Origin of the sequence: Nostoc sp. DedQUE12b, assembly GCF_034530835.1 — a bacterium.
In the GTDB taxonomy this organism is placed as follows: Bacteria; Cyanobacteriota; Cyanobacteriia; order Cyanobacteriales; family Nostocaceae; genus Nostoc.
Genome location: NZ_JAVRCI010000014.1, coordinates 57,672 through 113,801 on the forward strand (window position 1 = coordinate 57,672; position 56,130 = coordinate 113,801).

The following is a 56,130-nucleotide window of genomic DNA, read 5'->3' on the forward strand; positions in this document are numbered from 1 at the left end:
ACTACTAATTTCTTTCTTCCAAGTAGCGAGAAATTGCACTGTCAAGGTTTGGCATTAATTCACCTCGATTGCTGCCAAGAACGCTGTAAGCTGGGCGGGGAGCAATCCAACCAAGTTCTTGCGTAGGAAGAGCAATTAGATTGCTGACACTCACACCTGCTTTTTTAGCTGCCAATCGGGCTAAGTCAGACCAAGCTACAGCACTTTTGTTAGTCAAATGCCACAAACCTTTCTCGCCATCAATCAGCAAATCAAGGCTGGTATGGACAAGATCGGGTACATAAGTAGGCGAGACGATCGCATCTTCGGCTGCGACAAAAGTATTTCCAGCAGCTAATTGTCGTAGGGCGATCGTCACAAAATTGTAATCATCCCACGGGCCGAAAAAGGCGCTGGTGCGAATCACTAGCGATGCCGGATGAGCTTGTAACACTAACTTTTCTGCCAAAACTTTGCTGCACCCGTATACATTGAGGGGCGCAACAGTATCAGTTTCGACATAAGGATTAGACTCAGCACCATCGAATACCAAATCTGAAGAGAAAGTTAGCAGCCCTACATGATGTTGAGCGCAAGCAGCAGCTAAAATCGCTGCCCCTTCAGCGTTTACCTTCAAACAAATATCAGGTTCGCGTTCGGCATCGTCCACCCGGACGTATCCCGCAGCGTTCACAACTGCCCACGGTTGTAACTCGGCAAGTAATTTATTGACGGAAGCAGGATTGGCAATATCCATATCTTGGCGTCTGAGTAGGCAATATGAAATTCCCCGCACTTCACACAACCGAGCAAAAGCCTTGCCTAGAGTTCCTGTGGCTCCCACGATCGCCAAGGGACGAAGAGTTGCAGGGGAGGAAAACGGGAGAGATGGGGGAGATATGCGACAACTGACGGCTGGATATAATAGGCGCTCTTCTCGATGCCACCATCCTGGTGTACCAAGTAGTGGATGGTTGGGTTTATGCCCAGTGGCTAAATCTCGCACCATCTTGGCGATCGCAGTCTGTCTAGGCTGTGGCGATCGCAAATCAAATACACCTGGCTCGTAGTATCCTGCGGAGCGAGTCACTAAACTATTCCAATCGTAGCTGCCCAAAAGTGCCCAAACAGTTACAGCGCGAACATCTGCGCCCTGGTTTCGTAATTCTTGGGCTGCATTCCACACTTCATTGAGCCAGCGTAGCTGCTCCTCACGGGTGCAACTCAGGTGAACTTCAGTGACAGCAAAGGGTAGTTTGTAACGTTCCCATGTCTCTTTGAGCAATGTGCGCGGCCCTGCCAAACCCTCAGCGCAAACTCGCACTGCCTCTACATCTGCATACTTGTCCCGACCATTACCACCATGCGTCCAAGCTGGATAGTTTTCTAAGTTTTCATCTAAAAAACGCTCGCTTGTCAGGTAATGGTTAATGCCGATGATGTCAGGCGGACAGGTATATTGCAAAAATTCTTCAAGTTCAGTCTCGCTGATGCCACAGTTGCGCAAGTAACCCCACATGGGATGAGTTGGGTTGATTCGACCGCATAATAAATCAAGACTCAACCAACGACGCTCGTTTTCTAGTTCTGCTTGGTAAACCAGCTTTGGTGTACTATGAGTTTTACCCAAATCCTCTGTTTGTACGAGTTGGGCATTGGGATTGATTTCCCGGATTGCCTGCATTGAAAGAGCGATCGCTTTACACTCCCCTAACAATGCACGGGCGAAGGTTAAATCGTCCTTTCCGTGGGGATACCAGTGACCATACATCCCACTGAATCGCGCTGTTGTCAGTGGCTCATTTACAGGTGTGTAATGTGTTATCCAAGGATAGCGTTCTGCAACCGCACGAGCAAACACCGCTAGTTTCTCAGGAAATTCTGGATCTACTAAGCTGGTATCACGCGGCCCACTGCCATGATGCACTAGCCCCACAATTGGGCAGATACCGAGTTCGCGCAAGCGTCCCAGCCGTTCATCTGCCCACGACCAATCAGCATTCTCTAAACCATTGGGTGCTATCCGTTCCCAAATTACTGGATAGCGGATGGCGTGTATACCTAGTTGGGCAAATAAATCTAGGTCATCCAAGCGCGTTGCATGACCATTACGTTCTAACTGATCGAGATACTCTTCACCCACACGATTAACCGTACACTCTACACCAGCCCAAACTTCTAGAGGAAGTTTGGAATCAGGAGTGTTGAGTGTCGAGTTGAAAGCAGAAATCATAATTTACAACTCAAGCTGATATTTTATTTATCAAGAAAGGCAGAGTTTTGTAGGGGAGCCAGTGTGTTGCGGAGGTTCTCTCCGTTGTAGCAACTGGCGTTGTGTTATGTCGGTAACACACCATCCTAGATTTTTGGTGCGTTACCGACATTAGCACCCTATTAAATACAGAGCTGTCCTAATTACGAATTAATGCGATATGCAATTTATTCTTAGAACCCTGCTTCCATTCCTCTCCTCCACAGGGCTATGGTGTACACACAAGCCTGAAATAGCTGATTAATCAAGGATTTTACCCCACCCTAACCCTCCCCTTATAAAGGGGAGGGAACAAGATTCTCTTATTTCCCCCCTTTATAAGGGGGGATTAAGGGGGGTAATTCGACTTACATATACAAAACCTTTGATTCTTGCTCCCCTTCCCTTGTAGGGAAGGGGCTGGGGGTTAGGTTTGAAAGAAAGTTGCACAGGCGTGAATTACGAATTATTTAAGCCTTAACCCCAATTTGCTTGTACACAGACAGAGCTTGAGCAACACATTGATCCATGTTGTAGTACTTGTAGGTCGCTAATCGTCCTACAAAATAGATCCCTGGAGTTTCATCTGCCAGCACCTTGTATTTCTTGTAAATTTCCTGATTCTCAGGACGCGGTACAGGATAATAAGGGTCTCCCTCAGCTTGAGGAAACTCGTAAACAATGCTAGTTTTTGAATGTTCCTGACCAGTCAAGTATTTAAACTCTGTCACACGAGTATAAAGCTGTTCATTGGGATAGTTAATTACTGGCGCTGATTGAAACACATTCGTGTTGTGCGTCTCATGCTTGAAATCAAGCGAGCGATAGGGTAGTTTGCCGTAGCGATAATCAAAGTATTCGTCAACCGGCCCGGAGTAAACCATCTCGCGGCAAGGTATAGCTTTTTGAATTTCTTGATAATCAGTGTTGAGCATTACCTTGATGTTCGGGTGATTGAGCATATTCTCGAACATCCGGGTAAAGCCGTGCAGTGGCATTGCCTGGTAACTATCGGTAAAATAGCGATCGTCACGATTGGTACGAGTCGGAATTCTGGCAATTACTGATTTGTCAAGTTCCGAAGGGTCGAGTCCCCATTGCTTACGGGTATAATTACGGAAAAACTTTTCATACAGTACTCGACCAACTTTGCTTACCACCACATCTTCACTAGTGCGGATGTATTCTACGGGTTCAGCAAGCGATTTATAAAACTCTTCCACCTCAAATGAATTGAGATTCATGCCATACAGCTTGTTGATGGTGTCGAGGTTGATCGGAATTGGAACAAGTTGCCCGTCTACACTGGCAAGGACACGATGTTCGTAAGACCGCCACTGAGTAAAGCGTGAGAGGTATTCAAAGACTTCGCGGGAGTTGGTGTGAAAGATGTGGGGGCCGTATTTGTGTACAAGAATGCCATCATCGTTGTAATGATCGTAGGCATTGCCACCGATGTGGTTACGCTTGTCTACAACCAGCACCTTTTTACCAGACTGAGTTGCCAAACGTTCTGCAATGACGCTACCAGAAAAACCAGCGCCGACAACCAAGTAATCGAAGACAAAATCTCTGGTAATGATATTTGGTGCTTGTTTACCAGCCGCACCTGTGGAGTTAGCTTTGTCTTCACCATCACGGGCCGCGATCGCAGAGTCAATCAACTTCATCATTGATGCCCAAGTGCGATCCCAAGAAATCTTTTCTAAAAAGACATCTACTCGACTCAACCATTCTGAGGCTGGGGTATCCTCTTGCATTGCAAGTTCTGCGGCGGTAACAAACTCAGAAACTGTATCTGCAATTCGTACCAGCTTCGATTCTCCGTAAGGACGCACTACATCTCGAATTGAGGTAGATACTACAGGTCTACCTGCGGCAAGATATTCTGGAGTTTTGGTCGGGCTAATGAAGCGTGTTGACTCGTTACGCGCAAACGGCAACATTGCCAAGTCCCAGCCTGCTAAATAGGCAGGTAAGTCTTTATAGTCTCTGCCACCGAGATAATGAATATTTTCATGCTGTGGCAGATTTGCTGGATCGATTTTGACAACTGGCCCAATAATTACTAAATGCCAATCGGGGCGTGCTTCGGCAATACCTGCAAGCAGTTCAATATCCATCCGTTCATCAATTACGCCAAAGAAACCAAGACGAGGATGAGGAATATGAGCTTGATCTTCTGGTTCTTGAACATTTCTTGCCTGGCCAAAATGGGGAACATCTACACTGCTAGGAAAGGCATAAACGTTGGGGTGCTGGTTCACTTTACTTTCGTAAAGGCTTTGTCCCCCTGTAAATACTAAGTCTGCACGCCTGAATAGTTCGGCTTCGTAATTCTTTAAAGTGGGTGATGCGCCGTGGAATGCAGACAATTCATCCATGCAATCGTAAACCACGGCTTGGGGTTGCAAGTGGCGGGTAAAAGCGATCGCCATTGGTGTGTAATACCAACAAATGTATTTGTTGATGTTATGCTGTGCAAATAAATTATTAATTAGTACTTGTAAATCTGCGTTGATTGCTTCTTCACTTAAACCTTGTGGTAGGTGTGGCACAACCACAACTACTCCACTAGAATCTTCGTTGATGTCCAATTTTCCCAAGGGTTCTTGAGAAAAAATCGGCTCCTCAATAAAGAAGACTCGCTTTCCTTGAGCGCACCGAGTTAGTAAGTGTTGTGGTCTTTGATAGACAAAATTCCAGCGTAAATGAGATAAGCAAACTATATCAGGTGTGTCTTTAAAGGTTTCTGTTGATTGAACTTTTTTATTAGACGAAGTTAAATTCAACAGCGATATATTTGATGATTGCGTTTCAGCTAACTGCGATCGCTTTGTTTTACGCTGCTTGGGCGAAATAACATTGCTGACACCGTTGTTTTTGACTTGAGATTTTTCACTTGTCATAGTTCGTCTCATTATTTAAATTATTAATTTTGACTAGCCAAACGCTAATACCTTTTCTTTGTAAAGCAGCACCAAGCTTACTTCCAGGCAATAGCTTGCAACATATTTTGCTGCTTTTCAATATCGAATCGGTATACTCAATACTTCGTTGCACTAAATAATAAAATACTGTTTTATATCTAATTTTTTCATCTATCCAAATAAATATAAAGTTACTTTCTTTGTTAAGTCCTAAGCACTATATTTTTATCAACATCTGAAAATTAATTGATTATTGATTTATGTAACGATTTTTTTATTTATAAACCTATGCATATATAGTTGCTTTTGTCTGTTCGCTTTCGTACACAATATTATTAAAATAATTATTTTTAGTATTAAAATTAATAATCTATGGTTATTGATTAATTTTGTCCTAAATTTATATATCAATTGGCTATTTTTTAAGCATTAAAAAGGTATTTTTTTACAATATTGTTATTTCGGATACATATTATTGTAACAATTATTTTAGAACCTATAGTAGATGAAGTAATTTCTTTTATTGTTGCTTTCTTAGAAACAAGTATTATAAATTTCACCCTGATGATATATATGTTCTCTCAGCCTTGGGTAGGTTAAAAGCTTTTTGACTATATGTACAATTGCTCGTAATTCAATTCATAAACCTCAAGCGATCGCTTCTAATGATGCTAATCCGTGAAGCGATCGCTTTTCTCTCAATATTTCTTAAATAAAATAGGTAATGCAGCAAGTGTAAGCATTGATCTTCAAAAGTCATAATGTTGCTTTTTAGTGCAATACAGTTCAGTTAAGGCTAAAACTCTTTGCGAAAGTCAATTTTTTAACGAACCGCAAAGGACGCAAAGAGAAGAAAGAAATGCTTAACCCAACCGTATTGCTTTTTAGTGGCAGTCAATATTAATAAATTAAGTAACAACATTTCTGGATTTAGAAGTTTCTCCTTTCTTAATAATGTAAGTTTATTTTTTTAATTAAAATTATTACTTTAGATGTAAAAACTCAAACTCAATCTTAAATCTCCTGACAGAGAATACATTGAAACCTGTGACAGATAATTGCAAGTTTCATATTAGCTACAAGCTTAGTTATCACTCCATTAGTCGAGGGAATTACGAGTAATGAATGCAAGTGTTTTGTCAACACCTAAGTTCAGTAGCGGTCAAAAGGTAGAGTTTATTGGCAAAGAAGGCAATATCAAAAATTACCGACCTTAGTCAGGTAACTGGGTTTATTTACTAGAGATGCCTATGGGTTTAGAGCCAGAAATGGGTCGGGTTGGTTATGAAACTATGATTTGGCTATCTGAGGTAGATATCTATTCGCTATTCAATGATTTTTCTCAGAATAGAATGCTAAATCATGAGCAAAAAATGCCCTTTTTGGAAGTGGTTCAAGCAATGAGATATGACGAGAATACAAATAATTAATCAGTAAATCTTGTTGAATGTAAGAAAAAGCATGGAAGTGAAATTTGCTCAAAGCTATAAGCCTTGCTTGAAATAGTATTCATTACTTTTGATAGAGTGAAATATATGAAAGACAAAGTTGAATTATAAATATTATGCTTTAGACAGTTAGCTAAAGGCAATCTATTTATATCTATTAACAAATTAGATTCTCATGATTTCTCAGCTAGCTGTTACTATTTCGTAAAGATCTACGCACTTACCAAAAGAAAAAATGGAAAACATTAACCAGGCAAAAATGATCGAGCGTTACGTTGCTTTGGCTATCGGAATCAGTTATTTACTTTTAGGTTTAGCTGGATTCATACCAGCTTTGGTTTCATTACCAGGAACGAACGAATCTTTTGTTCCACTTGATGAATCTTCTGGTGCTTATTCTGCGGGTTTTGGTTATATCTTTGGTGCAATTCCCACCAACTTTTTGCATAACATTGTACGTTGCGCCGTAGGATTGTTAGGAATTACTTCTTACAACAATACTACCACTGCGCGTCTATTCAATCGTGGTTTTGCAGTTTCTTATGCATTGCTGGCGATCGTCGGATTGTTGCCTTTGGGTAAGACATTTTTCGGCTTAATGCCATTGTTCGGTGCTAATGTTTTGCTTAATGCATTAGCAGCGATCGCAGCTGGCTACTACAGTGTTGTTATACCAGCCAAAGTGAGCGGTGTTAATGTATCGCAAAATCTTTAATAGTTGCTGATAGTCTGCGGTGTCCAGGTAGGGCCATTGCAAGATGGCCCTTCTGGTTTCCAGATCAGCATATCTAAACAGATTTGCCGCATATCCATGTTTTGCGTCCAAGCATGGTAGACAACATACTCAGTCTTACCATCTGGTCCAAGAACAATAGAATTATGTCCCGGCCCGATAACAAAATTAGGAACAGACTTTAGCACCCGTGGCCCAGTTTCGTTACCTGCATCAGAGTAAGGCCCCATCACGTTGTCAGCAATGCCATAATCTACACCGTAGTTCTCAGTTTCCCAGCGTCCACCACTATAAAAGCAGTAATATTTACCTTCATGCTTACGAACGCAGGGGCCTTCTAAAGTATGCCAATCATAAATTTCACCATACATCAAACGGTTAGCTAAAAACCGTTGCCAATCAGATCGCGCACGTAAAACCACTTTCCCTTCACCAGCAAGTTTAGTCATGGTTCGGAGTTTGTCTACAACTAATGCTGTACCAGCACGCACTCCATCCGATGTATCCAGAAAGTCACGGGCGTAAAACAAATACCACTGTCCATCGTCATCCTGAAATGGGTGCGGATCGATCGCAAAAGGACAGGACTTTGGATCTACGACTGGCTCACCAACATCTTGATATGGCCCTAACGGAGTATCGCTTGTAGCTACACGTAACTGATGATTCTTATCTTCATGCCCTACAGAATAGTAGAGATAAAATTGGCGATCGCTGTAAGCAACTTCGGGGGCCCAAAAATTATCGCCAAGGGCGGGATCTGGCCGTTGTAGCGCGTTACCAACATAATCCCAGTTTACAAAGTCGAAGGAGCGTAACAGAGGAAAGACACGCGATTTGTTATCGGAGTTAACATTTGCTGCGTCCGCGATTTCATCTACCGTTCCTTCTGCTTCTGCTGCACCAGTACCGATCGCATAATATACGCCTTCGTGTTGCCAAACAAAAGGATCGGCAAAATAACCTTTGTAGACTGGATTAGTATAGGTTTGCATCTTAATTATCTATGGAATGACAAAAATCCTTCTTCCACTAGTGGTTAGTCAAGTTAAGTTTGCCGGGTTTGTAGTGAGGGCTTTAACGCTTAAATCAAGGACTAAAGTCCTGACTACAAACTTATTTACCAAGCATTGTTGCCTTGAAAAACTACTAGTATTTGAAATTCACGTAAGTCTCGACTTTGTTCTTAGGTAAGCTTTCTACTAGCTGACACCGTAGCATCTGCTTTAGTTTTTCTGGGAGACTATCATAATAGTCTTGTGGGAGAGTCAAATCTACCTTTGGTGTGTGCAACCAATGCATGGCATAGCCCATGACTACCATCGGCCTTGGGTGGTTTGTCCGATTTGGGGAACCCCGATGTAGTGCTAAAGGCGATCGCACCATCACGTCACCAGGCTGCATATAAAAGGATTCCATCGGAATTTCACCACTGGCAACTTTTTCTAATCCTTCTTCACGCGGTATAACATGAGTACCACGCGCCATTTGGAACGGGCCGTTTTCTGCGGTTACTTCCACAAGGGGAAAGTTAACTGCAAGGGCGTAAAGTGGTGTGACTATGCGATCGCTAAACAATGGGCGAAAATCCCGATGGGTTTCCTGATAATCTGAACCTTGGAATGGAACATCAACTCCCATCTGAACCATCACGTATTCTTGGTAAAACACGCGATCTAAAATACCCATAATCACTGGATTGGCAAAAACTAACTCATTAGCAAATGGGTAAATCCAAGGCAAGGTTAGATAGTAGCGGGAAACTTCACGAGGAGCCAACCCACCTGGTTGATTTTGACGCTCGTGAAATAATTTTTCAAAAGCTTGTGCCCACTCGTCAATTAATTTTTGCTCAAAAACACCAGGAATGACACAAATTCCATCTTGATTCAGTTCTTGAGCAAATCGGTCTAGGTCGGTAGCTGAATATTTCGCTATACCGCCTATACTTTGAACCATCTTTTTTATCCTCTTCAACTTATAACTAGAGGCGTATTAATATCAGACCTCTAGGAGATTTTTTATTGCTTGTCGATAGTAGCGCACTATTTTTAAAATTGGTGGCTTATGCCAATCCTCTGTAACAATTAATTTATATTAATTATAACGAATTACTTAACATAACTAAACTCTTTTACACTCCAGACAATGCAATGCGATCGCCTGGCTTTGAAGGGCATCTCACAGTCACAATGCAGTTGGACTCTGCAAACCATCAATAGACACACCTGCATACATCAGCACATCGGCAGCTTTACGGGCGAAGGTAAGTGCGACTGCTAGCCCAATTCCAGAGTTACCACTTGTGAGTATGGCGGCAATGCCATCGCAGTTTTCCAAAACCGCGATCGGAATTTTTGCTATAGCTATTAGTCCTTGTCAAAAAATTGTCATAAATTTTCTCGATCTGTACTTGAGTGAATAGCTTTGTTCAAATCCCGCAGCAATTCTTCTTCTGCATCCCGCTCTTGCTTGAGTTCTCGAATCATTTCTTGACTAGAACCAATTAGCAAGCCTGCAACTGCACCAACGATCGCATATTTTTGCTCTAAATCTTTATACATTTGACTTGTGTAAGGGCAAGGAAGTAAATTAGCAATAATAAAGCCAATTCCTGCACCTACAAATGCTGTCACAAAGGCAGAAAAAACGATTAATTTAGCGTTCATTTGCTTCGCTCCCATGCTTAGAGCTTTGCTAAATTATCAGGAGATACTCTACATTGTGTCAGTGGTTCCCAAAGTTACAGCTTAATCTTTACCTCTTGTAATAATACCGATTCTGGGTTGAGTTGGTACTGAACCCCACCCCCAACACCCTCCCCGCTCTTCGAGAGTCCAGGGTGGTTTCATACAAGCAGAGAAAAAATGAAACTAGCTTTTTAAGTACAGCTTTGCGTAAAAGCGTGGTGTTTTTAATACAAGCCGATGCATTAACAAGGCCGCGGCCGCATTCACAATACAAGCCAATGTATTAACAAGGCCGCGGCCGCATTCACAATACAAGCCGATGTATTAACAAGGCCGCGGCCGCATTCACAATACAAGCCGATGCATTAACAAGGCCGCGGCCGCATTCACAATACAAGCCGATGTATTAACAATAGACCTGCCTTAAAAATAGAGGCTGAAACAACGCAAAATCTTTCCAAGATCATTTTCATTGTTCCTTGTGAGCGCAGCTCATGGAGTCTCTTGCAAAAAGCAATGAAAGCAAGAGGTATAATAACCAATCTTTTGTCTTGACGGCGATTCATCGCGTTTCTTGCCTTAACCCTCTTCCTTTTTTACTTACTCGAATCATTACGTTTGTTATCATCAGCATTCTGCTTGATAATTACAGATGAATGTTGATGAGCATTCGTCGTTCCCGCAGCGTCTCCAACTGGAGTTGGCATCGCTCTTGATTGTCCATCTTCGTTTCCATCTGGGGATGGCGGTTGGGAAGGTTTAGCAGGTTTTTTCTTCAAGAAGCGTTCTTCTAAAGTCTTGATGATTACGTACAGGACTGGAACAATCAGCAAACTCAAAATCGTTGCTACGAGTAACCCGCCAAACAAAGCTGTTCCTAACGACCAGCGTGAGGCAGAACCGGCTCCGGTGGCAATTACCAGGGGGAAAAATCCCAGCAAGGAGGCGCTTGAAGTCATTACAATCGGTCGAAATCTTTCTTGCGCTGCGGTTACGGCTGCTTGTCGAATTGTCATACCTTGTTCAAGACCTTGATTGGCAAACTCGACGATCAAAATTGCGTTCTTCGACGCTAGTCCAATCAGCATCACTAAGGCCACGTTTGCGTAGACATCATTTACCAAACCGCGCAAAGATAAGGCACTCAATGCGCCTAACAACGCTAACGGTACAGTTAACAAAATAATCGCCGGATCGATATAACTTTCATACTGAGCAGCCAGCGTTAGAAATACCATAATGATCCCGAAGCCAAAAATCAAAATCCCCAAGTTACCTGCACTTAATTCTTCGCGAGCGGTTCCAATCCAATCACTGCCAACCCCCTGTATTGCTGCTTCAGTCACCGCTTGTTGCATTGCCTGAATTGCCTGTCCACTACTGTAGCCCGATGCTTCTCTACCTTGTAAATCGATCGCGCGGAAGCCGTTGTAATGGGAAATTACAGATGGGCCTGTAGTAGGTGTGATTTTTGCAACTTCACTCAATGGAACCATTTGGTTATTTGCCGATCGCACATAAAGCCGCTGAATATCATCTGGCGATCGCCGATAGTTAGCATCTGCCTGAACATATACGCGGTAGCTACGCTGTCCCAAGGTAAAATCGTTAACATACTGGGAGCCAATTGCAGCCCCAAGTGTGGTGACAGCTTGTTGAAAATCGATGTTAAGCGCTTCTAAACGAGTGCGATCGAAGTCAATTTGAAACTGTGGTGTACTAGCAGTAAACTGTGTAAAAACGCCGCCTTTGAGCGCTGGTTTTTGATTTGCTTGGGCTAGCACCGCTTGAGCATTCGCAAAAAAATCATTGATTGTTAATCTTCCGTTGGTACGGTCTTCTAGCTGTAACTCAAATCCCCCTAAAGTACTAAAGCCTTGAATCGGTGGGGGACTGACTGCGGTGATAATAGCTTCTGGAATCGTTGCAAATTCTTTATTTATTCGGGCTAAGATTCCAGAGGCAGTTTGATCGGGTTGAGTGCGCTCCTCCCACGGCTTGAGTTTTGCAAAGAACACACCGCGATTTGAACCACTACCTGCAAAGCCAAATCCCGAAGTGGCGAAAACGTTACTCACCTCTGGTTCTTTTTCGAGAATTTGTTCGAGTTTGGTAATTACTTGGTCGGTATAGTTGAGGGCAACTCCATCTGGCCCTTGAATAATACCTAAGACAATTCCCTGGTCTTCACTCGGAACAAATCCGGTGGGAACATGGGTAAACATAAAATAAGTTGCAGCTAAACCAACCACAAATAATCCAATTACCGCATAACGAACGCGAATTAGAAAATTCACGATCGCTAAATACTTGTCAATAATCCATTGTAAAATTTGATTGAAACGGCCAAAAAACCAGCCAAGCGGGCCGCGTGCAGGTCGAGGCGGGCGGAGCAAAATTGCCGATATACTGGGACTAAAGGAAAGAGCATTAAACGTTGAGATGGCGATTGAAAAAGCAATAATCAACGCGAACTGTTGATACATTTTTCCTGTCGAACCTGGGAAAAATGCCACCGGGATAAAAACTGCCATCAATACCAACGACGTTGAAACTACCGCTCCGGTAAGTTCATCCATTGCCTCGATTGATGCTTGCAGTGGTCGCATTCCCTGTTCAACTTTGCGGGCGATCGCTTCAACAACGATAATCGCATCATCTACAACTAATCCTGTTGCCAAAATTAAGCCGAATAACGTCAAATTATTCAACGAAAATTTAAATATATAAGCGAATGCTAACGCCCCAATCAGTGAAACAGGAATGGAAACCAGGGGAATAATTGTGGCTCGCCAGTTTTGCAGAAACAGAAAAATCACCAGTACGACAAGAGCGATCGCTTCAACTAGTGTTTTCAATACTTCTTCGAGTGACGCTTGCACAAATCCCACGGTATCGTAGACAATCTGGGCTTTTAAGCCTGGTGGAAAGTCTTTCATCAACTCATTCATCTGAGCCTGAACATTTTTCGCCACATCCAGGGCGTTACTACCAGGTAACTGATAAATTGCTATCCCAATCGACGGCTTACCATTATTTCTGGCATTGCTGCTGTAAGTCTCCGAGCCAAGTTCTGCACGACCCACATCTTGGAGTTTAATTAAATTGCCATTACTTCCGGCTTGAATAACTAGATTTTCAAACTCTGACGCATTTTTAAATTGACCATTGACTCGCAACGGAATTTCATAACTTTGACCTGGAGGGATAGGCGATTGACCTAACGTTCCTGCTCCGGCGAGAATGTTTTGCGATCGCAATGCCGTAGAGACATCTGCCACAGTTAAGCCTCGACTTGCTAGTGCATTCGGATCGAGCCACAACCTCATTGCATATTGCTTTTCACCAAAAATTGTTAAATCCCCAACTCCCGGCGTTCTCAGCAGTTGGTCTCGCAAATTCAGATCGATATAGTTACTAATAAACAGCGCGTCATACTCATTATTTTCGGGATAAAGAGCATACACTAACAAAATACTTGTAGAAGATGTTTGTGCTGTCACACCGAATTGTTGCACCGTTGTTGGTAGGCGAGGTGTAGCACGGGCGAGACGATTTTGGACGTTAACTTGAGCAATATTTTTATCTGTCTGTGAGCCAAAATATACTGAAATTTGGCTACTACCTGCTGAACTGTTCGAGGTCATGTACTGCATTCCCTCAACACCGTTAATCTGTCGCTCCAGCGTAGTTGTCACCGCAGTTTCGACAGTTTCCACATCCGCCCCAGTATAGGAAGCTGAGACTTGAACGCGAATCGGCGCAATATCTGGCAAGTAATTAAGCGGCAGCAACGGAATACATACGCCACCGACAATCAGAATCAGTAGAGTGCAAACGGTAGTTAATACCGGGCGTTTAATGAAGGTATTCGCGATCGAAAAAATCATAAATTATCGATCCTGGATTTATGACACTGGTTGGATTGGTGCGCCTTCTCTAAGTTTGAGAATGCCAGAAGTTACAATCGTTTCGCCGGATTTAAGCCCATCGATCACTTGATAATTGGGCCCTTGAATATCTCCCAGGTGCACTAAACGCTGATGCACAACTTGCTGCTGTTTTCCATTGACGGTTTTGTTTTCGGTGACAAACACAAAACTTTGTCCACCAATGCGAGAAATTGCAACGGTGGGAATCAAGATACCTGGTTGTCGATTCCAAATCACGCGAGCTCTAACATATTGTCCATCGCGCAATCGCCCTTGTGAATTCCGAAAGCGGGCTTTGCTCAAAACTGACTGTTGGTTAGAACTTACATTTGGAGAAATGTAGCTAATCGCACCTGTACCAATCACTTGCTGGGTGGTGGGATCGATTAACTGCACGGGTAAGTTCGTTTGTAATTGGCGCAATCGATTTGAGGGTATAGAAAGATTAAGATCCAGTGAATCGTTTTGTGTGAGTGTGGTGATTGTTTGTCCGATGTTGACATAATCTCCAACCTTGACCGGAAATTCACCAACAACACCAGTAATGGGTGCTACCACTTGCTTGAAATTGAGGCTGACTCGCGCCGCAGCCGTGCTTGCTTGAGCTTGGCGGATATTTGCCTGTGCTTGGCGGACGGCTGCCCTAGCTGCTGCGACTTGCTTTTCGGAAGTTTGCAGGTCTGCTTGAGCAGTTTGTAAATTATTTCTACCAATGTCTAACTCTTGTCTTGCTATGGCTCCTTCGTTGACCAACTGTTGGCTACGATTGAACTGTGTCCGTTGCAGTTGAACATTTGCAGCCGCTTTGGTGCGTTGGGCTTCGGCTTGTTGTTGCTCTGCTTGAGCAGTAGCCAATGCTGCTTGCACCGAATTAGCAGCCGCGATCGAACTGGCGACATTGGCCTGAGCCTGATCTAAACTTAAAGATGCGATCGGCGTACCCTGCTGCACTCGCTGACCACTCGACACGAGAATTGATTCGATTCGACCCTGAGTTTGGGGCTGTAATATGACTTTTTGCTGCGCCTCCAACGACCCGACAAACTCGGAACTTTCTTCAATTGTGCCTGCGTCAATTGTCTGAAGTTTTACTGGCAATGCTGGCGGGGTTTGAGCATTAGCTGCCGGATCGTTTTTTTGACAACCACTCGTCAATGCTGTGAGCATTAGTACGATAACTAATACTGGATTTGCAAGTAATAGGCTTAAGTATTTAAGTAGATAATCACGTTTTGGCATGAAACAAAATACTGATTAGTTAAATTTATACACTGTATAATTTTTGCGTCTAAATTCAAGGGATTAAGAAAGCCTCCAGCTTTGCTGCAATACAGCATAATTCAGAATTCAGAAGTAATATTATGTCCGCTTGATTACTTATTAAACCGGAATCACCCCACCCCCAACCCTCCCCGCAGGCCTACGGTGTACACACAAGTTATCGAATCACTACCAGTCCTCGAATTACCCCACCCTAACCCTCCCCGTATGTATTGGGGAGGGAACGAGATTCTCTTGTTTCCCCCCTTGGAAAGGGCAGGGAACGACAAGATTCTCTTGTTTCCCCCCAATGCATCGGGGGGATTAAGGGGGGTAATTCGACTTGTGTGTACACCGTAGCCCCGCAGGCGGGGAGGGGAGACAAAGCACAGCTTTGGCGGGGTGGGGTTCTTTCCTTATGGGTAATTTGGCGGACATGACATGATATCAAACAGGTTTTATACCTGGCTTTGAGACTTAGCTTATGTACTTTACTAACTTGAAATCCGCAATAAACTTTCTATATGTCTAGATATTTTGTCGATCGCATTAGATGCATCTTTCATGAAAATCACGGCTTTACGTGAAACAAACTCATCTTCAAAAAATCTTTAGATTAATACTATGTGAGTTCGACGGATTAAAAAAAATACCAAAGATAGAGATAATTAAGTTTGTAGGGTAGATATCAAAGATTTTTGAAAATGATAAGTAAGTCGGCACAATAAAAGCAAACTGTGTAAAGAAAAGTAAACAAGGCTCAAACCCTTTTTCCTTATGCTTTGCCCGATCGCAACGATAATTATTTAAGCCAACCTACTTAAGTCTCTGACTTTGTATCTTAAATCTGATGTTGAGAAGCAAAGTAATCCTGACAAATGAAGTGAGCATCGAACCTAATTAAAATTAATTATGCTCAATTACTTAGCAAAATAAGTCTTTGCCACTCCAGCCAATTCAACACTATCCCCTGGCTTTGAAGGCCATCTGACAGTCAAAATAGTGCAATCGGACTCAGCAACCCACCAATGGGACACACCCGCACACCAAAGAACATAATCACCTTCACGAGATAATAAAATTTCTCTATCTTCAAATTGCAGGCGAAATTCTCCGTGAATGAGAATTGAAAGCGTCGCAGCTTGGTTATTTACCGCCCATTCAGTTCTACTTTCACCTGCTTTGTGAACAGCCCATTTTACTTCTAGCATTTCCGTGGAACGCGGATCGTCTTCAGGGGTGATAAAGTGACCCATGAACCATCCCCAACGATTTACACCTTCAACGCCTGCGTTTCCATAAACAACTTTAGGCTGCATCACTTAACTCCAAAGAAGGAACCAAAATTTGCCCGCTGTAACCTGCTTGCTTGTATTGTTCAAGAACATGAGTTGCAATATCTTTGCTCTGGCCTGATTTAACCAAAGCAACACAAGCACCGCCAAAACCAGCACCTGTAAGTCTTGCACCAAACACTCCTTCTGTTTTCTGCAAAATCTCTACTAATGTATCCAGTGCAGGTACGGACACTTCGTAATCATCTCTCAAACTGGCGTGGGATGCGTTCATCAATTCGCCAAAGTGCTCAGATGTTACTCCCTGCAATACTTCCAAGACGCGGTTATCTTCTGTAACCACATGACGGGCACGCCGCCGTAGAGGTTCGGGTAATTTTTCTGTTACCTCAACGTCAGTAATATCTCGTAGTGCCTTAACTCCTAGCGATCGCGCCGCCTCTTCACACTCAGCCCGACGCTGGTTATAACCGCTAGTGGCAAGGGTGCGGGGTACACCGCTATCAATAACCAAAATCTCCGCGTTGTCAGGCAAAGGCATCACCCGGCGTTCTAAAGTCCGAGTATCTAAAAACAAGATATGTTCAGTATCAGCCAAACTAGAAGCCATCTGATCCATGATGCCGCACTGCACGCCAGCATAATGAATTTCTGCTTGCTGGGCAAATTGGGCGATTTCAACGTCATCAATGGGAAGCTTCAGAAGTTGGCGTAATCCCCGCAGTGTTGCCACTTCTAAAGCCGCGCTACTAGACAAACCCGAACCCATCGGAACCGATGATTTGACGTACACAGAAAGCGATGGTATTTTGTGTCCTGCTTTTTGCAAAACCTCAATACAGCCAAAAATATAACTGGCAAATCCAGACGGGGAATGGTTTATATCTAAAATGCTCACTTGCTCGTTGAGATTTTCCGAGTAAAAGTGATGATGACCATCGCTACTCAAACCTAGCTCTACCGTCGTAGATTGAGGAATCGCAGTTGGCAGAACGAAGCCATCGTTATAGTCGGTATGTTCGCCTAGTAAATTTACTCTTCCTGGCGCACTGGCTTCAGTTTCAGGTGGTTTACCAAATACTTGTTGAAAGTCCATAATTTTTAATTGTACAAAGGTACAGGGCGTAACCTTCCTTCTACCTCAACATTAGGAAAATTTGGATCGAAAGTTAAATTTTCCAACTTTCCATCCTTGAGAATCACAAAAGTATCTTCAATCTTTGCCCCTGCTAAACTAGGGTTCCAAGCAACAGCAATACCTTCTGTCAAAGTATCAGTAGTAGTTGGATTGGCGACGATTTCTCGCGCTAGATATCCAGTGGTTCCTCCTTGGTGATGTTCGCGGATGGCATTGGGAAATCCATGCTGCTCATAAGCCTGAGCTAGGGCGTGATAAACTGCATCGAGACTGGTTCCGGGTTGGCACAAATTCAAAACTACTGCTTCTATTTCACGCACATGGGAATGTAATTCGGCTCGTTCGTCTGAAAGCTTACCAAAACAAACAAATCGAGTCAGATTTGCATACAAACCGTAACCTCTCGCGCAAAACACCAGCATCGCTTGCTGTCCAATCTGTTCTGCGGTGGCTGTTGCATGACGGTATAGCGGTAAACGCCTCTCACCCGCTACCAGTGTCAGCGCTGGATGTAACCCTTGCGCCCATAAAGCCTCTGCACCCGCACCCGCTAATTGATATTCTGTCCAACTTGGCTTGGCGGCTTTGAGTACCTCTGTCATTGCAAGGCTCGCTTTTTGCCCGACTTGACGATATCGCTCTAATTCACTTGACATCATTACCCGTTTATAATTTTGCAGAGTTGGGGGTAACGGTTTTTCTAAATTGGAGATGGGGCGATCGCTAACTGTTTTTCCGCCGCCAGTTACATCACGAACGAAAGCCTCACGGGCAGCATAATCAGCCCAAGGGTTGACATATACCTTAAAATTAGCTGGCAGTTCTTCATCCTTAAGACGCTGCGCTTCAATTTCATCCGTCAATACCCAAGCCTCGTCAGTAGTTATTAATACTTCTGCTACGCCAGTTTCAGCAGTCAGCAGCACGGTATTAGAAGCACCAGCCGTTGCCCAAGCAAACCAGTCTGTACCACGCAAACGCAAGCCTTGCACTTCAGATTCACGCAAGGTTTGCCTGATTAACTCTAGCTTCTTGGAGACTTCTTCGTTCATAGGAAAAACACAGATAGATACAGATAATTATCAAATTTATCTAGGTCTGTCTGCGTCTGTCTGAGGTTGGTATTCCAAATGGTACACTAGCGATCGCAATTACTGCTGGATTACTCCTGCTTTAATATCTGCGGAATATAGGTTATAAATTTAACAAACCTCTGAAAAATGTAGTTAAGTTTTGAATTACTGGAATTTCCGATGTTTCAGCACCAATCCAATGATTATCACTAATACTTGTTTGATTAGTCTTACCTGGTTTCAAAACACTTACAACCGTGGCAATTATAGCCTTTTCTTGATCAAACGGTTTCCACTTTAAAGGCTTTTTATTTCTTCTTCAGAAAATTTATTTATATACTCTCTTGCTCTTTGCATATATTCAGGATAAACCAAATCTCCACAATCACAAATCAAAGTATCTAACACACCTTGTTGAGAATTATCTGGTAATATGTAAATTCCCAATCTTGGTGATCCTGCTATTACATTACCACTTTGACTAACTGTGGTGGGAAAATCAGGAAAATATTCTTTAAAGCCTTGATAATATTCTTCTGCAACTTGATCAGGTCTATCTTTATCAGCATCAGCTACAATCGCAAAAGCAAAAAGACTAGAACAATCAATATCAGATAATTTATCTTTCAAATTAGTAATTAAATTACTTCCTTCACCTGCATATATAGCCAAGGATATTCGGTCATTATATAATATTGTTGGCATATCTAATCTTAAATATAATTTTCCTGTTTTTGGAGGATATACAGGAATGAACTTGCGCCAAATTCCATTTAATTCAGATACATTACCGTCAAATTTAGAAAAGCCCAATAATTTACATAAAATTTTAGATATAAAAGCTTGATCATGATTTCCCTCAACACCAATTAAAACATATTCCCTACTCACCAACGCACCTCCTGACCTAATTCTTCTCTTAACCGTCTTAATCTATGTCCATCATGTCTGATTACTCTTGTTTTTTCTTCCTTTGGTTCTAACCGATAAAGCACTAAATCTGAATCAGATTCGGTTACTTCTAATAAAGCATCAACAGCTTCAAGACTATGGGTAGTTGCAAATAATTGAACATCCATTTCTGTACACCATTTAACCAGCCACTGAAAAGAACTTTGTAAGGCTTCCGTATGAATTGTTGATTCTAATTCATCAATCAAAAGAATACCACCTTTTACGCTGGCAAGTTTCAGAGCTATATGCAATAAACGACGAATACCATCTCCAAAAGTGCTAATCGGTGCAAGTCCTAGTTTTTCATGTTGAATATAAATATTAAATTGAGAACTAATAGATTCTGGAGATAGTAAAATTTCGATATCGGAAATGTTTGTATCCATCTGTTGTAATAATTTTACAACATCAGATTTAAAATTTTGAAACCTAGCTTCTGAAAGTAATCGAAATTGACCAATTGCTGAACGATGAGATGATGGTGTAACTGTGGCAGTATTCAAACTAGGCTCTCTGGTTCCTGAGAGTCTATATAAAGGTTCATCCTCCCATAGTGAAAAATATTCAACAAAAGTAGGTGATTCACCAAGTAAAGTTAACAGATGATCATTTTTTAATATCTCTATTTTTAAATCAATTCCCTTCCGAACTCCTGGGCTGTCTTCAGTTTCAATTTCTTGCTCATTATCGTTACCAATCTCTTCATCATTTGTACCACTAATATTTCTTGTATTGTTTCCTTCAGATAAACGTATTCCCTCCATTTCTTCATAACTTGCTATCAAATTCTTGACAGGAAATAAACCAGTGCTAGAAATAAGAATAATTGGTTTATAAGGTTCTACAGCAAACGAAGTATGATTTGTAAATAACCATCTTAGTGCATCAATAAGCGGAGTGCGCGCTCTAATATCCTGCTCTCTTTGACGTGCTGTACTCAGCCATGCTCTAATATCTAATGGATGACAGTAAATAGATAATGCTTCCAAAACACTGGTTTTACCTGAGTTATTAATACCAACAAGTAGGTTAATACGTCCGAGATCCTTTAGTTCTAAATCTCGAAGTCCTCTAAATTGATGAATTGTAATACTTTCTAAATTGCTCATAAGACTATTTTATCTCAAGCCTTATATCATAGATTATTTTTATGAACAATAAGCGCATCTTATGACAGATGCGCCTTGTTTTACTTGTATATCTTTCCTTTATGTGGAAATCAGCATTTCAATATCTACAGCCACAGCCTGTAACTCTTTCGCTTTCTCCTCTGGCAAAGCATCATTGGCAAACATTCCGGCTGCGAGTTCGGTTCCCGCCAGATATTTCAGCCTTTCGCTTGTCCGATATGGTGGAAAAAACTCGGCGTGTAAATGCGCTTCAGGATGCGCTAAACCGTCAGTTGGTGCTTGGAACCAAGCCATCAAGTAAGGAAATGGGCGATTCCACAAACCGTCATACTTGAGAGTGACAGTTTTTAACGCTTTGGCAAGTCCCCAACGTTGTTCTGGGGTAAGTTCCGTAAAAGTACCAACTGGCTCTTTTGGTGCAATCCAGACTTCATAGGGGTAACGAGCGCAGACTGGGACAAATGCGATCGCATACTCATCTTGATAAATAATCCGTTGATTGTCTGCAATCTCCTTTTGAATCAAGTCTTGCAGTAAACCCCGTTGATGTTCTTTATAATACTCCTGCTGCATTGCCAGCATTCGCGCTGGAACAGGCGGTATAAAAGGATAGGCGTAAATTTGCCCGTGGGGATGGTGCAATGTTACACCCACCTCTACCCCTTTATTTTCAAAGGGCAGCACATACTGAATTTCAGGATTTAATCCTAGTTCGCGGGTGCGATCGCCCCACACTTCTAACAGCAAATCTAGATGATCCAACTGTAAGGAACTCAGAGAGGCGCGGGCATCTTGAGTAAAAACCACTACCTCACAGGCTCCACTAGCTGGTAACGTTTCCACGATTATATCAGGTGGATTGTTGGCTGTCAGACTCATTGAAGGAAAGCGGTTATCGAACACTGCCACGTCATACTTACCTTGGGGTAGTTCCGTTGGAAACTCAGGGTTGGTGGTAGGTGCGAGGGGATTATATTCTGGGGGCGGCATGAATGTCCGCCCTTGACGGTGACTGGCATAAGCTACCCATTCCCCCCGCAAGGGGTGCCAGCGCAGGTGGGGATTAGCTTGCACTGGCTCATTACTAGGGCTAGTAGCTTCTAACTGACTAGTAATTGGGTAGCGACTGTATAACTTTAGTTTGCGTCCGTCGGGCTTTAACAGCTTGTGGGAGTACATAAACCTTGTCCTGAGAGGGTTGCTGCGCGGATTGCCTCAATGGGAAATTTCGGCGTGCGATCGCCGTACAATAAACCGTTAGCTTCTTGGAAGGTATCAGTTAATTGTGTGTAACAGAATCCGCTAAATAGCTCAATGTTATTAACTGTTTCCAAGAGAGCCGCGTATTTCATTTCTAATTCGGAGATATTCGAGCAGTTTTCATACCCCCAAGCTTGATCTGCATGAGGTTGATCGAGAGGGGCATAAGCAATACCACCAAACTCGGTCAACATTACTGGTTGTCCCTGGTGGGGATAGTTATCTAAGGTGAGGATACGTCCTCCAGGGCGGCTACGCTCAAATAAATCCGATATCTGAATATCCGGTCTGTAGCGATGGGCTAATCGCTCAGGGTGGCGGTCATAGTCGTGAATAGCGAGGATATCGGTATCCGTACTTTCCCAACCATCGTTACCAATTACTGGGCGAGTCGGATCGAGAGTCTTGGTCAAATGATACATTGCCAAAACGTAGTTACGATGAGCCGCCGTCTCAGTCAAATTTGGCACACCCCAAGATTCATTAAACGGCACCCACGCCACAATACAAGGATGGCTAACATCTCGCTTGATGATTTCTGTCCACTCACGCGTCATCCGTTCCACGGCTTTCGGCGTAAAGCGGTAAGCACTGGGCATCTCCTCCCATACTAACAACCCTAAAACGTCTGCCCAATATAAAAAGCGGGGGTCTTCAATTTTTTGGTGTTTGCGTACTCCGTTAAAACCCATAGCTTTGACGAGTTCTACATCACGTCGTAATGCTTCGTCATTGGGTGGAGTCATTAATGTCTCAGGCCAATAGCCTTGGTCGAGAACTAGCCGGAGATAGTAGGGGCGACCGTTGAGCATAAAGCGATCGCGTTGAATGCTGACAGTCCGCATCGCTGTATAAGATTCCACTTCATCTAAAAGACGATCTTTATCCCATAGCTGAATTTGGGCATCTATCAGCGTCGGCTTTTCTGGACTCCACAGTAATTCATTACGGCAGTCGTCAATACCCGGATCGCTCAGAACAATGCGACGGCAAATTTCCCCATTGAATACTTCATAACTATCGCTTGCTAACACGCGATCGCCAGCGCGGAGTTTAATTTTAATTTGTACACCCGAAGTCGGTAAATTACCAGCCAGCCCAACTTCAAACCCAATTTCCCAGCGTTCGCAGTCGGGAATCCAACGAAGATTACCGATATAAGTCTCACCTACGCGTTCCAGCCAGACAGTCTGCCAAATACCGCTCGTGCGAGGATACCAAATACTATGTGGTTTCAATTGCCAATCTTGTTTACCACGAGGTTTGGCGAGATCGTGCGGATCGTCTTGCGCCCACACTGTTACCTTTGTTGTACCAGTGTCATTTAAGGCATGGGTAATATCGAGACTGAAAGAGGTGTGTCCGCCTTCATGCTCGGCTATGTATTTATCGTTTACCCACACACGAGCGCGATAGTCTACAGCGCCAAAATGTAACACTAATCTACCGTCCCCTGGTGGTGTTTCAAATTCGCGCTCGTACCAGCAGTTTGGATGAAACCCGTGATCATTAATCCCACTTTTGGTAGATTCGGGCGCATAAGGAACTTCTATATGATGAAACCATTGGCTAAAATCGCCGGGTTCAACGCATTTTCCTTGGTCATCAAATGCGAATTTCCACTGCCCATTTAAAGTTTGCCAGTGCGATCGCTTTAACAATGGTCGGGGGTGTGCTGCTGTTAAGTCCACAAAATTACTATCAGTTTTAGAGGCTAATTTAACCTCAGGATTTTCCAAATCTAACAATTTCATCAAATTTCCTCCTTATCCATAACTCAATCAACCCCTGCTATAGATTAAATCCAGACCCAAATATTGGATTCCGGTACATAGCATGAGTTTTTATCCAATCGATGAACGACGGATCGAGCTAGCAGCATTATATTTTTTTGTAGTCAATACTGATACCTTCCCCACTTAGGTGTTGAAGTATAGCAATAAGTTTATATACCCCTAGCTCGTGACATTATGGCATACACATTACCAATCTTTGCCAGGTTATCTAAAAAAAGCATTAAATTTAGGTGCCTAATTACTATCATAAATCTGCCACAGAATAAAGTACGTGTCATGAAAATTTTATTTATATAAATTGCTTAAGTAAATTTTTTAAAATCATTTATTAGTCAATAAGCATTAGCAAACAAAAGAAAAATAACTAAAATCAGGTTATATAAGGGAATAACGGAACCATTCATCGCATATTGCTAGATAAATAGTCTTTTTACCTGCAACCACGCCAATTTTGAAAATCAAGTCAAGTTTGCCAGTGCAAGTGCAACTGAGTTGCACAGATGCTTGGTGGCATCAATTAAGCCTGCTAGTGATTGGTATCGCAAGAGACACTACAGAAACACTTGCATTTGTTGCATCCTAAGCGCTACATCTTAGATCCTTGGGTAGAAAACAGCTCAAACCTTTATCATTCAAGTAATGACTGCTAACAGTTAACTTCATACCATTGAAGGTTATGTTGTCCGGCCAGGATTACACATTCTCAGTTACGAGCAACTCAAGTTGCTACGAGAGCAAACACAGCATCATTTTCAGCTTGAATCTCTAGTTAGCCAAGGTATCATTAAGTTGACTGGTTAATAATTGTCAACTCACTTGCAATTCATCTCATCACCTACCCAATAACCCGGATTTCTCACCACATCTCTCAAAACCTTGTGCAGGGGAGGAGGGGAGCAGGGGAGAGTTCTTGTACAAGTTTTTTTCCCTATGCTCCTCGGTCATTGAGCGTAGCCGTTGGTGTGGTCACTGAGCCTAGTCGAAGTGCAGCCTCTCGTAGAGAAGTGCTGCCTCTGTGCATCTCTGATCTCAAGCTTGTGAGAAATGCGGGATAAGCAGGTGATGAGATGAATTGCTGTATTAGCTAAGTTCTAAGTAGGTGAGTTTGAACGCTCTATTTGCTGACGAATGGTATCAATAGAAGCATTAATACCAGCCAGTTTGGACTCTAAATCATCTCGCATCCAAATCAAGAATTTTAATTTCCGCTCTAAGCTAGCTTTGTGCGAAATGGGTTCGCTTCCATAACATGGATTACCCCAAAAAGGAAACATAGTTTACCTCTAAATTTAGCTTTTGTAAGAGTGCAATACATTGCACCATTACATTCTGACGAATAACAATCAGACTGGTGTAGGTAACAACCGACCATTATTGTGCGTGCTTAACGAACTTTTGCTCAAAGTTGTCTCTTGAATTGGTGGAGGTATTTGACCAAATTGCCATCAACTCTTTCCACTTCTTTTCTAAGGGGGAAAGGGTAAAGGTTAAAGGGAAAGGGTAATTCTATCGTTGCTTTCCCCTTTACCCCTTACCCCTTACCCAACTTCTGCAAGAAGTCTAATGAATGTGAAGCGCCCACAAATCAACGTACTTATATCAGTAAATACTTCTAATAATAGATGACTTGGTGGAAGGGAAAGGGATAATGCTGAAAGGCGTCATATTCTAAGACCAATTACTGAGTAAGAAATTATTTTATGAGAACCAGAAAGCTAGGCAAACAAGGGTTAGAAGTTTCAGTTATCGGACTTGGTTGTATGGGAATGTCTGAGTTCTATAGTGGTCGTGATGAAATCGAGGCGATCGCGACAATTCATCGGGCGTTAGAACTTGGAGTTAATTTTCTTGATACTGCTGATATGTATGGGCCGTTTACCAACGAGGAACTAGTAGGCAGAGCAATTAAAGATCGCCGAGATCGAGTAGTTTTAGCAACTAAATTTGGCAATGTCCGTACTGAAGATGGTGGTTTTAAAGGGGTTGATGGTAGACCAGAATATGTGCATCAAGCTTGCGATGCCTCGTTAAAACGTCTGGGAGTGGAAGTGATTGACCTCTATTATCAGCATCGGGTAGATCCAACTGTCCCTATTGAAGATACTGTCGGGGCAATGGCAGAGTTAGTCAAGCTGGGAAAAGTTCGTTATTTGGGGCTTTCGGAAGCTGCCCCGGCGACGATTCGACGGGCTGTAGCAGTTCACCCCATTACTGCACTGCAAACAGAATACTCTCTTTGGAGTCGAGAGCCAGAGGATGAAATTTTACCTACCGTGCGGGAATTAGGAATTGGGTTTGTTCCCTACAGCCCATTAGGAAGAGGGTTTTTATCAGGTGCGATCGCTAGCCCTAACGATCTTGCACCTGATGACTATAGAAGAAATTCTCCTCGCTTTCAAGGCGAGAATTTTTATAAAAACCTGGAATTAGTAGAGCAAGTCAAAGAGATCGCCAGCGAAAAAGGAGTAACTTCTAGTCAGCTTGCTTTAGCATGGCTATTTGCTCAAGGAGAAGATATTGTCCCAATCCCTGGTACAAAACGCCGTACTTACTTGGAGGAGAATATTGCAGCTACCGAAATTATCCTGACTGAGCAAGATTTGAATCGATTGGAAACAGTTGCACCAAAAAATGTGGCAGCTGGCGATCGCTATCCTGACATGAGTAGTGTTAACCGTTGATCCATCTGAGTGGTAGAGTATTTTTTCAAATTCCGCTTTAGATGCACAAGCAGACATTACCGCAGTTTAACAAAGTAATCACCCAGAATTCTCAGAGGAAATGTCTAAAATAGCGTAGGCGCAGCCCGTCGTAGACATCGCTATTTTATCGGCTATATGTCTGGATACTCATTCAATCATCTGGAAACTGCCAGCACGAGATATGTTCAATATCTTTGCTGCTGCATTTACTACAGACTGCATCAATCACAGAGTCCACCTATTCATAGTTGCAACTACGACAATGACAGAAAATGTTATTGCGGTTAGCCATTTCAATACCTTGATGCCATTGTTACAGTTGAGAAGAGTCTGGAAAAGCTTCTGACATTTTATCAAACCTTATTCATGTCATAGTCTACATTATGAGCCTAACAAGACCCAAAGTGAAGAACTCAATAGTAATTGCCCTGACGATCGCCGCATCTATAGCCCTATCGCCTGTTAGTATTGCTGGTACTGTTCAAGGTTCAACCCATACTATCAAAATGTCTTCATTTAACCTCAATTCTCAAAAATGGCAAAACCGCGTACTACTACTCTTTGCGCCATCTGTTGATAACCATAACTATCAGCAACAGATGCAGGTATTTAAACAGTATCAAAACGATTTTAAAGAGCGGGATTTAGTTCTTGTTCAAGTTTTGGCAACAGATAAAAGCTATGCCAACGAACAGTTAATAGATGAGTCTTATGCTGCCAATTTGCGAAATCGCTTTGGGGTTGATCAAGAAAATTTTCGCGTCATTTTAATCGGCAAAGATGGTGGTGTTAAGCGCCAAGAAACTACACCAGTCGAAGGGACAGCAATTTTTGAGCAAATTGACGCTATGCCTATGCGTCAGCAAGAAATGCAAGAACGATAAATTTGTAAAGCAGTTGGTTTTCTTGTTTAACACTAATGCAAGTACAGGCAATTGCCCTTTACTACAAATTCTACGCCAATCCCTATGTGCAAACCTCTTACAGCACCAGAACTCTACAAGTTGAGATTAAGTGTTAACCTACAAAAGTATCTCCTTTGAAACCTGAGTTCAATGCTTTAAGTAGATGAGAACAATCATTAAAAATGCATATACTGCAATTATCAAGCAATGAATTTATTAGCTCCTGGTTCAGACCTACTAGGAGCTTTTTTTATTATCTATTTCACTTCAGAGAGTTCATCAGGAGAAGTAATAGCGTTCATCCTCAAGGCTATCGATCATTGCTTCTGTTGGTAGATTGAATGTCAATATTTGGATTGCTATTGTGTATTTGTCACTAAAAAACGTTTATCAAATAAAAACAATGAATATTCTTGCTTGGATTGTTTTAGGTCTAATTGCTGGTGCGATTGCAAAGGCTATCTACCCTGGTCATCAAGGCGGCGGAATTTTAGGAACTATTTTATTAGGAATAGTTGGTGCTTTTATTGGTGGTAGTTTGGGTGTATTCTTCAGTACAGGAAGCTTTGCTCTAGCGGCTCCCTCTTTGAGTATTCCCGGTATTGCAGTAGCAGTTCTGGGCGCAATTGTTGCAGTCTTCTTGTGGAACGCATTAACTAGCCGCAGTGCTTTGTAATAAATTAAAATTAACTAATTTATAACTTACGCACTTTTTGTCTTACCTGTCAATGCGTAAGTTCTATTTATCAACAATTCTTGACATAATTTGCTGCTTGTCGTGTTCATAGCCTCAACATTATCAACCTGAATAATGTTGAGGCTATAATTTTATTTTGGATACCCTATCTGTCGCAAACATTTTTTGAATTGGTATTAGATAAGTCGTAAATTTCTACCTTACAGACTGATAATGTCTGCGGCAACAACAGCAACAACACGTTAAATCACAAATTTTATACTTGTAATCTAACTTAAATTTGTTTGGTGCATAGGCATAGCCCGTCATAGACATCGCTTGGCAGGATAATTAAAAACTTGGGTTAGCGATCGCAATCTATTATTTATACGTATATTATCTAAACTATGGTCATATTTAATACTTAAAAATAATGATTTACTAACAATAGTATTAAGTTATTAAATACTAATAATGTGTAAATAGATTAAGCTTGCCTCTCACCTATTTGCTATGAAATTTAATCAAGAGGTAGTTACGATTCCCAGTGTACAACTTTGACAACTGTCCACAATACTGTTGCATGTATCAAGGTCATGGTAATATTATCTTACTGTCAGGGAGATATTATTTTATACATCAATTTGTAACCATGCTGAAAGAGCTAGTTAGGTGCGCTACCTCGAAAAAACAAAAAATTATTCAACCTACCCAGGAAATCAACAAAAGCCCTAACGTGCAAAGCACAGAGCTTTTTAAACTCTGCTTATATAAGGTACTAAAGAGCTAACTAAAGCTCTTTTTTAGGAATCATCAGAGCCAGTAATAAAGGCATAAAACCCTCTTAGGATGGCAAAAAATTAGACAAGAGTAAATAGAAAAGTTTTGACACAATGTCAATAGTTTTTTGTATATGTAAAAATATCAAAAAGCCGAATTTGTCTTATCAATAAGACGTTAGCATTGTGTGTTTTATATTGCTTCTCTTTGCGCTTAATTACCTATGTATAAAAGTCCTATTTGATTAGTGAAAACTTAAGCTACCCTCGATCAAATCAGGCAAACAGTTAAATTTAACAAATAAATTAGGACTGCTAGATCAATCTTGATCTAGTAAAAATTCGATTATTTACAAAGTCAGTAAGAGTAACAGGAAAAACATGAATATCATAGTTCGTTTGTTTGGAGCGATCGTTCTCCAAGTATCTGCGTTGGCTGCAATGTCTAGCATGGCAATGTCTGATGACAAGCCCTTTCGCGTCAATACCCAACAGACACCTGCTGTTTATCCACGAAAAACAACACAGCCCTTTCGCGTCAATACTCAGCAGACACCTGCTGTTTATCCACGAAAAACAACACAGAGGATTTGCTCTTTAGATCCCATTGAAGATTTATTACCTCCACCACAAACTAAGACAAGTAATTCTTTGCTTTCTTACCTTGCTGAACAGGGTTTTACACAAAATAAAGAGGGTTCCTGGGTCTGTTATGCCAACGATCCTAAAAAAGAAGGGCGTTACTTTACTTTATTTAAGGTCAAACAAGTTAATAGCAGGCTCATAGCAAGTTCTTTCCTAGATGAAGGCAGTCTGATTCAAGGGCAGGAAAATCGTAGCTTGGACTTCTTTATGATGCTGATTGAGCGTCATACGAATAGTACTAAAGAGAATCGTCAAGGCATACGTAGATATCTACAAGCCTTCGTTTCCTTAGTCAAGGAAGGGAAGATCAAACCTACACGTCGTGGGTATCTTTTTGACCAACCAAACAGGGCTATGGTCTTATATCACACACTCTCATCAGGAAACCTTAAAGGTACAGGAATCACGATCAACATTTATTTACCTAAGAGTTGAATTGAGGAAGTAGGGGAGCAAAGGAGCAGAGGGGAATGGCACTAAGTTAAGACACAGCCCTTCCCCTGACTGGTTCCCAGCCTGGAGGCTGGGAACCCATTCTGGGAGGCTCTGCCTCCTCTTTCTTGACGAGAGGCAGAGCCTCTCTGAATACATTCCCAGTCTTAAGACTGGGAACGAGACTAAACAAGTCTTTGGGCTTTTCTTAGTGCCATTCGGAGCAGAGGGGCAGAGGTGACTTGGGGACAAGTCAGAACTTACAACAAATCTTTCCCTTGTCCCCAAGTCCTCTTTCCCATGCCCAATCCCCAATTAAATTGCTGTTGTTTAGTGGAGGTGCATCTTGTCTAGATCAATTGTTCAAAAAATTGCGATGCCAAAAGTGGTTCGCTTTGCAGCGATCGCATTTTCATCTGTTGCAGTAGTACTCACTACGTGTCAGTCTGCTTTTGCACAGCTAAATGTTGGACGCTATGGCATCCAACAAGGACTGGAGTCTGAGTATCTCCAGTACCAACTTAATAACCAGAATTTGAGCCGGATGCGAGTCATTCCTGGATGTGATGTGGGATTTGGTCTGACTTGCAATAAGACTGGATCGGTAATCCAACGATTAGTGGAGTTAAACAATGGGACTAGTTATCAAAACCTTCTGATCCGAGCAGCTGGTGGGGAGAGAAACTTCCAGAATTTCGCTAGTTTCTACGGCAATAATCCCAATCTCTCTGCGGTGCCTTACGCCTCATTTTGGAGAAATGCATCTCCCGCAATCATGGATGGATCTCAATACCTTCTTGGACAACCTTATGGTCGCAATCCAGTAGAAGGACTCGGACTTGTAACCAAGCAGTTCTACTGGGCACCATACTCAGGAGTCAATGACTCTGTTAGCCTTCGTAGTGGGTTACTAGACCTGAAATTGTCATACGGACGACTGCTGTTTGAAGAGGCCTCAAAAATTTCCAATATTCAAGAGCAGATTCAGTCTCTAGGTCTGTCGCCAGAGATGACAAATTTTTATTTAGATAAAATCTCTACAGGCTTGGATGCGTTGAGTGCTGGAGATCAGAACCAACTCCAACAGAAGATTTTTGAAGTCCTATCCTTTCCATACTCCGAAGATGGTGGGGAACTTGGACGCCCCAATAATGCGATTCCAGCGGAATTTAATCAGCTCTTAGGAGAAGATATCGCAGGAGATACTTTGCTAAGTGACAATCCATTGGCCTTGGATGGAGAAACAATAGCTTTTGATGCTTTCCCTGGCTCTACGGGAGATGTCTTGGTACCAGACAGTTCTAATTCCTTTCCACTTTGGCCAATAATCGGCGTTGGGGGTCTTGGTTTAATTCTGTTTCTACTACTGAGTGGCGATAGTTCTTCAGCTCAACCATCGACACCTGTTTCTTCAGATCAACCACCTGCACCTGTTTCTCCAGAAAATACACCTTTGTCTCTGACCAGTAAAGGCGAATGCGATCTGACCCCTAGTGGTAATGGTTCCAATCACACACAGATTGTTGAGATTCCGTGTAATGTTACTCCTCAAACCCCCACGGAAGTGAGGAAGGTAATGGAGCCATCAACGATCAAAGCGCTTGTATTGCTAATTGTTCTACTATGGATAGTCCGTAACAAACACCGAACTTTAAAAATCCTGAATTCGTAATTATGTTACATAAGGGGATTTAGCGAAAAGTTAGAGCGCTAGTTTCCAGCGATGTCTACGACAATCAACGTCTACGAGCATCAGGCTTAGAAAGAAATAATTAACCACTTAGGTTAGCACAGTTGGCTGTGCTAACCTACCTGCGTCACTCATTCAAATGAGAATGGCGAATACGTTTCTATTATGGGAATGTCTGGTTCTGGCAAGTCTACGTTGATGAATATCATCGGTTGCCTCGATCGCTCAACATCTGGACATTATGTTTTAGAAGGCAGCGTTCAGTTCGGGGAGCGTCCCGTAGAGGAGGAAAGGTATCGCCTGTTAATCTGCGGCCAATTCACCACATTCCACCAATTATCCAAATACTCAGCCCGACGGTTGCGATATTTTAGGTAATAAGCGTGTTCCCATAGATCGTTACCCATAATCGGATATGAACCCTCCATAATTGGGTTATCCTGATTTGCTGTGGTGACAATCTGGAGTTGCTTTTGAGGATTGCGTACTAGCCACACCCAACCACTACCGAAACGAGCTGCACCTGCTGCATTAAATTGTTTTTTAAAGGCATCAAAGCTGCCAAAAGTTTTGTTAATTTCTTGAGCGATCGCGCCTGATGGTTGTCCTCCACCTTGGGGACTCATGAGTTGCCAAAAAATCGTGTGGTTGAGATGACCACCAGCGTTATTACGTACCTTTGTGCGAATATCTTCAGGTACGCTGTTCAAATTCACTAGCAAACCTTCAACACTTCTTTTTTGCAAATCTGGATACTGTTTCAATGCATCATTTAAGTTCTTGACGTAACTAGCATGATGTGCGCCATGATGCAATTTCATCGTTTCAGCATCAATCGCTTTTCCTAGTGCCCCATAAGCATAAGGTAATGGTGGTAGCTGTGCGGGAGAAGCACTTAATGACCTATTAGGATAAGCTACAGTGGCAAATGATCTAGCTGTTGTTGGTGTAGAAGTTTGTGCCTCAGCTATTGGTACTAGTTCATGAGAAATTAGTAGAATAGTCAACACAATTGTTGTGAAGAAAAAAACTATTGTTTTTCGCCAAAATCTAATCATTAATTGTAGCCTCAAAATCAATCTTATTGGCTTATAACCCGATTCTAAACTGTTATTTCGCAGTTCAATTTAGCAAAATCTTATATATATTACCTTAGTTGGTAGTTAATTCGAGCAAAATATACACATAGCTGAAATTTTATTTTTTCAGCTTATAATTCAAACCTTATAACTAAAATTTTTTTTAGACTAAGAATAATAATTATTCATACGACTCCTGATTCTATTATGCTATGGGAGTCTTAACTCGCTTATGCAAATATCCTGCTTACAGCATAATAGCTAGATTTTATCAACTATTTTAGCTAGGCTACGCTACTAAAACTTTTCTATTATTCAGCTTATTTTTTGCTTTTAATCTGTCTGTAGATCGCTGCAATATTGCGGGCATCATCAATACCGCGATGGTGTGTACCTTTTAATTCTATCCCCAACTCATTCAGAGCCTGTGCCATACCAAATTTTTTAGATACACCAAGATATTCCGAAAATTCCTCTTTGATATTTATATGTTCTGAAGTAAAAGGATAAGGAAAATTATGAAACGCACAATCTTGAATAAATTGTTTTTTGTCGTAATTGCCCCAAGAACAAAAAATATAGTCGGGAAATAACTTAATCCATTCTTTAAAGCGAGAAATTGCCTCTAAAAATTTTGGTGCTTCGTCAATATCTTGCTGGCGAATACTAGTCAATTCTGTGCAAAAGCCTGTCAGTTGGGGATGTCTCACAGGTTGGATGAATTGCTGAAACTCTGAATCAATTTCCCACGTTGTTCGATTGAGCATCACTGCACCGATTTCGATGATTTCCATTTGGTGACGGGGAATAGTTTTTTTGTTACAGCATGTCGCTTCCAAATCAACTATCAGATAATAGTGGGATATTTTAGTATTCATATTATGTAATAAAGATGATTAATCTTAGTAATTATTTATACGTGGTTTTTAATAATTACACAATTATTTTTGTAAGTTTGTTGTATGTATCATACTACAAAAATGTGATGCTTACAGCCTTTTTGATTTATTTGAACTACAGCTAGCTGTAAGACCACATTAAGGAAAGGGGATTTAGATTGATGAAAAAGGTTTAACCCAACGGAATTGAATAGCGAGATCAAGAGCGATCGCAGCCAGTGCAAACCATAACAAACTTTCTGCCGCCAACACCAAAAAAGGCCAAATTGTGCTGATAGAATTCCACCCAAGTTCTATCTGAGTTAATCCGCGCACCAAGCCAAAGGCTAACACGCCACCAGCTTTGAGTTGAGGATTTTTATCAGAACGGATGATATAGCGGTAGGTGACACCAAATAGGAAACCAGTAAAAGTTGCAACTGCACCACTCACCAGCAAGCGCCAGTTAACATCATTTTGCAGACATACAAGCATCTGAAAATACTTTGCCAGTACGAAAGTATTCACCAGACTGGCGATCGCGAAGCTAAAACACACAGATGAACCCCCAACTATTCCAGCCTTGAGGGATTCTATGCGTTCTGCCATTAATTGAGGATCTAAAGTTGAATTCACTCTATATATAAATTAGGTATTGGAAATTGGGAAAACTCTTCCCCAATTTCCAATATGATAAATGCTAGAGCAGTTTTGTAATTAATCAAATGTTGTTCTCAAGTAGGAATTTTGATGATAAACTCAGTTCCCATACCAGGTTGAGAATTCACTTCTAAAACACCTTTGTGTTTCTCTACAACAATTTGATATGCGATAGACAAGCCAAGTCCAGTACCTTTTCCAACAGTTTTTGTCGTAAATAAAGGCTCAAACAAGCGTTTTTTAAGCCGTTCAGGAATACCAACCCCATTGTCAGCAATCCGAATTATAACTAATTGTTCAGAATCGATTTCTGTTGCAATTTTAATCTGAGGAATTAGATTGCTCATTTTACCTAGCATTATAGCTTCATCAAGGGCATCAACAGCATTTGCCAGAATGTTCATAAATACTTGATTCATCTGCCCTAGATAGCAGTTAACCTGTGGTAAGTCTCCATAATTTTTAATAACTTCGATGCCGGGGCGATCGCCATTAGCCTTGAGGCGGTGTTGTAAAATCATTAGTGTGCTATCTAGTCCTTGATGCAAATCAGCAGCTATTTTGGCATCACTATCCGAGCGAGAGAAGTTGCGGAGTGAATTAGAAAGGTTTTGAATTCGTTCACTTCCTATGTGGAGTGAGTTCAATATTTTTCCCATATCTTCGAGAACAAAGTTAAGATCCAAGCTCTTAATAGTATTGGTAATTTTGGTTGTTGGGTTGGGATACTCTTGTTCATATAGTAAAAGCAACTCAGTTACTGCTGTAATATATTCTTGCAAGGGTGGAATATTGCTAGAAATAAAGTTGATGGGGTTATTGATTTCATGGCCAATACCAGCGATTAGCTCTCCGAGTGTTGATAGTTTCTCTTGCTGCACTAGTTGGACTTGAGCTTTTTGCAAATCCTTGGTGCGATCGCTGACTTGTTGTTCCAAAGATTCAGTCAATTGTTTGAGTTGTAAATGTACGCGCACTCTTGCAATCACCTCCTCCTGTGCAAATGGTTTAGGGATATAGTCTACCGCGCCAAGGGAAAATCCCTTCGTTTTGCTTTCCGTATCTGCTAAGGCAGTGGTGAAAATAATCGGAATGTTTTGGGTAACAGGATTGGCTTTGAGACGGCGACAAGTTTCAAATCCGTCAATACCAGGCATTTGTACATCCAGTAAAATCAACTCTGGTTGATTGCGTTCGGCTTGAGCGATGGCACTTTCTCCATCGACTGCAACACGAAAACGAAAACCCTCACTATTGAGCGCTTCACACAAGACAGATAAATTTGTTGGATTATCATCCACAATCAAAATAAATCCGGTATCTGATATTTTGGGCATGATGAATTAACAATTGAAAATTAACTCAAATTAATTGATGTATTGTTGAATAAAAGAATTCAGGAATCAGAATTCAGAATGGGCTAAACGCCCCGCGATCGCTAACAGAATTGAATTAGCATAGCTAGTTAATAACTAGTCTTGAAATGCTTTTACAGCTCGTCTCATTTATTCTGACTACTGAATACTTACAATAAAATTTTCCAAACGTTTGAGTTGAAAATTACTAGCAAGTTGGACGAGCTGCTGGACAAAAATGCTTAAATGCTCGTCAGATTTAGAAAGTTCCTCGGCTAGTTCCAAAATTTTTTGAATATCGCCGTCTTGCGTTAGTTCGAGTAAATCTTGTAAAACCTCTTTGCCAGGATAAATCATCTCATTTTGTCGATCCAAAGCATCTGTATCGGTTTTTTTGATTTCATCTAGCTTCACATCAAAAATCCATTCCAGTTGCAAAAACTGTCGTAGCATTTCCAGCAACGTTTCAGCTTCTACAGGTTTTGGTAGAAATGCATTTGCACCTACATCAATACTCTTGTACTGGTCTGCTGCAAACACACTGGCTGAGGAAGCGATGACCGCAATCTCTTTAAATTGCTCAGACTGACGCAAACGTTCGATCAACTCAAATCCATTCAACATAGGCATCACGAGGTCAGTGATAATCAAGTCTGGTTTATGGGCTAGAGCTTTTTCCCATCCTTCCTGACCCTGACTAGCTTCTACAACATGAAACCCAACTGGCTCTAGTAAATTTACAATTACCGATCGATTTTCCCATTTGTCATCTGCAATCAAAATGGTGCGGCTTTGTCCTTGATAACCAATAATAGTTCCTTGCTCAACCGCTCTAGAAACCTTTGCCCAGTCTTTAGATTCTGGAAATTCTGCCTCGAACCAGAAAGTGCTACCTTTACCCAATTTACTTTGTACTTGAATTTGACTACCCATCAACAAAACAATGTTTTGGCTGATTGCTAATCCCAAGCCTGTACCTTCAGATTGTCGCTTTTGATTTCCCACTTGTTCAAAAGGTTGAAAGATTTTTTGGGCTTGTTCAGGGATTATCCCCGCACCAGTATCTATTACCTCAAAGCGAATTTTATAGTTAGTCTGTCCATTAGTATTTAATTCTTGAGCAATGACCTTAACTTTGAAGGTGACACTGCCTTCATTAGTAAATTTAATTGCATTACTAAGCAAGTTAATCAGAACTTGCCGCAAGCGTTTTTCATCAGTATGAATGCCCGTTGGTAAATCAGGATCGAGTTGGACGTAAAATGCGATCGCCTTTTGTTCTGCCCGGATGCGGGAAATTTCAGTCACACTATCTATAAAAGCAGGCAAGTAGAAATCAACAGCATACAATTCTAGTTTCCGGGCTTCTATTTTGGAGAGATCCAGGACATCATTAATTAGGGTCAAAAGATGAGAGCCACATTGATAAATAATACTGACTCCTTTACGTCCTTTCTCACTCAAAGATTCTGTGCGTTGGAGAATTTGTGTATAGCCAAGAATACCGTTAAGAGGTGTGCGTAGTTCATGACTCATATTGGCCAGAAATTCACTCTTGGCTTGGTTGGAGCTTTGAGCGACTTCTTCTGCCAGGCGTAGTTCTTTCTCAATGCGCTTGCGCTCGACAATTTCAGTTGAAAGCGCTCGATTAATAACTTCTAACTGAGCAGGGCTAGGTAGGCTTAGAGCTTGAGGCATGAGATAAAATAACGCAAATGCCGTATATATCGAAATAATGGCAGTAAAAGCTTTTAAACTGCCTGAAATCCAATAGTCTGGATGCCAAAGCGTCCAAATATCCATCAGGTGTCCAGTACCGCAGGCAATGATAAAAGCACCAAATAACAAAAAGACTCCATTAAAAGGAACGTCTTTACGCTTGGAAATAAAGTAAATCAGTAGGAAGGGAATAGAATAATAGGCTAGAGCGATCGTGGCATCAGAAATAATGTGGAGCCAAACTAATCCAGTTTGCCAGAGATAACAATGTCCGTGAGGAATAAAACCGTTGGAGTGGAAAGGATAGTTGAAAAATGTCGGCATGATATTAGGGGTTGCGGGATTGTAAATATATACGCATAGCCCTAGTATTCCCAAAGCATCAAGTTAGAAAGCGCGATCGCTACTTTTTTACATTCGTCTTTATCATTGCTTAAAGTACTAGCGTATCAAGGAAAATCTGGTGTCTTTTTTGCGCTCGCACGCCAAACTTACAATGTCATTGATAAAAAAATCTCAGCCTGCCCAATCCCTGTATGATAAATATTAGAAACCTTTTGTAATTATTTGAAAAGTGGGACTATGGAGATTTTGACACTAGGTTGGGTATCGCTGTTAGTTGTGTTCACTTGGTCAATTGCAATGGTAGTTTGGGGACGTAACGGACTGTAGAGGTATTGTGGAAAGTCCATTCTTGAGTATTTTGGCTTTATTTGCTGTAGTGCTGCTCGTAGTAGTCACTGGTGGTATTGGTTATTTGACCCTGGCAGATTGGCGCGATCGCCGTCGTCGAGATGAAGAGAAACGCACCACCCGCAGCGCCACTCCCAAGCGGCGATAATTTTCTCGTAATTTAAAATTTTTATTGTAGGGACATGATATTATCGTGTCCCTACAGTATTTTGTATGACATTCCCAGGAAATAACTGTTACCTTTGCGATCGCAACGGGAATCATGAGATAGAAGACTTTCAATATTTAAAGTCCCACTGGGAATGGAAAACTCCTCTACTACTCAACCCATACAACCAAATTCAGAACGGCAAGAATCTCATTCAGATGTGACATGCTCTTTGCGTCAGAATGAGCAACAAAAAGCCTTATCTGGAGTTATTGCCCGTATTCGGGAGTCTCTAGACATAGAAACTATCTTCAAAATTACAGTCACTGAAGTCCGCCAACTTCTAAAAAGCGATCGGGTTGGCGTGTTTCGTTTTTATCCTGATTTGGCATGGGAAGGGGAATTTATCTATGAAGATGTGGCAACAGAATGGGATTCGGCACTAGCAGCCAAACTGCGCGATCACTGCTTTAGTGAGGAGTTCGCAGGACTGTATCAGCAAGGCCGAATTCGAGCAATAGATGATATTTATCAAGTTAATGCCAGTGATTGCTACATCCAAATTCTGGAAAGATTCCAAGTACGTGCCAATATAATTGCCCCTTTGATCAAAGGTAAAGATTTATGGGGATTGTTGTGTATTCATCAGTGTGGTAGTCCTCGACAATGGGAAGCATCAGAAATTGAGTTTGTGCAGTTAATCGCCGAACATCTAGGAGTTGCTTTACAGCAAGCAGATTACCTGGAACAAGCAAAACTACAATCAGCAGAACTAGCACAAGCAAAAGCCAGAGAAAAAGCAGCCCAATGGCAGAAAACCATAGCCATCACTGTTGAGAAAATTCGTCAGTCCCTAGATTTGGAAAGCATTTTCCACACAACCACCGCAGAACTTAGGCAACTGCTAAATGCTGATCGCGTGGCTATTTATCGCTTCCATGCCGATTGGAGTGGTGAATTCGTGTTTGAATCAGTGGCAGAGGGTTGGGTTTCCTTGATAGATCAACAGTCGCAACGGCCGGAATTGAAAGAGAACGTCAGCGAATGTAGCGCCAAAGATTTAGCTAACCCCCCAGTTGCTGATACCTACTTACAAGATACAGAGGGTGGTAGCTTCAGTCAGTGTGAAGTGTACCGGATTTGTAATGATATTTACAATTCTGACTTTAGTGACTGCTACATTAAAATTTTAGAGATATATCAAGCAAGAGCTTATGCGATCGTTGCCATTTACCACGGTCAGAAGCTTTGGGGCTTGCTAGCAGCGTACCAAAATGCTGGTGCTCGTGATTGGCAAAAAGATGAGGTTTACTTACTTACCCAAGTGGGTACTCAACTAGGTGTGGCTTTGCAGCAAGCGGAATTTATCCAACAAATGCAAATCCAAGCAGCAGACATCAGCAAAGCTGCTGAAAGGCAAAGGGCGTTAGCGAACACTGTCGAAAAAATTCGTCAGTCTCTTGAGATTGAAGCCATATTTAAAACCACTACTCAAGAAGTTCGTCGGCTATTAGAAGTAGAACGAGTCGCAATTTATCGCTTCTATCCTGATTGGAGTGGGGAATTTGTGGCTGATTCCATCGTTGATGGCTGGACACCAATTGTTAAGCCGCAGCCAGTAACAGAAGGCGTTCTTGTGCAAGGAAAACAAGCGGGTAAGTACGCACGTAATGAAGTTTTTGTACCAATTTCTCAGGGTGAAAAGCTGTGGGGATTGCTAGTAGCTTATCAAAACTCCCAGCCCCGTTATTGGCAAGATGAAGAAATCAACTTGCTAGCACAAGTTGGCGTTCAATTGGGGGTAGCATTACAGCAAGCTGAATCCTTGACACAGATGCAAGTGCAAGCCCAAAAACTGGCTCAAGCGGCCGAACGAGAACGGAAAGCAGCCGAAAGGCAGAAGGCCCTAGCCGCAACGGTGGAGAAAATCCGCCACTCTCTTGATATTGACACCATTTTTGCGACCAGTACAGAAGAAGTCCGACGGCTATTGGAAGTTGACCGAGTGACAATCTATAGATTCGGGACTGATTGGAGTGGGAAATTTGTTGCTGAGTCTTTAGCCCAAGGTTGGACACCAGTAAAGGAAATTATACCTGCGATGTCTACAATGGTCACTGAGCGACTTGCCTTGAGCGAAGTCGAAAAGAGTCGAAGTGCGGGCTACGCCTACGCAAGTAATTACTTGCAAGAAACCCAAGGTGGGGATTTTGCTAATGGTAAAACTCTTGTTGTTAAGGATATTTACAGCACCGATGAGTCTATTTCTTATATTGCCCTGATTGAACTAATGGAAGCTAGGGCATATATGATTGTGCCGATTTTTCAAGGTGAGAAACTTTGGGGATTGCTAGCAGCTTATCAAAATATCCAACCCCGGGATTGGCAAGAAGATGAGGTAGATTTGCTGATGCAGATTGGTACTCAGTTAGGGGTAGGACTTCAGCAAGCGGAATTACTCGAACAAACTCAATGTCAAAAAGAAGAGCTGACCCAGACTCTTAAAGAATTACAGCACACTCAAAGCCAGTTAATTCAAAGTGAGAAAATGGCAGGTTTAGGTCAGTTAGTTGCTGGTGTAGCACATGAAATTAATAACCCGATTAGTTTTATTTATGGGAATATCACTTATGTTACTGAACATACCGAAAATTTATTTAAATTACTGCGTCTTTATCAGAAACAGTATCCTAAAGCAACAGGAGAAATTCAAAAGCAAGTAGCAGCACTAGATTTAGATTTTATTAGTGATGACTTGCCCAAAATTTTGACTTCAATGAAGATAGGGGCAGAGCGGATTTCTCAATTAGTCTTGTCGTTACGAAGTTTTTCTCGACTTGACGAAGCAGGAATGAAGCCCGTTGATCTTCATGAAGGTATCGACAGTACTTTGCTAATTTTACAACATCGACTGCAACCAGAAACTAATACTTTTGCGATTGAGGTAGTTAAGCAATATGGTGAATTGCCGCCTGTAGTTTGCTATGCAGCCCAGATGAATCAGGTGTTTATGAATATTCTCAACAATGCGATCGATGCACTGGAAAACTCAGCAACTAGTGGGAAAAAAATTGACAATCCTAAAATTTGGATACGTACAGAAGTTATAGAAGAGAATACTGTTCTGATTTGGATTGCTGACAATGGTTGTGGGATTCCAGAGATTGTGCGATCGCGCATTTTTGAACCTTTCTTTACCACCAAACAACCTGGACAAGGTACTGGTTTAGGGTTATCTATTAGTTACCAAATTATTGTCGAAAAACACGGCGGTTATATCAAATGTATTTCTGAACCTAGTAACGGCTCTGAGTTCTGGATACAAATCCCGATGAAACGGACAATTAGTTAGGAAAAAATAGGTACTCATTTAAAGCTGCTGCTGTTTTTGATTCCTTTTGATAACCGCAGAAACTGACCCAGTTTTTAATTGGAGTATGTGCTGAGTCAGATCGGATTGAGTCAGCAAATGCAATATGGCTGGAGTACAACAAGGACAAAACAATTGTTCAAGGGGAAGCATAACTATTACTGTCTGAGATTTGTATATTGAGTTAGGCATTCATGGTGTACTAACGACACCAGTATAGCTAAGTGCTGAGTGCTGAGTGCTGAGTGCTGAGTAAAAATCCAGTTTTTTCAAGACTTTGAGCAATCAACACTGTCCTAATCTGTGTGACTACGGCTATATATGTAACGAACTAATTCAGGGGACTCTTGTCAATCTTCTCGTTTTTCCTGATGAGTTTAAAAGCTAAAATTACACTATTCAACCGAATGGGTAGCCAAAGTGTCGCAAATCTCATTGATCCATTGCGCTCCCTAATGGCACAAGCTATTCTCATCAGAGAAAATCTCCCTGCACGTATATCAATCCTTTATGAAGAACAAGCACTGAGATTGCACCACAAACATTAGAAAAACTCACTATCGGTGCTATTTTTGGTGACACAAGCGCTATTACAGGTGTTATTAGTACCATTCAATTCAGAGGTAGTAGTTGCACCAACTGCCATTACTTGAGACCATTCACTGACGCGGTTGTTATCTAAGACAGCTCGCACTCGATAACCAAGCTGAATTTTATGCATTAACAAGATTAAATCACGGTTGAGTAATCCTTGTGATTTTTGGTTTTCATTAGATGCAGCTTGTATACGAAAGCAGCGATCGCTTTGTCGTTTGAACTTGGGAGATTTGCCTTCCATAAGCACCGTTTGCAGTTCGTATGCTTCAGCTTCAGGATATGCTTCCCAGCAAAGTTGCCAGTAAGTCGACCAGCGAATTAACTGGGCTGGTAATTCCTCGACTTCATCCGACAATGTAGACACAAGTCCGGTGACTGAGGGTTGTACTACTTGAGGCTGACTGGAGGTGATATCAGCAGTTACAGGGTTTATAAATCCTGGTTGCCCAACCTTCTGTGCAGCTATGGATGAACCATCATCAACAATTAGTATCAGCCCGAATATCAAAGTTAACAGCAGCATCAATCGTAGGCATTGTAATTGCACTAACGACAAGATTTTCAGATTCATCATTCTGCAAAAGTTAATTGCTTAGGCACAAGCCAAAAAAAAGATACCAGCCGTCATAAAAGAGATCCACGCTACACAACGAGTAGCTAAAAATACGGCTGGTATAGGAGTGACGGTCTTCCCCTTACCACTCCACAGGTAGAATCATACTGCCGTTGTCGGCATAGATTGTTCGAGAACGCACCTCTGTGTTGGGAGCTAATGTAGAATTGAAGACTGCGCTTTTTTGCCCAATTGCTGAGTTTTTGCCAATGCTGGCGCGGAATATAACAGAGTTCGGCCCTAGCCCTACGGCATCACCTATGCTAGTTTCAGGGCCATTAGCAACACCATTGACAACCTGCCTACCGCCATGAACTAGAGCGCGAGGCCCATAACCAACTCCATTACCAAGAGTCAAACTAGTGGTTTCTAATGCGTGAAAGACAACATCGTTTGCCATACCAGCAATTTTGCCAACATTAAAAGGTTGACCTTCATCAGCACGCAGCGAAATTCTATTACCTATTTTGTCACTAAGGCTTGCTAAAGAATCTTTCAGAACGAGATTGCCGATGATGCGGTTACGGAAGTTTGGATCGCGAGTAACACTCCCACCTATCTGTGGCAGACCTCCAGGGTTAAAAGCTGTGACTGGAGCGTAATTTATCCCTTTTACATTTGTCAAATCTGCTCTAGCTAATTCTGTGTAACCTTTGGCAAATGCATCATTGACTTCAATAATGCCTTCCATTAATGCAACGTCGGCTTGGGTCAGGTTTGCCACTTTCCCCAAACTGCCGCTAGTAGCTTCAAAGTTATTTGTGACGTTTTTACCTGGCAGGACTACTTTCCCGGCAGGCAAGGTAACACCAGGGCCAACCCGTGAGAGAAAGTTGATTACCGTGTTTCTTTCTACAGTTGCACCGTCTATTTCACAGTTGAAAGCGAGAAATGTCTCTGGAATATTGTTGTTAAACTGAGCATTGCTAATCGGGTCGGTAAAAGGCCCAGTAGAACCTTGAGTACCGATTTTGGCTGCACCTTTGACAATGGCCATGTGTGCCAAAATGACTCGTCGCCCAATCTCTACTCCCGTTCCCGAAGCTGTAATTTTCACTTGGTCTTGGACATTAGAATCTTCTGCAATTCTAATGGGAGCAGTAGTAGCGTCTAACTTGGCAAATGGTGCAACATAGACTTTTTTGCCCAAGCTTATATTTGTTGGATTTCTGATTGTTGCAGTTGGGTCAATGAAACTAGCTGACTCTGAAGGTGCTGTGCTTGGACATATAGGTAGGTTATTCGCCGTTGGATTACAACCCCCTCCAGTAGCAACGGCGGGTTGTTTATGTATCTGTGTACCTATGACAAACGCTAGGATAATTGCAACTAAGGCGCTAAAAATTGGGCGAGGTTTGAACATGGAAAGAAAACTCCTCACGGTTTTGGAATATTTGGCTATGGGAAATCTGCGCTCTCAAGTAAAAGGTATACTCAGGCACTCGCCTACAGTGGGCGAAACACGATCGCAACCGCAGGAATTACTAAAAAATTACATTGCACCCATCTTTATTTAGGCTCTTTCTCTGTTTGAGTATGAGACAAAGGGTTAACCACCCCAATAACCTGCCAATTTGACGACTACTTGCAAGATAGATGATAATAAGGAGTTCAAAACTGGAACTGTAACTATCGTTGTTGCCCCAGCAGCCGCCTCATTGTAGACACTTTGCCAAGCTTCTGGCCCGCTAGTAGATTGCCTATCGATTTGTGTACTAACAGCTAACGTTAAGCCAAGCGCAGCTAAACCAACTAGTATTGTGCGACGTTTCAACATTATTTCTTGATACCTAATAGTTCGCCAAGTTTATTGGGTAAGGTAAAGCGAAAAGGTACAAGACCTACTTAAACTTTTCGGTTTACCTAACCTAATAACTTTCAAATTTAATTTAATCAAGTGCAAATTGCTACATCTAGCAATTAACAAGCCATTGTAATCTTATTTGCTGTTTAACACTAGAGTTTTAGATATTGAAAAAATTTATGGAAATAATAAAAATAGTATTAAATTTATAATGTAAAACTGTATGGAGAAAATAATGATTTAATTAAAAAACTCATCTATCTTAAGGAATAAAATTAGATTAATTGCTGCTAGTATACAAAAAACTTGCCTCAAAAGCATCACGCTCCTAAGGCAAAGAAATCGCGTGGCTATTTATCGCTTCAATCCCGATGGGAGTGGTGAATTCGTGTTTGAATCAGTGACAGAAGGTTGGATCTCCCTCATCCACAAACAGTCGCAGCGGCCGGAATTGAGTGAAAACGTCAGTGAATGTAGCGCCAAAGATTTAGCTACACCTCCAGTCGCTGACACCTACTTACAAGATACAGAGGGTGGTAGCTTCAGTCGGTGTAAAGTCTATCGGGTTTGTAATGATATTTACAATTCCGGCTTTAGCGACTGCTACATTAAAATCTTAGAGATTTATCAAGCAAGAGCTTATGCGATCGCTCACATTGTGGAATACATATTTTATTGCTGCTGTTGCAACCAAGCCACTAAATCAGCTTCAGTGGAAAAATCTAGTAAAGTTTCGGCTAAATCCTCTAACTGAGTTAAGGATAACCCACGTAGTTGCTCTTGTAATTCAGCAGTAATTACACCAATTCGCTTTGTTAATAGACGCTGGATTATTTTTAACTCTCCTTGTTGTATACCTTCCTCCATCCAACTGGTGACGATTTGCATAACTACCTTCTGTTGAGTTGGTTCAAATTGAGCAATTTCAGTCTGGAAAATTTCTTCTTCTTGGGCATTTAGTCGCAGATAAGTATCAATAAACCCGGAAATCAATTGTATTCGCGCTGGATCTAGCTGCAAGGTAGCTAGCAGGCGCAGACACTTCAGATTTTACTCTGGGACGGTCTTTTGGCGCTATGTTCATTTTAGCCATGAGCGCACTAGCCACGGGATTTTGCTGTTGCAGATATTCTCGCCAATTCAGACGATTTAACTGGATGACATCATAGTTGAACTGCAAGACGATTTTATGAGGAAATGCTACTTGATGAAAATTTGTTTCAGCTTTTTTGGGGCTATCGTAAGAAAACAAAGCGATAGGATACACTGGCAAGGCGTATTTTTCATATAATCTAGCGAAGTAGCGATATATCCGCAAATCAAAAGCTTCTTGATAATAAGCTTGATGTTCTAGATGTATTAGGAAAAACGATTCTTGCTCTCTAAATCGCGCTTTTACTACTAAGTCAGTTTCATATTTTTCTCCAGCAGTAACATCGGTAAATACCTCTTTGTCAATGAAAGAGATCGTATCCCGTTCCAGATAAGCTGTTATTTCTGGAAAAAATAACTCAATGAACTCCCAAAAGAAGGTTGTTAACAGTTCTTTGAATAGGCGATCGTGGTCTATCATGTCAAATTTATATCATGTTTTGATGGGCGATCGCCTACGCATTGTGGAGATTGGCGATCGCTCTTTTTAACGAACCGCAGAGGCGCAGAGAACACAGAGTCAGAAGGGAGCGATCGCACCGTGGAGATTTGGCGATCGCTCTTTTATAACGAACTACAGAGAACACTGAGGAAGAAAAGGAGTGATCGCTCTTTTTAACGAATCACAGAGGTGCAGAGAACATAGAGGAAGGAGAGGGAGATCGCACAATGGAGATTTTGCAGGCGATCGCTTTTTTTACCAATCTGTTTCAGTACAAATATACTATAATTTATAAACTAACTCTAATAAGGAGAAACTACAATATGTTCGGTAGTGTAAGTCCTAACCATTATTCCTTGGCACTGGCGTATCAAGCGGCTCAAAATGCCGTTAAATTAACTAAAATTCAAGCAGTATGGGAAAAGGGTTTTATTCTTCAAAATTGCGATCCAAGGGTCTGGCGAGAAGATGAATTTGGAAGATTGATAAATAGATATGAGTATGGAAATCGTCAATCTATTCATGGATGGGAAATTGATCACATAATACCAAAATCTCAAGGAGGTAACGATCATATTTCCAACTTGCGTCCGCTACAATGGTACGTCAATCTTATTAGGTAACAAGTTAGGTTGCCTGTGATTATGCTGAACTAAAATAATTATTTACTATATCATCTCAAATAATGACTAAAATACCTAAGTCTGGAAGATGTGTACATTGTCTACAAAATGTGGATAATTTGACGCGGGATCATGTTTTCCCTTCTGCTTGGTATCCAGATACTACTCCAGAAAATTTACAAAGATGGACAATTCCATCGTGTAAAAAATGCAATGAGGAATATGGCAGATTGGAAGAGGATTTACTTTTGAGACTAGGTATGTGTATTGATCCTGAAGATGCAAAGTCAAGCGGAATTACAGATAAAGTACTGCGTTCAATAGATCCAGACTATGCAAATGATAGAACAGAAAAGCAAACAAGAGAAAGAAAAAGAAATAAGATAAAAAAAGAAATAGTTAAATGGGAAGCAATCCCACCTATAGGTTTACATCCAAACTTTGGAGTACAAAACAATGTTTACTATCCAGAATATCTATCTATTCCAATATCAGCCGATAAGTTAGAACGTTTATCTTATAAGATAGTTCGTGGTATAACTTATTTTGTTGATCAGACTTTTATAGAAAGCGATTTTGAGATTCAATTTTTTACTATAGATGATAAAGCTGCTCAAACCATACTAAAAAAATATCAAGAACATTTGGAGACATATGATCGTCCAGGTATTAAAGTAGTACGTGCTATGACAAGTGACAATCCAGATGCTGGTTTTTATGCTATAGAAATCTGGGGCAGATTAAAAATGTACGCTGTAATCAAACCAAAGAAACTATCATGCTGAATGCTATAAATAGTTTATGCAGGATAAACACCAAAATTGAAATTTGCAAAACTCCCTTTATTTTTACTAAAAAACTTGCCTTAGGAACATAACATCCCCAAGGCAAGCCAACTCTCTAATTTTTTCTATCTTCGCGCCCTTTGCGCCCTTCGCGGTTCGTTAAAGTTGCTTCACTTCCGAAACCAACTTCGCCACCATATCCTTCGCACTACCAAAAAGCATCGTAGTTTTATCCTTGTAGAACAACTCATTATCTACACCGGCAAAACCCGTACTCATCCCGCGCTTAATTACAATCGTCTGCTTCGCCCGATCTACTTCCAAAATCGGCATACCATAAATTGGGCTATTTTTATCACTCCGCGCTGCCGGATTTACTACATCATTTGCCCCAATTATTAAAGCCACATCAGCTTGCTCAAACTGAGGATTAATATCATCCATGTCGTACAACTGTGTATAAGGCACATTTGCCTCTGCCAGCAACACATTCATGTGCCCCGGCATTCTACCAGCAACGGGGTGAATGGCATACTTGACATCAACGCCCATTTTTTCTAACTGATCTGACAATTCCCGGACGCTGTGTTGCGCTTGGGCGACTGCCATACCATAACCAGGCACAATTACCACAGAACGGGCATAACCCAACATCATCGCCCCTTCTTCGGGATCGATACTGCGGACAGTTTGATCGATCGCACCACCACTAGCAGCAGCACCACCAGAAGTAGATCCTGTACCAAAAGCGCTGAACAGCACACTGAAGAGAGAGCGGTTCATCGCCTTACACATAATTTCGGTGAGGATTAAGCCAGATGCTCCTACCAAGGCACCAGCGATGATTAACATATTGTTCATCACCACGAATCCAGCCGCCGCCGCCGCCACACCTGACAAGGAGTTCAACAGCGAAATTACCACCGGCATATCGCCGCCACCAATGGGGATGACGAACATTACACCCAGCACTAAAGAAACAGCTACCACTCCCAAGAATATGGGTAAGCTATCTGGTGTAATGATTAAATAGACACTGCCTACCAAATAAGCACCCAGAAGCAACAGGTTAAATGGTTGCTGGAAAGGAAATGTAATCGGGGAACCGCTAATTAAACCTTGCAATTTGGCAAAGGCTAAAAAACTACCTGTGAAGGTAACACCACCGATTAACACGTCCAACAGCATGGAAATGTTGACATCTAGGGGTACGGATGCGCCAGAATCCAATAATCGCCAGAATTCGGCAACAGCTACTAGTGCAGAAGCTGCACCACCCAAACCGTTGAGTAAACCCACCATTTGGGGCATTTCCGTCATTTGGACTTTGTAGGCAACGATCGCACCAATTCCCGATCCAATCGCCAAGCCCAACAATATCATCTCGTAGTTCAACACATGCTGATCCAGCATTGTCGCCACAATTGCCAGCAGCATCCCCACAGATGCAACCACATTACCGTTTCGCGCTGTAGCTGGTGAACCCAGCTTTTTCAAACCAAAAATGAATAAGGATGCAGCGACTAAATATGTCAGCTGAATGCCAGTTGGTAAAAAGTCGCTCACGCCTTAATCTCCTTCTTCTTGAACATTTGCAGCATTCTATCTGTGACTAGAAAGCCACCTACAACGTTGACTGTAGCTAGTACTACAGCGATTAAACCGAGAATTACTGACACGCTTGTTTCTCTAGCACCTGAGGCCACTATTGCCCCAAGTACCGAAATGCCAGAAATCGCGTTTGAACCTGACATTAAGGGCGTATGTAAAGTCGGTGGGATTTTGTTGATGACTTCAAAGCCGATAAAAGATGCCAAAACAAATACAAACAAAGCAGCAAGTAATGCCTCTGTCATGAAATCAAAACTCCTTGTATAAATGGGCATTGGGCATTAGGAGTGCTGAGTACTGAGTGCTGAGTGCTGAGTTAAGAGTTAAGAATTTTGTTTACCCTCTTGTCCCCCTATCTCCCTCATCTCCCTCATCTCCCTAATTAACCGCCGGTTGTTGAGTATTCGATGCTTGTAGTGCATCCCGCACTCGTTGATTGCGAATTTCACCTGCATGGGTAACGCAAGCAGCATCAACGATGTCGTCGCCAAAATCCACCTGTAAAGCTTTGTCTTTAATTAGCAGTTGAATCAACGATGTTACATTCTTGGCATACAATTGGCTGGCGTGAATTGGCATTGATGATGGGAGATTGATAGGGCCAATAATTGTTACACCATTCCACACAATATCTTTGCCGGGTTCAGTACAGGCGCAGTTACCACCTTGTTCAGCAGCTAAATCCACAATTACTGAACCTGGTTTCATTTGTGCCACCATTTCTTCTGTTACTAGCCGTGGTGCTTGTCTTCCAGGTACTTGAGCAGTAGTAATTACGACATCAGAATTTTTGATGTGTTCAGCAACAACTTCTTGAGTACGTTGTTTACTAGCTTCAGAAATTTCTTTGGCGTAACCGCCAGCAGCGACGGTTTCTTCGTCTAATTTGACTTCAACGAATTTTGCCCCTAAGCTTTGCACTTCTTCTTTGACGGCGGGACGGATATCAAAGGCTTCTACTACTGCTCCCAAACGTCTAGCGGTGGCGATCGCTTGCAATCCCGCTACACCAGCGCCCATAATAAATACTTTGGCTGGAGCGATCGTACCTGCGGCTGTGGTTAACATCGGGAAGTATTTCGGTAATGCTGCTGCGGCAATTAATACTGCTTTGTAACCTGCTAATGAAGCTTGCGAGGACAAAGCATCCATACTTTGTGCCCTGGTAGTACGGGGGATCATCTCCATACTCAAAGCTGTGACTTTCCGATTTGCTAGTTGCTGCGCCACAATGGGATTTCCCAAAGGATTGAGGAAACTGACTAAAACAGCCCCTTCCTTTAACAAATCAATTTCTGAACGTCCATCTTCTCGTTCTTGCGGTGGACTGACTTTCAGCAGAATATCTGTTTCACCCCATAATTTGGCAGTATCGCTGATTATTATGGCTCCTGCTGCTTCATAGTCAGGATCGCTAAAAAAAGATCGCTCTCCTGCACCTGCTTCTACCCACACTTCCAAGCCTTGTTTTACCAATCGGGCAACTGTGTCAGGAATTAATGCCACACGACGTTCACAAACCTCAATTTCTTTAGCAACTGCTATTCTCATGAAATCTCCTGAAGATAAATACTTAATCTCTGCCAAGTAAGCGATTGTCCAGATGATAGATGTCCCCTACTCATAGTACTTAGGCAGGAACATCAGCCATGAATTTTACTTGTAGATTGAACCTTGAATCTTTCCTCTCCCACTCTTAGCTCTCCAGGCAAAGCCTCACTTTGCCGCTCGCAGATGTCATATTTTCAGATAGTTGCAAACAGGGTTACGTATTGCACATCCTAAATTGATTCCCAAATTTTGCATCTTTATCTTTAGCTTGTTTTCGGGATTGAGAAATTTTGGTATTCCTTTCTTATAGAGTAATATTGACCGAATTTTGAAACCTTGATAATTTCCCAATCAAATTTTAATGATTACGAGTTCGATTCCAATCCAACTTATTTTAATCAATTTAGCCCAAGTTAACTGGCGATCGCTGATGGCACACCTCAATTTTTATAACAAAATTCTCAAATTTAGATACACTTATACATATTTAGAAACACAATCCCACCCTTAACTGTGTTTATATCTAGTTCAAATTTGACCCAACTTGGAAATCAAATCATGGCTACACAAGGGTAATGAAGTAAATTAATATACGGTTGTTTTAATACTAAGTACCTTTACTGTTGCCTAAACTTCAGGCAGGATGGCACTTTTTTTGGGAATTAAACGTCCATTGTCAGGAAGTCAGTAGTAAAGTTTAGTAAAGAATACTAACACACAGTTATTTTTAGATAACAGATTTATATTTTCGTAGAGGAAGCCCAATTATGCGACGTTTACTTTCTGCTTTAGCCGTGACTAGCTTTTTGGTTACTGGATTACCAACCTTGACTTGGGCGCAAAGCTTACCTGGATTTACGCTGTTTAGCGGCGTCAAACAAGAAAATCAGCTACCCTTCCGATTAGATTTTGGGGGACAAGCTAATGGTTGGGATCGATACATATTAAGGATTCCAGCCAAAAGAATGAAATTGGCAGTTGGTCAATTTGCCATTAACTACCCTGATTATTACAAAGGAACTTTTGACCAGAAAAAAATTGAAGTCCGAGTCAAAGGCAAAGCAGTGCCGCTTTCTGAGGTGAAGTGGGACAAAGAAGGTAAACTGATTAATATTTTTCCTCAAGAGCCAGTACCAGCAGGTAGCGCAGTCGAGGTAGTGTTATCTAACGTGAAAAACCCATCCTTCGGCGGAGTTTACTATTTTAACTGTCAAGTACTCTCCCCTGGCGATGTGCCACTACTACGCTACATGGGAACATGGATTTTGAGCATTAATTAAGAATCGGGAGTAGGGAGTGGGGATATAACCAATCGGCGATTCCCAATTCCCTAACAAAGTGATAAAATTAGAGATTGTGAGTTTTTATAAAAATCACCTAAGAGGAGAAGAGTATGAAAAGAACACTGGGCGGTACTAGCCGTAAGAGAAAAAGAACCTCTGGTTTTCGCGCCAGGATGCGGACACCAGATGGCAGAAACGTGATTAGCGCCAGAAGAAAAAAAGGCCGTCACCGTCTGGCTGTTTAGGGCATATCAAGCTAAAAGAGCATCTGTGGCTTTGCCCAAAGCAAATCGGCTAAAATCCCGAAAGGATTTCCAGGCAGTTTTCCGGGAAGGAATTCGGCGTCATGGCTCTTATTTAACATTGAGAGCCTTAAAGCCTTTGTGTTCAATGAAACCTTCTTTGGACACTGCCACCCAGACTACACAAGCAACTGACTCAAAGCTCCTTGCTAGCACGCGGATTGGTATTTCAATTAGCACGAAAGTCAGCAAAAGGGCAGTGGTTCGCAACCGAATCAAACGGCAAATTACTGCTGCTTTATACAACTTGCTGCCAAAATTATCACCAGGATGGCGGTTAGTATTCATTGTCAAACCTACAGCAGCAGAATCTAAGTGCGTAAGCCGACAATTTCTGCAAGAATTAGAGCAGTTGTTGGCACAAGCTGAGGTGTTCGATGGGAATTCGTGAAGATGTTTATTATGAAGGTGGCCCCCATGTTGGGGATTTAATTGTCAACCTGCTGATTGGGCTAACCATTGTCGGGCTACCATTAGCAGTTGGAGCAATTGTCAGGGCATTGTGGCTGCGTTTCCGCATCACCGATCGCCGAATTACTGTGATTGGAGGTTGGCAGGGACGCGATCGCACTGACGTAATTTACTCAGAAATTGTCAAAATCGTCAAAGTTCCCCGTGGCATTGGCTTTTGGGGAGATATGGCGATCACCCTAAAAAACGGCAGTCGTCTGGAATTGCGTGCAATTCCCAATTTTCGGGAAGTCTATGACTACATAAACGAAAGAATTGCTGCGAAAAATCCCGAATTTAGCGCCACTGCCAATCAGTGATGGCAGCAGGGGAAGATGAGGAAAATGAACCAATGCCCAATTCCCAATGCTCCATTTAAATGTGCGGCTATCCGTAGCGAAAGATAGTCGCCGACAAATCATGATTTAGATAAATTAGATTCAGTTTACAGTACCTCAGGTTGAATTCAGAATAATGGATTTTGGTATCGGCTTTCTCTCGAACAACGTGATGCTGCCAATCATAGATTTCTTCTATGGTATTGTGCCTAGCTACGGATTAGCGATCGTTGCTTTGACCCTGATAGTCCGCTTCGCGCTCTATCCCCTGAGTGCTGGCTCAATTCGCAATATGCGGAAAATGCGAATTGTACAACCTCTGATGCAGAAGCGGATGGCAGAAATTAAAGAGCGCTATAAGGATGAACCGCAAAAGCAGCAGGAGGAAATGGTTAATGTCCAAAAAGAATTTGGCAACCCTTTGGCAGGCTGCTTTCCATTACTAGTGCAAATGCCAGTCTTGTTAGCGCTGTTTGCTACTTTGCGGGGTTCGCCTTTTGCAAGTGCGAACTATAGCGTTAACCTGCAAATTCTTCCCGCAGAACAAATCGAACAAATTCAACCACAAGCCTTTGCCACTGCTCCGCAAAATATTTACGTTGCAGATGGGGAACACGTTAAAGTAGCTGCCATTATTCCCAGCGGAAATAAATTAGCGGTGGGAGAACAAACCAAAATACAGTATCAGACTGTTGAAGGTAAACCATTTCAGGTACTCTTAGCAGAACACCCAGAAAATAAACTGATTCCTGATTGGAAAATTACCAAGGGTGAAGATAGGATAAAAATTGATGCCGAGGGCAATGTAGAAGCCTTGCAACCAGGAGAAGTTACTATTCAAGGAACAATTCCTGGATTAGCAGCAGAAAAAGGCTTTCTATTTATTGATGCTTTAGGCAGGGTTGGCGCACAAGATGCAGATGGCACAATCCATTGGGATATTGTCGCCATGATCGTTTTCTTTGGAATCAGCCTTTATGTTAGCCAAATGCTTTCCGGGCAAAATTCCAGTGGTGGCAATCCGCAGCAGGATACAGTTAACAAAATCACCCCCGTTATCTTTTCTGGGATGTTCTTGTTCTTCCCCCTACCAGCCGGGGTGCTGATGTATATGGTGATTGGTAATATTTTCCAAACCGCCCAAACTTATCTTCTTTCCCGCGAACCTCTACCGGAGGAACTGCAAAAAATTGTAGAAACCCAGGAGAAAGAAGCAGCAGTCACAGAACAAAAAGCATTACCATTTGAACCAAAAAGTCCTAAGAAAAAGGCGACAGGGGGATCATGAGCGACATTCCGATGCAGCGAGGTCAGCAGTGGTTAAAAACCCTGCTGGAACTCACTGGAATACCTGCTGAGATTCAGGGTCATTTAGAAACTGCCCAATCTCAAGACGGCGATTCTCCAGAACCAGATAACTACTGGTTGACTATTGACCAAACCAATTTGACATCAGAACAAATCCAGGTGTTAATTGGTGCTGATGGTTCTGTGTTAGATGCGATTCAGTATCTCGCAAATTCGGTTCTAAACCTTAGCCAACCCCCGGAAGAACAAGCCTCTTACACCATTGAGTTAAATGGCTACCGGGTGAAAAGAGAAGCCGAAATTCGCGCATTAGCAGAAGCAGCAGCCGATGAAGTGCGCTTTTCTGGTAGAGAAGTGGAAATCAAATCTCTTAGTTCTGCTGAACGGCGTCAAGTTCATACCTTCTTAAAGGAATTTGGAGATTTAGAAACCTTCAGTCGCGGTAAAGAGCCACATCGCCATCTGGTTGTCTGTCCAGCTTCGTTGGAAGGAGTTAGGAGTTAGGAGTTAAGAGTTATGAGTTTGGAGTTAATTGAAAACTCATAACCATATAATTTCAAAATTTCTCTTGTTCTTAAGAGATAAAATAAAAATTCAATATCAGTATAGTCGCTGGTAATCAAGATAAATTTCAGTGAGGATGTCTCACAAATCCTATGGACGCAGTTTATATTCCGCAGCTAACTCAAGCCCCGGAGCGGACAGAGGAAGTTCAGGTTAATGAATTTCTGCCTGGTCTGGAAACTTTGACACCAGTTCGCGGCTACGTGCGCGTACAGCATCATGGTAATTACTTACAAGTATCTAGTCAAGCAGAAACAATTATTACCTGTACCTGCAACCGCTGCTTGCAGCAATACAATCATCGTTTAGGGCTTGATACGAAAGAAATCATCTGGTTAGACGAAACGGCAAATCAGGCAAATGACTTGCCCTTAGAAAGGGAAGTAGTCATGGAAGATTTGCTGGAAAGTTTACCGCCTGATGGTTATTTTTATCCAAACGAATGGCTGTATGAGCAGATGTGCTTGGCAGTACCACAACGGCAACTGTGCGATCGCAATTGTCCAGGTATTCCTGTAAGTAGTACAGTTGATAGTCCTGATACTTCTGATAGTCGTGAAACTCCAGTTGATAACCGTTGGGCTTCTCTGGAAGCACTGAAAAAACAACTTCCGGGATAGTAAGACGCGTTACGGTGCATCACTTCTTCACTTTAAGTCTTACAACTTATGCAGTAGTTTACTAAGCTCATCTATGACATTTCCATAGAAACCCGGCTTCTCTAAGAGACCGGGTTTTTTCGGTTTTACTTGGCAAAATAAGTTAAATTGCCAATAATAGAATTAACTTAGTCAATAAATAATACAAAATGTTTATCAAGAAGCTGCAAGTATTTAACTATAAGTCATATCTCGACTCTGGCCTAATGGAATTTTCATCAGGTATTAATATTATTGTTGGGCGAAATAATGCAGGAAAAACATCTTTACTTGAGCTACTAACACTAGATTTTGAAAATCATCCTCATAGAAGTTTAAAGACTTTACCAAGTAAACTTTCAAATATACAAGAAGAATCGAAAATAGAAATTACTTTGCATATTGAAAAAAAAGAATGTAAGGATTCAGGTCAAGAGGTATTGACAAATGTGACATCTGAGGCGGAATA

General features: G+C 41.8%; 51 protein-coding genes and 2 pseudogenes. 24 read left to right on the top strand and 29 right to left on the bottom strand.

Annotation, left to right across the window (positions count from 1 at the left end):
* Positions 1–4: 4 nt before the first annotated feature.
* The 3 genes from RMY16_RS09985 to RMY16_RS09995 all read right to left on the bottom strand — a co-directional run bounded on the left by RMY16_RS09985 (position 5) and on the right by RMY16_RS09995 (position 5,920).
* The gene (locus RMY16_RS09985) at positions 5–2,212 is read right to left on the bottom strand and encodes a family 1 glycosylhydrolase (RefSeq protein WP_322736222.1); all 2,208 of its coding nucleotides are present in this window, start codon (positions 2,210–2,212) and stop codon (positions 5–7) included.
* Positions 2,213–2,700: 488 nt separating this feature from the next.
* Complete coding sequence (gene glf / locus RMY16_RS09990) at positions 2,701–5,139, bottom strand: UDP-galactopyranose mutase (protein WP_322736223.1); 2,439 nt, start codon at positions 5,137–5,139, stop codon at positions 2,701–2,703.
* Between the two features lie 655 nt (positions 5,140–5,794).
* On the bottom strand, positions 5,795–5,920 hold the full coding sequence (locus tag RMY16_RS09995; RefSeq protein WP_322660966.1) for a hypothetical protein: 126 nt from the start codon (positions 5,918–5,920) through the stop codon (positions 5,795–5,797).
* Between the two features lie 490 nt (positions 5,921–6,410).
* Here RMY16_RS09995 and RMY16_RS10000 point away from each other — a divergent pair, with 490 nt between their 5' ends.
* On the top strand, positions 6,411–6,590 hold the full coding sequence (locus RMY16_RS10000) for a hypothetical protein (protein WP_322736224.1): 180 nt from the start codon (positions 6,411–6,413) through the stop codon (positions 6,588–6,590).
* Positions 6,591–6,843: 253 nt separating this feature from the next.
* Entirely contained in the window at positions 6,844–7,323 is a 480-nt protein-coding gene (locus RMY16_RS10005) for a DUF4383 domain-containing protein (RefSeq protein WP_322736225.1), read from the top strand.
* On the opposite strand, the gene RMY16_RS10010 is transcribed toward RMY16_RS10005, so the two are convergent.
* From RMY16_RS10010 to RMY16_RS10080, 14 genes are all read right to left on the bottom strand, one after another.
* Positions 7,320–8,336 (bottom strand): glycoside hydrolase family 43 protein, encoded by a 1,017-nt coding sequence (locus RMY16_RS10010; protein WP_322736226.1) that lies wholly within the window; start codon positions 8,334–8,336, stop codon positions 7,320–7,322. The two genes, RMY16_RS10005 and RMY16_RS10010, sit on opposite strands and share 4 nt — an antisense overlap.
* A 154-nt stretch (positions 8,337–8,490) precedes the next feature.
* On the bottom strand, positions 8,491–9,300 hold the full coding sequence (locus tag RMY16_RS10015; RefSeq protein ID WP_322736227.1) for a phytanoyl-CoA dioxygenase family protein: 810 nt from the start codon (positions 9,298–9,300) through the stop codon (positions 8,491–8,493).
* A gap of 228 nt (positions 9,301–9,528) precedes the next feature.
* A complete protein-coding gene (locus RMY16_RS10020) occupies positions 9,529–9,681 on the bottom strand; it encodes a hypothetical protein (protein ID WP_322736228.1) in 153 nt (50 codons plus the stop codon).
* A gap of 50 nt (positions 9,682–9,731) precedes the next feature.
* Positions 9,732–10,010, bottom strand: a complete 279-nt coding sequence (locus RMY16_RS10025; RefSeq protein WP_322673029.1) for a hypothetical protein — start codon at positions 10,008–10,010, stop codon at positions 9,732–9,734.
* Between the two features lie 617 nt (positions 10,011–10,627).
* Positions 10,628–13,921 (bottom strand): efflux RND transporter permease subunit, encoded by a 3,294-nt coding sequence (locus RMY16_RS10030; protein ID WP_322736229.1) that lies wholly within the window; start codon positions 13,919–13,921, stop codon positions 10,628–10,630.
* Positions 13,922–13,939: 18 nt separating this feature from the next.
* Positions 13,940–15,202: an efflux RND transporter periplasmic adaptor subunit gene (locus tag RMY16_RS10035; protein ID WP_322736230.1), complete on the bottom strand. Its 1,263-nt coding sequence runs from the start codon at positions 15,200–15,202 to the stop codon at positions 13,940–13,942.
* A 941-nt stretch (positions 15,203–16,143) separates the two neighbouring features.
* Positions 16,144–16,542, bottom strand: coding sequence for a signal peptidase I (locus RMY16_RS10040; RefSeq protein WP_322736231.1), 399 nt, complete (start codon positions 16,540–16,542; stop codon positions 16,144–16,146).
* A complete protein-coding gene (gene galK / locus RMY16_RS10045) occupies positions 16,532–17,614 on the bottom strand; it encodes a galactokinase (RefSeq protein ID WP_322736232.1) in 1,083 nt (360 codons plus the stop codon). The genes RMY16_RS10040 and galK overlap by 11 nt, the downstream gene beginning before the upstream one ends.
* Positions 17,615–17,619: 5 nt before the next feature.
* A complete protein-coding gene (locus RMY16_RS10050; RefSeq protein WP_322736233.1) occupies positions 17,620–18,708 on the bottom strand; it encodes a M24 family metallopeptidase in 1,089 nt (362 codons plus the stop codon).
* A 318-nt stretch (positions 18,709–19,026) separates the two neighbouring features.
* Positions 19,027–19,620, bottom strand: a complete 594-nt coding sequence (locus RMY16_RS10060; protein WP_322736234.1) for a DUF3226 domain-containing protein — start codon at positions 19,618–19,620, stop codon at positions 19,027–19,029.
* On the bottom strand, positions 19,617–20,792 hold the full coding sequence (locus tag RMY16_RS10065) for an AAA family ATPase (protein ID WP_322736235.1): 1,176 nt from the start codon (positions 20,790–20,792) through the stop codon (positions 19,617–19,619). The genes RMY16_RS10060 and RMY16_RS10065 overlap by 4 nt, the downstream gene beginning before the upstream one ends.
* Positions 20,793–20,891: 99 nt before the next feature.
* On the bottom strand, positions 20,892–21,992 hold the full coding sequence (gene galT / locus RMY16_RS10070) for a galactose-1-phosphate uridylyltransferase (protein ID WP_322736236.1): 1,101 nt from the start codon (positions 21,990–21,992) through the stop codon (positions 20,892–20,894).
* Positions 21,971–23,827 carry a glycoside hydrolase family 2 protein gene (locus tag RMY16_RS10075; RefSeq protein ID WP_322736237.1) on the bottom strand — a complete coding sequence of 619 codons (1,857 nt, stop codon included), beginning with the start codon at positions 23,825–23,827 and terminating at the stop codon, positions 21,971–21,973. The genes galT and RMY16_RS10075 overlap by 22 nt, the downstream gene beginning before the upstream one ends.
* A 1,133-nt stretch (positions 23,828–24,960) precedes the next feature.
* Complete coding sequence (locus RMY16_RS10080) at positions 24,961–25,143, bottom strand: hypothetical protein (protein ID WP_322660999.1); 183 nt, start codon at positions 25,141–25,143, stop codon at positions 24,961–24,963.
* Positions 25,144–25,569: 426 nt separating this feature from the next.
* Between RMY16_RS10080 and RMY16_RS10085 the strand changes: the two genes are divergently transcribed.
* The 6 genes and pseudogenes from RMY16_RS10085 to RMY16_RS32995 form a co-directional block, all read left to right on the top strand.
* Positions 25,570–26,550, top strand: coding sequence for an aldo/keto reductase (locus RMY16_RS10085; RefSeq protein ID WP_322736239.1), 981 nt, complete (start codon positions 25,570–25,572; stop codon positions 26,548–26,550).
* A gap of 425 nt (positions 26,551–26,975) precedes the next feature.
* On the top strand, positions 26,976–27,455 hold the full coding sequence (locus RMY16_RS10090; RefSeq protein ID WP_322736240.1) for a DUF4174 domain-containing protein: 480 nt from the start codon (positions 26,976–26,978) through the stop codon (positions 27,453–27,455).
* A gap of 424 nt (positions 27,456–27,879) precedes the next feature.
* Complete coding sequence (locus RMY16_RS10095) at positions 27,880–28,152, top strand: GlsB/YeaQ/YmgE family stress response membrane protein (protein ID WP_099101964.1); 273 nt, start codon at positions 27,880–27,882, stop codon at positions 28,150–28,152.
* Positions 28,153–29,312: 1,160 nt separating this feature from the next.
* Positions 29,313–30,011 carry a hypothetical protein gene (locus RMY16_RS10100; RefSeq protein WP_322736241.1) on the top strand — a complete coding sequence of 233 codons (699 nt, stop codon included), beginning with the start codon at positions 29,313–29,315 and terminating at the stop codon, positions 30,009–30,011.
* Between the two features lie 343 nt (positions 30,012–30,354).
* Entirely contained in the window at positions 30,355–31,680 is a 1,326-nt protein-coding gene (locus tag RMY16_RS10105) for a hypothetical protein (RefSeq protein WP_322736242.1), read from the top strand.
* Positions 31,681–31,839: 159 nt separating this feature from the next.
* Positions 31,840–31,968 (top strand): annotated as a pseudogene (locus tag RMY16_RS32995) (ATP-binding cassette domain-containing protein); the annotation flags it as partial.
* Here RMY16_RS32995 and RMY16_RS10115 read toward each other — a convergent pair.
* From RMY16_RS10115 to RMY16_RS10135, 5 genes are all read right to left on the bottom strand, one after another.
* A complete protein-coding gene (locus tag RMY16_RS10115) occupies positions 31,959–32,756 on the bottom strand; it encodes a superoxide dismutase (RefSeq protein ID WP_322736243.1) in 798 nt (265 codons plus the stop codon). The pseudogene RMY16_RS32995 and the gene RMY16_RS10115 overlap by 10 nt on opposite strands.
* A gap of 341 nt (positions 32,757–33,097) precedes the next feature.
* A complete protein-coding gene (locus RMY16_RS10120) occupies positions 33,098–33,655 on the bottom strand; it encodes a 3'-5' exonuclease (protein WP_322736244.1) in 558 nt (185 codons plus the stop codon).
* A 174-nt stretch (positions 33,656–33,829) separates the two neighbouring features.
* Positions 33,830–34,264: a hypothetical protein gene (locus tag RMY16_RS10125; RefSeq protein ID WP_322736261.1), complete on the bottom strand. Its 435-nt coding sequence runs from the start codon at positions 34,262–34,264 to the stop codon at positions 33,830–33,832.
* 125 nt (positions 34,265–34,389) lie between these two features.
* A complete protein-coding gene (locus RMY16_RS10130; protein WP_322736245.1) occupies positions 34,390–35,652 on the bottom strand; it encodes a sensor histidine kinase in 1,263 nt (420 codons plus the stop codon).
* Positions 35,653–35,829: 177 nt separating this feature from the next.
* Complete coding sequence (locus tag RMY16_RS10135; protein ID WP_322736246.1) at positions 35,830–37,713, bottom strand: ATP-binding protein; 1,884 nt, start codon at positions 37,711–37,713, stop codon at positions 35,830–35,832.
* Positions 37,714–37,971: 258 nt separating this feature from the next.
* Here RMY16_RS10135 and petN point away from each other — a divergent pair, with 258 nt between their 5' ends.
* The 3 genes from petN (at position 37,972) to RMY16_RS10150 (ending at position 41,582) form a co-directional block, all read left to right on the top strand.
* Positions 37,972–38,061 carry a cytochrome b6-f complex subunit PetN gene (gene petN, locus RMY16_RS10140; protein ID WP_012408302.1) on the top strand — a complete coding sequence of 30 codons (90 nt, stop codon included), beginning with the start codon at positions 37,972–37,974 and terminating at the stop codon, positions 38,059–38,061.
* Positions 38,062–38,068: 7 nt separating this feature from the next.
* Positions 38,069–38,230, top strand: a complete 162-nt coding sequence (locus RMY16_RS10145) for a hypothetical protein (RefSeq protein WP_094350864.1) — start codon at positions 38,069–38,071, stop codon at positions 38,228–38,230.
* A gap of 154 nt (positions 38,231–38,384) precedes the next feature.
* Entirely contained in the window at positions 38,385–41,582 is a 3,198-nt protein-coding gene (locus tag RMY16_RS10150) for a GAF domain-containing protein (RefSeq protein ID WP_322736247.1), read from the top strand.
* Between the two features lie 562 nt (positions 41,583–42,144).
* On the opposite strand, the gene RMY16_RS10155 is transcribed toward RMY16_RS10150, so the two are convergent.
* Together RMY16_RS10155 and RMY16_RS10160 are read right to left on the bottom strand one after the other, a co-directional pair.
* Complete coding sequence (locus tag RMY16_RS10155; protein WP_322736248.1) at positions 42,145–42,771, bottom strand: hypothetical protein; 627 nt, start codon at positions 42,769–42,771, stop codon at positions 42,145–42,147.
* 121 nt (positions 42,772–42,892) lie between these two features.
* On the bottom strand, positions 42,893–44,173 hold the full coding sequence (locus RMY16_RS10160; protein WP_322736249.1) for an acetyltransferase: 1,281 nt from the start codon (positions 44,171–44,173) through the stop codon (positions 42,893–42,895).
* Between RMY16_RS10160 and RMY16_RS10165 the strand changes: the two genes are divergently transcribed.
* Positions 44,172–44,327, top strand: coding sequence for a hypothetical protein (locus RMY16_RS10165; protein ID WP_322736250.1), 156 nt, complete (start codon positions 44,172–44,174; stop codon positions 44,325–44,327). The genes RMY16_RS10160 and RMY16_RS10165 overlap by 2 nt on opposite strands.
* A gap of 32 nt (positions 44,328–44,359) precedes the next feature.
* On the opposite strand, the gene RMY16_RS10170 is transcribed toward RMY16_RS10165, so the two are convergent.
* Positions 44,360–44,587, bottom strand: coding sequence for a hypothetical protein (locus RMY16_RS10170; RefSeq protein WP_322661024.1), 228 nt, complete (start codon positions 44,585–44,587; stop codon positions 44,360–44,362).
* Between the two features lie 373 nt (positions 44,588–44,960).
* On the opposite strand from RMY16_RS10170, the gene RMY16_RS10175 reads away from it, so the two are divergent.
* Positions 44,961–45,368, top strand: coding sequence for a hypothetical protein (locus RMY16_RS10175; protein WP_416211657.1), 408 nt, complete (start codon positions 44,961–44,963; stop codon positions 45,366–45,368).
* Here the strand turns inward: RMY16_RS10175 and RMY16_RS10180 are convergent.
* Positions 45,287–46,187: pseudogene (locus RMY16_RS10180) on the bottom strand (Rpn family recombination-promoting nuclease/putative transposase). The gene RMY16_RS10175 and the pseudogene RMY16_RS10180 overlap by 82 nt on opposite strands.
* Between RMY16_RS10180 and RMY16_RS10185 the strand changes: the two are divergent.
* The 3 genes from RMY16_RS10185 (at position 46,176) to RMY16_RS10195 (ending at position 47,616) form a co-directional block, all read left to right on the top strand.
* Positions 46,176–46,385 carry a hypothetical protein gene (locus RMY16_RS10185; protein WP_322736251.1) on the top strand — a complete coding sequence of 70 codons (210 nt, stop codon included), beginning with the start codon at positions 46,176–46,178 and terminating at the stop codon, positions 46,383–46,385. The pseudogene RMY16_RS10180 and the gene RMY16_RS10185 overlap by 12 nt on opposite strands.
* 50 nt (positions 46,386–46,435) lie before the next feature.
* Positions 46,436–46,831, top strand: coding sequence for an HNH endonuclease signature motif containing protein (locus RMY16_RS10190; RefSeq protein WP_322736252.1), 396 nt, complete (start codon positions 46,436–46,438; stop codon positions 46,829–46,831).
* 62 nt (positions 46,832–46,893) lie between these two features.
* On the top strand, positions 46,894–47,616 hold the full coding sequence (locus RMY16_RS10195; protein ID WP_322736253.1) for a hypothetical protein: 723 nt from the start codon (positions 46,894–46,896) through the stop codon (positions 47,614–47,616).
* 159 nt (positions 47,617–47,775) lie between these two features.
* Here the strand turns inward: RMY16_RS10195 and RMY16_RS10200 are convergent, their stop codons facing one another.
* From RMY16_RS10200 to RMY16_RS10210, 3 genes are all read right to left on the bottom strand, one after another.
* Positions 47,776–49,182, bottom strand: coding sequence for an NAD(P)(+) transhydrogenase (Re/Si-specific) subunit beta (locus RMY16_RS10200; protein WP_322736254.1), 1,407 nt, complete (start codon positions 49,180–49,182; stop codon positions 47,776–47,778).
* Positions 49,179–49,472 carry an NAD(P) transhydrogenase subunit alpha gene (locus RMY16_RS10205; protein WP_109009004.1) on the bottom strand — a complete coding sequence of 98 codons (294 nt, stop codon included), beginning with the start codon at positions 49,470–49,472 and terminating at the stop codon, positions 49,179–49,181. Before RMY16_RS10205 ends, RMY16_RS10200 begins: the two co-directional genes overlap by 4 nt.
* Before the next feature lie 133 nt (positions 49,473–49,605).
* On the bottom strand, positions 49,606–50,778 hold the full coding sequence (locus RMY16_RS10210) for a Re/Si-specific NAD(P)(+) transhydrogenase subunit alpha (RefSeq protein ID WP_322661034.1): 1,173 nt from the start codon (positions 50,776–50,778) through the stop codon (positions 49,606–49,608).
* A 767-nt stretch (positions 50,779–51,545) separates the two neighbouring features.
* Between RMY16_RS10210 and RMY16_RS10215 the strand changes: the two genes are divergently transcribed.
* From RMY16_RS10215 to RMY16_RS10250, 8 genes are all read left to right on the top strand, one after another.
* Positions 51,546–52,058: a DUF2808 domain-containing protein gene (locus tag RMY16_RS10215; protein WP_322661036.1), complete on the top strand. Its 513-nt coding sequence runs from the start codon at positions 51,546–51,548 to the stop codon at positions 52,056–52,058.
* A gap of 113 nt (positions 52,059–52,171) precedes the next feature.
* Positions 52,172–52,306 (top strand): 50S ribosomal protein L34, encoded by a 135-nt coding sequence (rpmH, locus tag RMY16_RS10220; protein WP_084227158.1) that lies wholly within the window; start codon positions 52,172–52,174, stop codon positions 52,304–52,306.
* A 25-nt stretch (positions 52,307–52,331) separates the two neighbouring features.
* Positions 52,332–52,754 carry a ribonuclease P protein component gene (gene rnpA, locus RMY16_RS10225; RefSeq protein ID WP_322736255.1) on the top strand — a complete coding sequence of 141 codons (423 nt, stop codon included), beginning with the start codon at positions 52,332–52,334 and terminating at the stop codon, positions 52,752–52,754.
* Positions 52,741–53,133 carry a PH domain-containing protein gene (locus RMY16_RS10230; protein ID WP_289798076.1) on the top strand — a complete coding sequence of 131 codons (393 nt, stop codon included), beginning with the start codon at positions 52,741–52,743 and terminating at the stop codon, positions 53,131–53,133. Before rnpA ends, RMY16_RS10230 begins: the two co-directional genes overlap by 14 nt.
* Before the next feature lie 154 nt (positions 53,134–53,287).
* On the top strand, positions 53,288–54,439 hold the full coding sequence (yidC, locus tag RMY16_RS10235; protein ID WP_322736256.1) for a membrane protein insertase YidC: 1,152 nt from the start codon (positions 53,288–53,290) through the stop codon (positions 54,437–54,439).
* Positions 54,436–54,963, top strand: a complete 528-nt coding sequence (locus tag RMY16_RS10240; RefSeq protein WP_289798073.1) for a protein jag — start codon at positions 54,436–54,438, stop codon at positions 54,961–54,963. The genes yidC and RMY16_RS10240 overlap by 4 nt, the downstream gene beginning before the upstream one ends.
* Positions 54,964–55,115: 152 nt before the next feature.
* The gene (locus RMY16_RS10245; protein ID WP_322736257.1) at positions 55,116–55,643 is read left to right on the top strand and encodes a DUF177 domain-containing protein; all 528 of its coding nucleotides are present in this window, start codon (positions 55,116–55,118) and stop codon (positions 55,641–55,643) included.
* A gap of 245 nt (positions 55,644–55,888) precedes the next feature.
* A partial coding sequence (locus tag RMY16_RS10250; RefSeq protein ID WP_322736258.1) for an AAA family ATPase occupies positions 55,889–56,130 on the top strand: 242 nt, incomplete at its 3' end.

What these genes read in the sequence shown, in the direction of transcription:
- RMY16_RS10160 (WP_322736249.1), bottom strand. Translation starts at nt 44,173, where the DNA reads ATGTTCAAACCTCGCCCAATTTTTAGCGCCTTAGTTGCAATTATCCTA.
- RMY16_RS10195 (WP_322736253.1), top strand. Translation starts at nt 46,894, where the DNA reads ATGACTAAAATACCTAAGTCTGGAAGATGTGTACATTGTCTACAAAAT.
- RMY16_RS10190 (WP_322736252.1), top strand. Translation starts at nt 46,436, where the DNA reads ATGGAGATTTTGCAGGCGATCGCTTTTTTTACCAATCTGTTTCAGTAC.
- RMY16_RS10155 (WP_322736248.1), bottom strand. Translation starts at nt 42,771, where the DNA reads ATGATGAATCTGAAAATCTTGTCGTTAGTGCAATTACAATGCCTACGA.
- RMY16_RS10040 (WP_322736231.1), bottom strand. Translation starts at nt 16,542, where the DNA reads ATGCAGCCTAAAGTTGTTTATGGAAACGCAGGCGTTGAAGGTGTAAAT.
- RMY16_RS10210 (WP_322661034.1), bottom strand. Translation starts at nt 50,778, where the DNA reads ATGAGAATAGCAGTTGCTAAAGAAATTGAGGTTTGTGAACGTCGTGTG.
- RMY16_RS10230 (WP_289798076.1), top strand. Translation starts at nt 52,741, where the DNA reads ATGGGAATTCGTGAAGATGTTTATTATGAAGGTGGCCCCCATGTTGGG.
- RMY16_RS10135 (WP_322736246.1), bottom strand. Translation starts at nt 37,713, where the DNA reads ATGCCGACATTTTTCAACTATCCTTTCCACTCCAACGGTTTTATTCCT.
- RMY16_RS10130 (WP_322736245.1), bottom strand. Translation starts at nt 35,652, where the DNA reads ATGCCCAAAATATCAGATACCGGATTTATTTTGATTGTGGATGATAAT.
- RMY16_RS09985 (WP_322736222.1), bottom strand. Translation starts at nt 2,212, where the DNA reads ATGATTTCTGCTTTCAACTCGACACTCAACACTCCTGATTCCAAACTT.
- RMY16_RS10050 (WP_322736233.1), bottom strand. Translation starts at nt 18,708, where the DNA reads ATGAACGAAGAAGTCTCCAAGAAGCTAGAGTTAATCAGGCAAACCTTG.
- RMY16_RS10205 (WP_109009004.1), bottom strand. Translation starts at nt 49,472, where the DNA reads ATGACAGAGGCATTACTTGCTGCTTTGTTTGTATTTGTTTTGGCATCT.
- RMY16_RS10215 (WP_322661036.1), top strand. Translation starts at nt 51,546, where the DNA reads ATGCGACGTTTACTTTCTGCTTTAGCCGTGACTAGCTTTTTGGTTACT.
- RMY16_RS10000 (WP_322736224.1), top strand. Translation starts at nt 6,411, where the DNA reads ATGGGTTTAGAGCCAGAAATGGGTCGGGTTGGTTATGAAACTATGATT.
- RMY16_RS10085 (WP_322736239.1), top strand. Translation starts at nt 25,570, where the DNA reads ATGAGAACCAGAAAGCTAGGCAAACAAGGGTTAGAAGTTTCAGTTATC.
- RMY16_RS10245 (WP_322736257.1), top strand. Translation starts at nt 55,116, where the DNA reads ATGGACGCAGTTTATATTCCGCAGCTAACTCAAGCCCCGGAGCGGACA.
- RMY16_RS10125 (WP_322736261.1), bottom strand. Translation starts at nt 34,264, where the DNA reads ATGGCAGAACGCATAGAATCCCTCAAGGCTGGAATAGTTGGGGGTTCA.
- RMY16_RS10030 (WP_322736229.1), bottom strand. Translation starts at nt 13,921, where the DNA reads ATGATTTTTTCGATCGCGAATACCTTCATTAAACGCCCGGTATTAACT.
- RMY16_RS10080 (WP_322660999.1), bottom strand. Translation starts at nt 25,143, where the DNA reads ATGTTTCCTTTTTGGGGTAATCCATGTTATGGAAGCGAACCCATTTCG.
- RMY16_RS10065 (WP_322736235.1), bottom strand. Translation starts at nt 20,792, where the DNA reads ATGAGCAATTTAGAAAGTATTACAATTCATCAATTTAGAGGACTTCGA.
- glf (WP_322736223.1), bottom strand. Translation starts at nt 5,139, where the DNA reads ATGACAAGTGAAAAATCTCAAGTCAAAAACAACGGTGTCAGCAATGTT.
- RMY16_RS10150 (WP_322736247.1), top strand. Translation starts at nt 38,385, where the DNA reads ATGGAAAACTCCTCTACTACTCAACCCATACAACCAAATTCAGAACGG.
- petN (WP_012408302.1), top strand. Translation starts at nt 37,972, where the DNA reads ATGGAGATTTTGACACTAGGTTGGGTATCGCTGTTAGTTGTGTTCACT.
- RMY16_RS09995 (WP_322660966.1), bottom strand. Translation starts at nt 5,920, where the DNA reads ATGACTTTTGAAGATCAATGCTTACACTTGCTGCATTACCTATTTTAT.
- RMY16_RS10035 (WP_322736230.1), bottom strand. Translation starts at nt 15,202, where the DNA reads ATGCCAAAACGTGATTATCTACTTAAATACTTAAGCCTATTACTTGCA.
- RMY16_RS10025 (WP_322673029.1), bottom strand. Translation starts at nt 10,010, where the DNA reads ATGAACGCTAAATTAATCGTTTTTTCTGCCTTTGTGACAGCATTTGTA.
- RMY16_RS10095 (WP_099101964.1), top strand. Translation starts at nt 27,880, where the DNA reads ATGAATATTCTTGCTTGGATTGTTTTAGGTCTAATTGCTGGTGCGATT.
- RMY16_RS10115 (WP_322736243.1), bottom strand. Translation starts at nt 32,756, where the DNA reads ATGATTAGATTTTGGCGAAAAACAATAGTTTTTTTCTTCACAACAATT.
- rpmH (WP_084227158.1), top strand. Translation starts at nt 52,172, where the DNA reads ATGAAAAGAACACTGGGCGGTACTAGCCGTAAGAGAAAAAGAACCTCT.
- RMY16_RS10170 (WP_322661024.1), bottom strand. Translation starts at nt 44,587, where the DNA reads ATGTTGAAACGTCGCACAATACTAGTTGGTTTAGCTGCGCTTGGCTTA.
- RMY16_RS10005 (WP_322736225.1), top strand. Translation starts at nt 6,844, where the DNA reads ATGGAAAACATTAACCAGGCAAAAATGATCGAGCGTTACGTTGCTTTG.
- RMY16_RS10015 (WP_322736227.1), bottom strand. Translation starts at nt 9,300, where the DNA reads ATGGTTCAAAGTATAGGCGGTATAGCGAAATATTCAGCTACCGACCTA.
- yidC (WP_322736256.1), top strand. Translation starts at nt 53,288, where the DNA reads ATGGATTTTGGTATCGGCTTTCTCTCGAACAACGTGATGCTGCCAATC.
- galT (WP_322736236.1), bottom strand. Translation starts at nt 21,992, where the DNA reads ATGTACTCCCACAAGCTGTTAAAGCCCGACGGACGCAAACTAAAGTTA.
- RMY16_RS10100 (WP_322736241.1), top strand. Translation starts at nt 29,313, where the DNA reads ATGAATATCATAGTTCGTTTGTTTGGAGCGATCGTTCTCCAAGTATCT.
- galK (WP_322736232.1), bottom strand. Translation starts at nt 17,614, where the DNA reads ATGGACTTTCAACAAGTATTTGGTAAACCACCTGAAACTGAAGCCAGT.
- RMY16_RS10010 (WP_322736226.1), bottom strand. Translation starts at nt 8,336, where the DNA reads ATGCAAACCTATACTAATCCAGTCTACAAAGGTTATTTTGCCGATCCT.
- RMY16_RS10075 (WP_322736237.1), bottom strand. Translation starts at nt 23,827, where the DNA reads ATGAAATTGTTAGATTTGGAAAATCCTGAGGTTAAATTAGCCTCTAAA.
- RMY16_RS10165 (WP_322736250.1), top strand. Translation starts at nt 44,172, where the DNA reads ATGGAAAGAAAACTCCTCACGGTTTTGGAATATTTGGCTATGGGAAAT.
- RMY16_RS10120 (WP_322736244.1), bottom strand. Translation starts at nt 33,655, where the DNA reads ATGAATACTAAAATATCCCACTATTATCTGATAGTTGATTTGGAAGCG.
- RMY16_RS10240 (WP_289798073.1), top strand. Translation starts at nt 54,436, where the DNA reads ATGAGCGACATTCCGATGCAGCGAGGTCAGCAGTGGTTAAAAACCCTG.